We start from the raw sequence: 57671 nt of genomic DNA, 5'->3' as shown, positions 1-57671 counted from the left end.
ATCCATACCCTTTGCCATCATTTTTTTGGCAATTTCCAGACTTTTATGATGGCTACCCCTTGCTTCACCTTTGGCAACACCTTCATCAATACCATTCATGTAATAACTCATCAGGACGCCGTAGTAATCATCGGCAGCCTTTAAGCTCTCATCATATTTTTCTTGCTCTTCCTGACTCAGGCAGCGGGAATCTGCCAGTTCAGCAAGGCGCTTGAAAATCTTTTTCTGTGCCGTAAAAGGCATTCTCTCTAATGCTTCCATATGTTTTAATACATAAATCCATTTGTCAAAATCACTATCACATTCTTCTGCTTTTTTATCCGAAGAGGCGTTTGAAGCCCCAATCGGTAAAGGGGTTAATATATTTACCCATGGCCAAATATTGAGATAATTAATATCTGTTGGCAAATATACGATTTTTCTCTGAAAATACCAAGGAAAAACTGTTTTTTTTGCAGAAACGCTAGTATATAGTTTAAATTCTCCATCTGTCAGGAGAGTCTGACAATACTATATTTGCAGAACTTTCGCATGTGGTTCAAGCACGGGCTAAAGGGGCAAACCTTGCGAAAGATTTGGAAGTTACAAATATTCAGCGTATCTTTGCAGAAGATTGTGCGGCGCTCGGCAATCAGAAAGCAAGCTTTCATTGCGCTCGCTGGCATAATCTTTGCATAACAAATAAAAACATAAAGCGTATGAAGCAGGTAGAAGAAAGATACATCAGCTTGCTGACCGACTTCGGCTTCGACCGCCTCTTCGAGGAAGCCGAGATAGCCAAGTTTACTCCGCAGGAAATGAGGGAGTACGAGACCAGCAAGATGGCATATCGCGACATCAAGAATTCCGTAGACACTGCCAAGCGTGAAGGTATAGAAATAGGCATGGAAAAGGGAATGAAGCAAGGTAGAGAAGAAGGCAGAGCTGAAGGCATGAACCTGCGAAGCCTTGAGATTGCCAGGAAGATGCTGGCAAAGGGTATGGATGAAGCGTCTATCATGGATATGACGGGGCTGACGGCAGAGGAGATAAAGCTGCTGAAAGCGGAGATGTAGATTACGAATATCTCCATATAATCAAGGGTCTATACGCCTCCTGTTCATCGTGGCATATAGACCCTTGTCGTTTCCCGTGAAGTGCTGTAAAAAAACACTGTATTAAGGACTTATACAATATTCTTTTCTTGTTCAGCAGCAAACACCAGCATATAACTTATCTATTGGAAATATCAAATCCCAATTCTTTCCCCAAACGATATTACCAAACTCTATCTTGAACTTTTTGAATTTGCTTTCATTCAAGTAAGAGTTATATTGCGGATGTGGGTGATTTCTGATAAAAGCACCTACATCTATCGTCTTAATGGTGTCATCATTAAAGTGTAATTCAACTTTTAATGGCGCCACATATTTTGCAGAAACGATACTTAAGTTCATAATTTCTTCGTTATTTTAGTTGAACGTATTCTTTTCTTATAAATAAAGAAGTTTACCCATTTATCAACTATATTCTTATAGTACTTCTTCACAAAGGCTTCTGCTGTAGCAGCATCCTTCTCACTTAAAGGTGGTATCTTGCTAGAAGTTCTTCTATGAATTTCAACAAGTTCACCATTTTCTAATATTATCTCGAAAATAGCTTCATGTCCATCCTTCATTACATGAACGTGTATTGGTTCATGCTCATTTGAATAGAACAGAAAGATAAATCCGAAGTATTCAAATATCTTTGGCATCGCAACCTCCTTTTTTAATCTATCTTGATTGCAAAGTTACGACTTTATTTTGAAAACGCAAAGAAAACGGGAGAAAAGTTTCGGGAAAAGTTTGGATTCCCGTATTTTATAAGATAAAGGATAGCCATCCCATACCGCAACTAATCAAGAATACATCGGTAGGGTACAAACACTCGTTTGATGCTTTCATTTCTGTTCTCATAATATAATTTTGTTTGAGCACCTCACGATTAACGCAAAGGTACTTCAAACCATGAAAACAGGTAGCACGAAACCACCATACAGCCATATTATCCACCAAACAGACATCAGGGTACGATGAAGGGTCTATACGCCACTTGTCATCGTGGCATATAGACCCTTGTCGTTTCCCGTGAGGTGCGGGTAAATATAATTGCTGAGCACCTAATACTCCTGCCCAGCTTAGGAGTTTATCTAATGTTATTAATTTCTAAATTGTTATTGAGGATATGTTTTACGTCCACATTTTATGGAGTGGAATATTTTTCCAAGAAATTGTCGTCGTTTATGATCCGGAGAATCTGCATACTTCTCAGATTCATCAGATTGCCACGCATCAATATCTTTTTTTGTCATAACCTTTTGATCTTTTGACAAAGTTAAATCTACACTTTCAGTAAATACATTATCAAAGATACTGAAACCTGCAGCGGAAATATTACCTAATGTCACCGAATTTAGTTTTGGACAATCGGCAAAGGCAAGGTCATTTATAAATGAAACTCTCGGAGCATAGATTGTTTTAAGACCAATACAATCCTGAAAAGCCACCGACTCTATACTCTTTACATCTGGTAAGTTAATAACTTTCAGCGGTTTACAATTCAAAAATGCACTATACGGCAAAGCCTCAACTCCGTAAACAGTTAAATCTATACTGCCTTCACTTGCACTGCTTAGAGCTTCTCTTATAGCATTAAACACACTATTATCTGCATTTGCAGGCAAATTTCTGATTTCAATGTTCGTATTTCCCGCAGCCAAAGCATTTTTTATAATTAGTACGGCATTTTCTGTAGTTGTTACTGCATCGCCACCAGTAATGTCATCGCCAGGACCCCAATCCGTAACACTTACACTTCCTATTGTAGCTTTGTCCTTACCTATTTTTACATCATAGGTATAGCTCATAGCTTTGTCAAGAGCAGGAATTCCAGTTACATCCAGAACTTTAGTCTGAGTAGGTTTGCCATCACCATCATTGTATGTCACAGTGAGTTTGAGGAATTTCTCTGCATCATTGCCTGTTCCTGGAGATACCAAAGCATAGAATACATTGCTGCCATTTTCTTCTTTTTTACAAGCTTTGATAGCTTCGTAGCTGTCACCTTCTCCTGCTGGAACTTTCAGTTTAGAATAAACTTCTACGACAGAAAGTGTAGGGTTCAGTCCTTCGAACTCATTTCCAAAAGCACTTACTTTGACTATGACGCGAGCCGTCTGGCGTTCCAAGTTCAATGTCAACTGTCTGTCGGTAGGAATATCTTTCTTTTCTATCTCTTTTCTGCATGTCATATAATCAGACAGAGCAATTTTCTCAATTGTAGATTGGTCTGCTGCGACATAACCTGTAGAGATTGAATTGGTGGAATTCCCTGGATAACAAGCCTCGAAAGTCTGGGCATTACCCGTCCAGACCAGATAGTCATTCGCATTCGCCCATTGCCCGTCCTTATTTTTGGTATAAACCACGGTTTTACCCTCAGTCGTTACGCTGATGGCATCGTTCTCATTAAAGCTTTCTTGTTCCGCTTTTGTACCCAATGGATTGCTACGGGTAAAAATGCTGTTTCCACCAACGGTGGCAGCAATCTTCACCTCATTAGCGGCAGTGTTAGCGCTCTGCTCGTCATCAGTAGAGCAAGCGGCAAGCATTGCTATAACTGCAAATGCTCCCATATATTTTGTAATCTTCATATCTTGTCTATTTTAAATGTCAAACAAATCTTTAATCAGTCTCTCCTTGGGTAATGTTTTCTTTTCCCCAAGGCGTTGCAGTTATACCTTTTACCTGCACTACATCCTTACCAACCAGCAGACTCAACTGATGTTTGTTACCAGATACAAAATTCACATCGCTGGTGGATGTCCAGATGTAATCAGTGCCATCCACTTTGAACGAAATACTGAAATTACCAGCAGTAACGGTCTGCGGAATCACAATGGCAGAATAGTTGAAGGCAGCATGGTCGGTTGTTTTACCAGCCGCCTTGAATTCTGTAGTTTCTGGAGTAATGGCGGTTGCTTCCTGGGTATCGTCAACTTGAACACTTATAGGACTTGCTGAGAAATCCACTTTGCTGCTGATAATGGTGCCATTCACCTTGACATCAGTTACGGTTGCTTCCGTAACAGGTTTTTTTTCATCCTGATTAAACTGGTCTCTTAACTCGATAGTGAGATTCAGCTGACTGAGAAGATGGGTGAATGCGACATCAACCGCTTTGCTGGTATTCAATTCCGAACCAGGCGTGAATCCCGTTTGCTTATATACAATAAGGTCGGATGAATAGTCTTCAGCATCGCTTTGATCCGCTTGTACAGAAAAGGCATAATCTGACTTTCCGAAGACTTTAACTTTGCCATTTGCATCTTCGGTAGTCTCCTGATATGGCGCATAAGCCAGAATGTCAACAGCGGTAGTTGAATTCTGCCACAACATTTGGGTAGCAGGATTCCAATTGTTGCCTTCCTTTGTTACCTTGATATTATCATAGGTATATTTTTCGCTATTAGCATTTTTGATGCAGAAGCCAAACGATTTAAGCTTGTCCGTACTGTTTCCGTAAGAAGCACGGGTATTCATGCCATCTACACTAGTCGTGATTCTAACCACATTATCCATTGGATAATTGCTCTGTGCCAAATCCTCATCGTTGGAGCAGCTGGCAAAAACTGCCGTTGCCAAAGCTGCCATTGTTAATATTTTAATTGCTTTCATATTGTCGAATTTTATGTTTTAATTTTAAGAAAGTTAATCGTAGGCCTCACCCTTGATAGGTTCGCCTGTAGAACCCCAGTCGGAGATGTTTACATCGCCAAGTTTTATGATATCACGTCCTACCTCCAGGTTGATGGTAGTAATCTTGCCACTCTCAAACTTGAAAGGAGTACCGTTGTCGTAGATGAAGTCCTTTCCGCCAATGGTGATGGTAATCTTCTGAACACCATCCTGCGGGATGATGATGGAAGTATATTGCTTGTTGGCAGTTAAAGCTGGCATGTCGAAGTCGGCTTTATCTTCTGCTACAGTAGATGGGGTGACAACCTTGGTCAGATAATTGACGGTTGCTTTTTTTGCGGCATTGCCTACAGCTACCTTATCTACGGTAGGTCCCTCTGTTCCCCATTGATTCTTATAGGTAAGGTTCACCACAAGTTTTGCCATTACATGGGTAAAGGTAAGAGGAACTGTTTGCGGTTCATCGACATTATAGGATAAGCCATCTTTGTTGACTGCCACCAAGAGGTCGCTTTCCACTTGCTTTGTCTCATCGAATGTATATTCTCCGGCAGAAAGGTCGGATATTGCTGCAGTTGGATAGACACCGATGAAATAATGCTTGTCACGGTTGTTCTTCCAAAGCATCTGTGGAGTGGATACCCATGAACCGTTAGTCAACTTGTTGATGGCGTTATTCACCACACGCTCGCTTGTCTCTGGAGCAACAGTTGCATCGCCAGTCCAGGCATACACACTGATTTCATCACCCTCTTCAAAGGTTTGTCCACCCTTCTCATCTGTGGCAACACGTGTCATATTGCCGATACTGGTAGAAACGGTGATGTACTGGGAGGTCTCGCCTCCGATACCATTCTCGTTGTCAGAACAACTGCCCAATGTCAAAACCATTGCCATCAGGGCAAAGAGATAAGTTTTCTTTTTCATTGTCTTTTACTATTTTATGTTTATATTCTTGTTTTGATTCTTGCAAAATGAGAGGGTCGCTTAATCTTCAGGATTCAGGATTTCACCACGGTATATCCATTCCTCAGTCCAATCATCTATCTTCGTGCTCGTAAGATACATGTAAGGTTTCATCTCCTCAAATTCCAAGTTTATCTTGTACTTGCCGCCAGACTTCATGACAGGAGCTTCGATGTCGTAGTTGCTAACTACTCCCCCAGGAGAAATCAGTTGGATAAACAACTTGGTGGTATGTAAACCATTGGCTGTCGGCATCAAGCGTAATGTTTCCGTTTTTAAAGTTTCGCCAGGCACTGCAATTCTCAAAGGTATATCACACTCTTCCTTGGTATAGCTTGCCGTCCCGAATGTTCCATCCTCATTCTTTTGCAGGGGCAGGAGCCCGGTTGCCACATTCAGAACCTTGCCTATCATTGCAAAATTGTCAGGAACTCCTTCAATGAAGATGGTCAATTCTGCAAGTATATGTCGCATTTCATTTTTTGTTATGTAGTTGACATTTAATTTGTCTATACCGATGTCCGTGACACCATAATAGGCATGGTCGGGAGAGGCACTTGGATTGGACAATCCAAACATGAGCTGTTTCATATTGAGGGGTGCCCTTGTAGCCTCACCGATAAAAAACGGTTCAATAAGGTTGGTGGCAGCCAGAATCTGATAATGTCCTACAGGAAGAGCAAAGCGTTGGCTTGCCACCTCCTGCGCACTGCCATCATGTTTTTCCTCTACAAGCGAACCGTCATCGGCATTGAATATCCAGAGTTTCACGTCCTTCACTTCCGTACCTTGGTCGGCTTCATCTGCCCAGGTGAGCGATACAGACAAGCCACCCTCATCCTCACCATCATGAACATCATGGTCGCAACTTGCCAACAGGCATGGGACGCATAGCAGCACCCATAACCAAATATTAAATATTCTTTTTGCTTTCATTATCTATCTTGTTTTATGGGTTACTGATGTCGTGTCCGAAACTCGAGAAGGTAGAGAAGCCGAAAGGCATTCCTGCCTCTACACCGGCATACCAGCCTTGCGAACCAGTCATTCCATCTTCTTTTTCTTCTGCTTGCGCAACCGAAAAAGGAAGGATGATTGCAAGTATCGCTATCAATAGCTTAATCTTTGTTGTCAAATAATTCACCATATTTATTTCTTTAGTTTATATTGTAAAGGTAAGAAACGTTGTTCTAACTTTCATGTTGCAAATATACAAAAAAAAATCAAAAGTGGCGTCAACAAAATATACTTAGGTGTCTCTTTGCCTAGGAAAGCGACAGCAATTTAAACAGAATTTACCTCCCCCAGCCCGTCCGAGAACGGCCGTTTTGGGGTGTATCATAGAGGGCAGAACCGCTATCACGACTCCACCTAAGCCCCTCTAAGGGCATATCTTTTTTCATCTTAAAATTTTAGTTTATGTTAAACAATTCGTCATAAGGGCTTAAAATGGCCGATATGAACACTAATAGAGCGTGTTTTTCGATGGTATTGATCCCTACAGGTCATTATCCAAGAGAAGCAATCAAAGCAGGTACACCTTTGAGAGATATGGCACGACGAAGGTTATAAGATAGGCAAAAGAGACCCATCTCAGCAGTTACTTTCAGTTTGCCTTTCAGTAAAAAGTAGTATTGCCCAAGTGCTCGCTTCATGGTTCCAAAAGGATGCTCGGAGAGGCATTTGCGATTGTCCATCTTGTTCTGATCTAGATGTAAAACGTAACGGACACCCTTCTTCACGATCTTCATTCTTGGAGGTTTTGGCTTGTCCTTATTCTCTTCTTTGAGTTGCTTGCGTTTTGCTTCGGTTGCCTTTATCAAGGTGTCTTTGTTGAAGTCTGCCTCCTTGAACTTCTGGATGGTACACTTGCACTTGCATTTTTTACATGCAAGCTTGTTGCAGTAGCGGATCATACCGTTTCTTTTGATAGACTTTTGCCTCAGGATTTCTCCTTGGGGACAATAGACAAGATTGCGTTCGGCATCCCTCACGAAGTATCCTTCAAGAGCCTTGGCACGCATCTGCCCGGGAGTCATCTTCAGTACAGCAGACTCTGCTACATCAGAAGTGTACTCCTTGACCTCTACAATCTGTGCATCGGTTAAAAAATCCTTGTAGGCTTCCGGTATGACTGCAGCTTCAAGACATGCCTTCAAATCTTCTGGATTAGTACTTGACTTTTGTTCGTCAGTTATGGTAGCTTCGTTATAGTCAAACTGAACCTGCTCCGTGCAGCTGCCATCACGTTGGATGACATTTGGTACGATACCATTAGCCAATGCATCTGCATGAACCTCGGGACACTCGTACCCCTTGTCTGCAGTTGATTCAAGAACGTCAACACCATAATCGGCTTTCACCTCAGATGCTACGCTTGTAAGCTGACCATGGTCTGTTGGACTGTTGGTTACCAGGAAGCCTGCTATCATATGGCTCTCCGCATCAACTGCAGTTTGCACATTATAACCGACACAAAAGCCTTCGTTGGCTTTCATTAGTCGGGAATCAGGATCGGTTAAGGAAATCTGGCTTTCACCACTTTTCTCAAGTGTATCACGGTATCCCTCATAGCGTTCCTTGCGCTCCTTGCAAACATCAAGCTTACGTTGCAACTCATCTTTAGAGAGCCTGCGTCCTTCCTCATGATCGTATGCTTCAAGTTCTTCCATATAGATAGAAATATGTTCATCAAGACGCTTGATTCGGTCATCGAGTTTGCTTAGAGTAAGGTTGTTGTCTTTAGCATTTACAGCCTTAAACTTGCTTCCATCAATAGAGATGTATGACTTGGAAAAGAGCTTCAGTCCCATACAAAACTTGTTGAACTCTTTAAAAACTTTAGTAATAGCCTTCTTGTTGTCCTTGCGGAAATCGGAGATTGTACGAAAGTCAGGAGTCAGCTTGTTGAGCAGCCACATTACCTCTACGTTACACTTGCACTCACGAGCAAGTTTGCGAGAGGAACGTACCTGATAGAAGTAACCATAAATATAGAGTTTGAGGAGATCGCGAGGATCATATCCAGGAGTACCTGTCTCTGCAGGAGTACTGCGGACGAATCCCAGTTCATCCATTTTGAGATTATCGACAAAAGCATCAAACAAGCGAACAGGGGCGTCAGCCTCTACATACTCGTCAATGCAATCAGGGAAAAGAACCCTCTGTCGTCTATCTTGTCCTTTTTTATATGCCATATCTTTCTTGTTTTTTACTACAAAAATACATAAAATAATTGAGAATCAAGAAGATACGAGGTTAATTAACTATAAAGAGCAAAAGAAAAATGCCCAATTCAGTTGTTTGCTTCCCTAATTAAGTTTTCGGACGGCCTCCCCCACAAACAAAATTTCCCCCTCTTTTTCTGCGTTTTTCAAATTAAACAAAGGGGCTATACACCACCATTTTGTGGCATATAACCCCTTATCAAAACAAAAAAGATGACCTGGCAAAATGCGAGATCATCATTTTTGTTATATAATAATCCTATTTCTCAGGAATAATCTCGAAGATTTCGGCAGAACCATCCAGCTGAATCTTCGCTGCCTTCTTCACCAATTCTATCTTGCAGAACGACTGGTCGATGAGGGTTGTTGCCAAAACCTTGCCCTTGGCATTCAGCTGGCGACATACCAATGATTTACCTGGAGCCAACTTCAAGAGCAGGGTGTAACCCTTTACATCCTTCTCGACACCAAACGAAAGTACACCATCGTTGGTGAAAGAAGTGCATGGATTCTCATCAAAACCATACATCGCTGCCTGCAGATTGCCAGCCTCAACAGGGAAGTTCAGACGCTCCGGGGTGGTTGGGTTCACCTCGAAGGTACGGACAGCAGCCCAGTTGCGCTTGTCTGACTTCAACTTCTTGATGCGGATATAGCGAGCCTCAACAGGGGTGTCGGTCTTCCAGTTGATGATATACTGTTTTTTCAACTCGCCTGTGAGCGCCTTCCATTCCTTTCTGTCAAGAGAATACTCCAATACGGTGTTGTCGAAGTAATCCACATCATCCACAGAGTTGCGGCCCTGGAGGATTCTTACCTCAGATACCTGACGCACGCAGCCTAGGTCGGCACCAATCCAGTCGCCAGTGTTCTGACCGTTGCCCGATGTATAATAGGTAGTAGAATCGTTGTCGAACATCGCCTTGCTCTGGGTGGTTCTCAAAGTGGCATAAGTACCAATGCCCTTATAGAAAGCAGGAACCTTGCCGGTCAACTTCTTGAAGAAGCCAGATGCCATGTCGTCCATCGACTGCTCGTAGAATGGCTGCAATACCATGGTACCAGACTTGTGCTTCTCGTAGGCAGCCACATCTTCCTTGCTCATGCGGTTGTTGACATAGCCATCCCAGAATGCCTGGTCGTTGCCAGCCTTGTATTCCTTGATGAGAGTCATGGTCTTCAAGCCACGGTCGCCCAACTTGCCAAACTCTGTGAGCCATGGGCGGAGTTCCTTCATCAGCAGGGCATTCTTGCAGTTTGCCTCCATTTGGGCAGGCGCATTCTTCACTCTTACAAACTCACTCTGCAAGGCATTGAACTCTGCATCTGTGAAGTTATCGATGCGGAAACTCTTGGTCTCCCATGATTCGATGCGGCGATAACCGGTCTCGGTATCGCAAGAGTGCATGGCGAAGGTGCGATATGCCTCGTGTGCTTCTGGAGTAAGATCTACCAAGCCACGCTCCCAGTTGTCGAGCGGATTATAGTTGGCGATGTTCCAGGTATAGTCGGCTACACCATAGAGCGCCAGCTTGGATGCCTCTCCGTGCTCCATCGGGTTGCTGACAAATCCGCAGAGATCCTTGTTGGTCAGGTCGGTCTGCAAACCGTAGGTAGGACCCTGCATGATGATATGGCGGGCATAATCGGTTACAGGGAAGTTCCACCAGTAGTAAGCCGGGCGCTTGATGCGGGAATTCACCCAGTCGAGAGTCTCGCGGGTCAAGTCACTGCAAACCACATCACCCGTCCAGAATACATTGATGGATGGGTCGAGGGTATTGCCGAAGATGGCGAGAGAACCGGTTGGCTTTGGATTCGCCCAGAGACGGGTGTAATCGGTAGGACACATCACGAGCGGAGCAACATCGCCCTTAGCCTTCACAAATTCCTTTTCGAGGCGGTTGAGAAGTTCCGACTGCTTTACCGGGTTGGCACCCTCGCCGGAAATATCATCGAAAAAGATGGCGAAAGATCGCACACCGAGGTCGTACATCAAATCGAGCTTGTGAACCAGATTCTGATAGTCTTCCTCGTTCCACTTGATGTCCTGTCCCGGATGGATAGCCCACACGAAGTCTACTCGGTTGCGGCGACAAGCCTGAACGAGTTCGCTGATGTTCTTAGCCTCTTTCTCCGGATAAGGCAAGCGCCAGTTAGGACAACTGTGATATGGGTCATCCTTCGGACCATAGAGATAGGTGTTCATCTTGTTCTTTCCGTAATAGTCGATGAGGGAAAGACGCACCTGATGAGACCAAGGTTCGCCATAGAAACCTTCTACCACACCACGGTTTGGAAGATCAGGGTAGTCATTACAGGTGGTGTAAGGCATCTGGCCCTTCGCCATCTCGCTGCTTACAATCTGGCGCAGAGTCTGCAGACCATAGAAGGCACCACGCTCATCGTAGCCCACAATCTGGATTCCCTTGGCATCAGCCTTCAGGCTGTAGGCTCCCGAAACAGGTTTAACGCCAGCCTTGGCTGCCAGTTTTCCACCGAAATCGATGGTCAGGCGAACGCCCTTGGTGTTGGCGGTAAGGAACTTCACGTCGTCGGCAAACTTGCCTTTCTTGTCGATTACCTTGACTCCATTCTGCAGGTCGAGTCGGTTAGCAGCATCCACATTCAGGAGATGTGGTGTAGGACTCACGATGAGTCCGTGATGATTCAGTTTCTTGCCCGGAATCATGTTCACGTCCTGCTTTTCAGAACGCTGGCCGCTCAGATCTTGTGCCTGAGTGCCCTGTGAAAATGCAGCCATCAGGAGGGCTGCCATCAACATTTTTCTAGTCATAATGAATAGTTTGGTTAAGGATTTATATTTTAAAAGTTTATATTTATTCTATATGGAATACTCTTTCTACGGTTTCATTGGTTTGCTTGGCAAATTCTTCTTCACTTACGCCATAGGCTTTCGCCAAGGTTTTAAGTACTTCTAGCACAAAGGCGCTCTCGTTACGCTTGCCTCGGAATGGGACGGGAGCCATGTAAGGGCTGTCGGTTTCCAGCACGATGCGGTTCATCGGTACCACGGCAGGGAGATCTTCTCTCAGATGACTGCTCTTGAAGGTGGATACACCGCCGATGCCCAGCACGAAGTTATCGAACGAGAGGAGTTCTTCTGCCTCCTTCTGATTGCCTGTGAAGCAGTGGAACACGCCGCCAGGCAGGTCTTTCTGATACTGGCGAAGCAAGTGCACCATCTCGTTCTGTGCCTTGCGGCAATGAATCATCAGGGGCAGACGGGTTTCTATCGCCCACTTCACCTGTTCTTCGAATGCCTCCAGCTGCTCGTGCTCGAACTCACGACTCCAGTAATAATCCAGTCCGATTTCGCCGATGGCGATAAAATCGGAAATCTGCATCTTCCTGAGTTCAGCCAGCTGCTCCTTCCAATCAGCCTTCACCTCTTCGGGATGCAGACCAATCATAGGATAGGCGTAGCCCGGATATTCCCGGCTCAGGGCGAGCACGGCGTGCGTAGTTTTCACGTCGATGGCAGGCAAGAACACCTTGCCTACCCCCGCTTCTCTGGCACGAGCGAAAGCTTCCGCTCTATCCTCATCAAATTCCTCCGCATCAAAATGAGTATGCGTATCTATTACTTTGAACATTGAACTGTCAACTATTAACTATCAACTTTAAACTATTAACTAGTACTGGCGCTTCATCATTTTCTGTGCATACTTCGCCAACTCCTCCTTGCGCTCGGCAGGCACATTTACGGCATCCAGATACTTCTTACTCTGCTCGAAGTAGTAGGCTATCTTATCCTGCGCCAACTTGTCTATGCCAATCTCGTTATAGAGACGGGTTACGGCTGCCACCTTCTCCTCGCGGTCGAACTCCTGGGCATCCACCCATTTCTGCAGTTCCGCACGCTGGGCATCGTTGGCATGATTGAAGGCGTTAATGAGCATGAAGGTCTTCTTGTTCGATGTGATGTCGCCACCAATCGCCTTGCCGAACACCTTGGTATCGCCATAGACATCCAGGTAATCATCCTGCAACTGGAAAGCCAGACCAATCTGCTCGCCAAACTTATAGAGATTATCAGCATCCTCCTCAGAAGCATCAGCCAGGATGGCTCCAATCTTCAGGGCACAAGCCAGGAGTACGCTGGTCTTGAGGCGGATCATCTCGATATACTCCTCTTCCTTCACGTCGTTGCGGGTTTCAAACTCCATGTCATACTGCTGTCCCTCTCCTATTTCCAGGGCTGTGGTGGTGAAGAGCTTCATCACCTTGGCAAGATGCTTGTCATCACACTGCGCCATGCGGTCGTAGGCGAGCACCAGCATACTGTCGCCCGAAAGAATGGCGGTATTGGCGTCCCACTTCTTGTGAACGGTTTCATGACCACGGCGAAGATCGGCATTGTCCATCAGGTCGTCGTGGAGCAAGGTATAGTTGTGATAAGTCTCCAAAGCGATGGCGTTCATGAGGATTTTCTCCGGGTCTTCCTTGAAGATGTTGTAGCCCAGGAGCATCAGAACCGGACGAATACGCTTGCCTCCCAGAGAGAGAACATACTTCACTGGCTCATATAGAGAATATGGTTTGCGGTCGTATGGCAAGTTAGCCAGGAACTCATTCACCATGCTTAAGAATTCATCAGATGTCTTCATAATCAAATATAATTTAGAATATATAATTTATAATATATAAAATGTACAATTTATAGTTTGAATACCACTGGGACGGCAATCATCGTGCGGCACACCTTGTTGCGGTCCATGCCCGGCTTCCACTTCGGCATCATCTTCATCACCCTCAGCGCCTCGGCGTCGAGCACGGGGTCAGCCGATGTGCTTACCTTGGTGCTGGCGATGCTGCCATCCTTGTTCACGATGAAGGAAACCACCACGGTGCCCTGAATCTTGTTCTTCCGTGCCGACTCAGGATATTTCAGGTTCTTGGTAAGCCACTGCATGAAAGCCGACCAGCCACCAGGGAACTCCGGGATTTTCTGCACCACGGTAAACTTGATGGGCTGTTCCTGTCCGGCGGCGTTGTCTACTGCCGTTTCAGGAGCCGCCTCCTTTACATCGGCACCTTCCACCACTCCAGAACCGTCGCCAATCACCAGTTCGCTGGTGGTGGTACTTATCTTCTCGGGAGCCTTCTGCACCTGCTGCTGTTCGGTGGGCTTCACTTCCTGCGTGATAGCCTCCGAGGCAGGAGTCTTCGACATAGCCTCAGCACTCACCATATCCTTCTGGTCGGGTGGCGTCTGCATATCCAGGTCCTGTGCCAAGTCCTCAAAGTCCTCGGTCAGGTCTTCCTCTCCCTGCGGTTCTCTCTGATACTGGAGTCCCACGAAGAGGAGTGTGAATGCGATGAGCAATCCGATGAGGAAGAAGGTAAGCCTCTTGTCCTCCAACTGTGCACTATTTGATTTTTTTATTTCCACTTTTCAATCGTCATTAACTTAACCTAATTGCATGTCCGCAGCTGCTTTTTCAGCCGGAATCTGCAATATTTATCGTTTCATTTCGTTATTTTCTACGAAAACAATGCAAATTTACGTCTTATTTCTCAAAAAAGCAGTATCTTTGCCAAAGAATTAAAGTATTTAAATGAAAAAAATCGTTTTTTCCATTATATTGACGCTTTTTGCGACAAAAATGGGTGCTCAAGAGAGCCAAACTGGATATAACTTCCTCCGACTGCCTGTAAGTGCTCATGCCGCAGCCTTGGGAGGCGACAACATCACCTTGATAGAAGATGATGAGGCCCTCGTTTTCCATAATCCGGCACTGTTGGCTTCGGTAAGCGACAAGACCATCAACCTCAACTACATGAACTACATGTCGGGGGTGAACGTGGCATCGGCTTCCTTCAACCGCATCGTGAAGGAGAAGGCGTCGTGGGCGGTTTCGGCAAACTATGTGGATTACGGAAAGATGAAGCAGACTGATGAGAACAACATCCAGATGGGTGAATTCTCGGCGAAGGATATTGCCCTGGCAGGACATTTCTCCTACATGCTGGGCAAGAACTTCGTGGGTGGTATCACGGCAAAGTTCATCACATCATACATCGGCGACTACAATTCCATCGCTGTGGGCTTCGACCTGGGTCTGAACTATTACGATCCCGACCAGGAGCTGTCGCTTTCTGCCGTGGCAAAGAACCTGGGTGGACAGCTGAAGGCTTACAACGAGGATTACGAAAAGATGCCGATAGACCTGCAGGTGGGTGTGACCAAGGGATTCGAAAACATGCCGTTCAGAGTATCGGGCACACTGGTGAACCTGAACCACTGGGACAAGGGATTGAAGAACCATCTTGTGGTAGGTGCCGAACTGCTGCTGGGCGACAACCTCTGGCTGGGCGGCGGCTACAATGCCCGCAGAGCCGACGAGATGCAGATTTCTAACGGCACCGAAGGCGAGGAAAGCAGTCATGGAGCCGGCTTCTCGTTTGGTGGCGGTATCAACCTGGAGCGCTTCCACATCAACGTGGCTTACGGAAAATATCATGTAAGTAGCAGCAGTCTGCTGATAAACGTAAGCTATAAACTATAAACTGTAAATTATAAACTATAAATAATAATGAAGAAGATTACAATCGCAATAGACGGTTACTCTTCCTGCGGAAAGAGTACCATGGCAAAGGATCTTGCCAAGGAGATAGGTTATGTGTATGTGGATACAGGTGCCATGTATCGTTCGGTAACCCTCTACGCCCTGCGCCACAACCTCTTTGAGGAGGATGGCAAGGTGAAGGTGGAGGAACTGGAAGCCGAGATGCCGAACATCCAGATTTCGTTCAAGTTTAACGCTACTACCGGTCGCCCAGACTGCTATCTCAACGGCGAACTGGTGGAGAAGGAAATCCGTTCGTTGGAGGTTTCCAACCACGTAAGTCCTGTGGCAGCCGTTCCTTTCGTAAGAGAGGCGCTGGTGGCTCAGCAACAGAAGATGGGCGAAGACAAGGGCATCGTGATGGATGGTCGTGACATCGGCACCACCGTATTCCCTAACGCCGAACTGAAGATTTTCGTTACGGCAAGTTCGCAGGTGAGAGCACAGCGCCGCTTCGACGAACTGAAGGAGAAGGGCATGCCAGCCGACTTCGCCGCCATTCTGAAGAATGTGGAGGAAAGAGACTACATCGATACCCATCGTGAAACCTCCCCACTCCGCAAGGCAGATGATGCCATCACGCTGGACAATAGCGAGATGACGATTCCAGAGCAGAAGGCATGGCTCATGGAGCAATATCAGAAAGCTATCGCAGAATAAAAGATTGAGAATTCAATCGCTATCGCAGAACAATCACTTTCTGCGTTATATTTTTGCAAAAATATCTTAAAATAAAATATTTGTGCTTTAAAAATGCCATTTCAAAGAATGAGTGTTGTGGATACCCAAATTATTTTTTATTTTTGCAAACACAATGACAAGGTAGTAATGATATAGATTATAAATTTTGAGTTAATTACTGTTTTTTAAAGGTGATAAGTCCTCGGGAGAAGATTTATCACCTATTTTTTATTTTATACTTTTTCTGTCTATATCTTATTATTCAAGTTTCGCAAGTTTAGGAGTTAAAGAAGTTAAAGGAGTTATCGCTCCCTACGGTCGCTGAGGAGTTAAGACAATAGTCTTTTTGGCATAGTTTTTAAGTTGAAAGACATACGTCTTAACTCCTTAACTTCCTTAACTCCTTTAACTTCCTGATATGCGAAAGTTCAGTTATTATAATTATAATGTTTCGTTGATGATTTTCTCCTTGCATTCTTCCATCAACCATTTTGGCGTACTGGTAGCACCACAGATGCCCACGGTGTTCACACCCTTGAACCAATCCATGTTGATTTCATCAGCACTCTCTATCTGATAGCTGTTGGCATTCACGCTCTTGCATTCCTTGAAGAGCACCTTACCATTCGAACTCTTCCTGCCGCTGACAAAGAGGATGACATCATGCTTGCTGGCAAAGTTGGCGATATTCGGCATGCGGTTGGCCACCTGTCGGCAGATGGTGTCGAAGCTCTTGAAGCTGGCACCCTCCACAATATGTTCCTGGCAATATTCGATGATGCGATGGAACTCGTCGAGACTCTTGGTGGTCTGGGAATAGAGGGCGATGTCGCGACTGAAATCCAGCTTGCCTATCTCCCCTAGATGCTCCACATCCTCCAACTTCTCTACCACGATGGCATGTCCCTCGGTCTGACCCACCAAGCCCAGCACCTCGGCATGTCCCTTCTTGCCGAAGATGATGATCTGCGCCTCGGGATTGTTGACATACTGCTTCTTGATGCGACGCTGAAGCTGGAGCACCACAGGGCAGGTGGCATCGATAATCTCGATGTTGTTGCGTTCGGCAAGGGCATAGGTTTCGGGTGGCTCTCCGTGGGCACGAAGCAAAACCTTCACCCCGTGGAGTTCCTTCATCTCATCATGGTCGATGGTGGTAAGACCAGCCTCATGCAGGCGCTCCACCTCCATACCATTGTGCACGATGTCACCCAGACAGTAAAGCTTACTGCCCTTCTCCAACTCTTCCTCAGCTTTCTTGATGGCAGTGGTCACGCCAAAGCAAAAACCACTGCCGTTATCTATTTCTATCTGCACGGCTTTTTAAAGTTTAATGTACATGAATCTTTACTACAATCTTGGCATTGTCCGGATCATTCGTAATCATCAGGATACGTGGATTCTTCTTGGCACGCGACTTCTTCAAGTCTGCCTTCACCACGGTCACCTTCATCTTCACGGATTCTCCCGGTTCAATCTTGCTCTTCTTCAAATTCACCTGCAAGCCCATGGTAAACATCTGCATGCTTCTGATTTCGAGCGTCGACTTACCGTTGTTGGTAATCAGCACCTCGCCCTTCAGTTTCTTCTTGCTGCCGAAGCTGCCCAGGTCGAGGTCGGTGGTTGAAAGTTCAGCCTTTGGAGCCATCTCCTTCTTCTCTGCCGTCATGTTTTCGAAAGCAGGCAGGAGAACGGAAGAAACCACGATTTCCTTCTCTGGGGCAATCTTGTCGCCAGGGCGCTCACCCAGATAGATGGAAGTCTGGTTCAAACCGAAGTCACGCAGTTTTTTGGAATCCAGCATCAGGATGACCTCGGCAGCACGATGCGGTGCCACCTTGGATGGAGAAACCTGTGCCTGCAGGTAGCTAGGCAGATGCATTACCACCGGCTCCATCATCTGCTCGGTAGGGTTGAAGATATGGATGCGCTGAACAGGGCGGTCGCCACGGTTCACGTCATCAAACTCCACCTCCTGGGCATCCGACTTGATTTCGCCCAGCATCTCGTCATACGGGCCAGCGAAATCCACCACATTGCTCACCACTTTGCCTCGCATCGTAAGGATGAAAGGTTCGTCGGCGGCATTGGTGTAGAGGCATACCTGCTTGTTGAAGGTACCCATCTGCTTGGCATCATACACCGCCTTTACCACGAAGCTCTCGCCTGCGGCAATGCTCTTCTTAGGGTATTGCACCTCGGTGCAGCCACAACTTTTCAGCATGTTGTGGATAACCAGAGGTCTGTTGCCCTCGTTCTTCATCATGAACTCAGCCGTTACGGGATGGCGAAAAACCACCTGTCCGCAGTCTACCACCTCGTGCTGGGTTGCTATCTTCTGTGCCGATGCCGGCAGCGCCAACAGCGCTGAGAACATCAATATATTCATCCGTTTCATACTATTCTATTCTTAATTATCAATCTAATAACTATTAACTTTTAATTGTTAACTTTCAACTCATAACCCTCCGTGCGACCGCCGAATTCCGGACTGTAGGCACACCTTGCGGTGCAAGTTCCGCCCTGATAGTCGCCCTTTCTATCCACGTAGTATTCCATTTCTACGATGTGCTTACCTTTAGATAAACGATCGAAATAGAAATTTGTTGTGTTGTCTCTTGGAGAAACATAGCATCCCAAATTCCACTGATATCCGCTCAGCTGGTTGACTGGTTCCAGGCAGGCGGCACGCTTATCCATGATTTGTACGAAGTCGTAGTCACGGTCGGCGGTGATGATGAGTGTTACCTTCACCTTCTCTCCCACCTTCGCCTGTGCCGTGCCCCTGCCCTGCGATTCAGCAGGAACGATGACACGGCGCACCTTGATGCCCGATTCGGCAGAGGCTATTTCGCTAAGCGGCTGCTTAAACTCCGCATACACGGCACCCCAACTGGTATAATCGCTCTTCTTCCGGATGCTCAGCATAGATGCCTTTCCCGCCTTCTCGGTCTTGACATACCCCAACGTAGTGGAATCCTGCGGCATCGGAAGCAGCTTGCCATCCAGTTTCAGCACGGCATTCTCAGCCTTCTTGTCCCAGTTGCTTTCATTGCCCTTCATAAAGGCATAGACGGCATCCACGGTGTTCACCGGCGTATCCCAAACCTGAGTGCGCTTCGACATCAGGAGCCAGCGCTGCAGTTCCTCAATGGTCTGCTTGTCGTTTGGCTTCAGCATCTGCATCGCTTCTATCACGGATACCTGGGTAGGAATCTTATAGTTTCTCCAGCTGTAGAGTGCCTTGCGGGTATCGTAGTAGCGGCCCATCTCCTCCCGGTAAACGGCATATTCGTTCACGCTCTGCAGATATTCGCCTGCCTTTTCGCGATAGGCAGCATTCTGCTGGCTGTTTCTGGCTAGCACCACAGCAGCACGAGCCTTGCCATAGATGGTGAAATCACCGGTCATCTTCGACATCTTTTCCAGCAGATAAGCCTTGTCAGCTTCCAGATTCTGCTTCATCTTTCTGCCATCCATCGAGAGGATGTAGAGATAATGCAGCGCCTGCTCGCTAGGACTCACCTTGTGCTTTTTCTCCTCCTGCTTCTTCATTTCTCTTACTTCCTGTGCTGTCTGCCAGGAGAGATAATCAATGGCGGAAGTCAGCATCTTGGCGGTGGATTTCTGAACACCGGCAACGGCATTCAGACGAACCATCATTTCGGCTACCGACGTTGTCATATATCTGCTGCCCTTCATCCCATTCCACCAGGAGAAGGAACCGTTAGGGTTCTGCAACTTCTTCAGCTTCTCCACCTGATTCTGCAATCGGATAGTCTCCTGAGAGAGATTCTTCTCTGACTGATTTTCCAGCGAGAGATACTTCTGGATATGGGTGGTGATGGTATTGGCGTAGATGGCAGACATCAGCGAGATGGCATCCTCCTCATCCGGATTGCTGATGGCAGGCAGCGCCTTGATCATCAGCCAACTCGGGTTGTTGGTATATTCGATGGTTACCTTGGCATCATCTGCATTCTTTGCCTTTTTGCCATCCTTTCCTGCAAAGAGCTTGCTCAGGTCGAAGCTCTGCTCGCCCTTCTGATGCAGGGTGATAGGCAGGGTATTCACAACGAGTTCCCGGTTGCTCAACACAGGCAGGTAATGCTGTTCGCCATCGCTGTAGCCATTGCCGGCAGCCACCACCTTATTTATATATACACCTTCTTCCAATCCCGATACATCAAAGGAGACAATGGCTGAACCCTCGGCATCAATGTGATAGCCCTGCGTCTTCTGCCAAACCACCTTGTTGGTCTCCGGATCGAGAATCTGCATGCGGGCGTTTCCGCTCACCTTCTTGCCAGAAGTATTGGAGAGCTTAGCCACGATGGTAGCCTTGTCGCCCTCACGCAGGAAGCGAGGCATGTTAGGCTGCACCATCACGGTTTTCTGAGCCACAGCCTCATCCACCAGCAAACCGTTGCGCATCTCCTTGTCATGAGCCAAGCCCATGAACTTCCAGGTAGTTACGCTCTCTGGCAGGGTAAATCTGATGGCTACGTTGCCATTGTTGTCGCTCTCCAAGGCAGGATAGAAGAAGGCGGTCTCGTTCATATTCTCACGCACCTGTACCTTGTCGAGGAATTGTCCTGCATCTGAACCTGAACCGCCGGCAAACTGCGGCATCTCCTCTACTACATCAAAAACCTTGTTGGCAGATGGAGCAGCCGCTGCAACACGAACCATCTTAGAACCGCGAATCCTCATGACTTTCGCTTCTTCTCGAACCAGATCGTGTTTCCCTATACGAACAGACTCAACGGTTCCACCAGAAGAACGTTCCAACTTGCTTAGCTCCACCGCTTGCATATAAGCATAATAACTAAAGTATTTGCCATCAAACTTATCCACATCCAATTGCTTCTCATCATAATACTTGGTAGGATAAACGCCATTCAAGTAAAATGAACGGAAAGTGAGGTTGTGCTTCCAGTAGCAGTTTGGCAAACTCTGATAGAAGCCCAGGGAGAAATTCCAGGAATGCGGAGCTATCTGGTCGAGCGACTTGTCATAGAGTACGCTCATCAGCTGCGCCTTGGCTGGCTTGCCGTCAGGGGTGGTAATCTTCAGCGTCCACACCTCCTTCTGTCCAGGGGTCAGACGGTTGCGGAAGGTCTTCCAGGCGATATTCAGTTTCTTCTCAGGCAAAGGACGGGCGATGCTCATCATCCGGGTATAGCACTTGCCTTGCTTCACGAAACTATAGTTCAGTACAATGCCCGACGCATATTCCTCCTTGTAGGTGAAAGGCAGGGTCACGATACTGTCGCCCAACTCCCAGGCACCTTTCTCCAGCAGTTTGTTGCCGGCGATGATGGAATATACGATGTGCGCTCCGTTCTCCGAAGAACCCACCTGGATATAGACCGGCTTGCCATCACGAGGGAAGGTCTTCGCCGTCTGATAATACCATTCGGTAGTTGGCTCCACCGGATGGGTATCCTTCATGCTGAAAAGGGTGAACTTCTGCTGCAGGGTATCCTGTCCGCAGATTGCCTCCAACTGATGAACGCCAGATTTCCAAACGAGGGAAGAAGAGGCAGATGATGCAGAAGAAGCATATTCCTTGATAGAAACCGGGATATTCGCCTCGGCGTCCTTCCATTCGCCTTCATCAATGCGATATTTCAACCTGCTCGAAATCGGCATTCCACTGGCATTGCGGTAAGCGAAGGTCACCATCTTCAGACTGTCGGCCTCGATACGCTTAGGAAGATCCACTGTGAGGATGGTTGGCTTGGTGCCCAGAGGCAGACTCATCACACCCTCGTGGCTTTCGCCGCTGATGTCGGTGACAATGGCTGAGACCTCGAAGTTGAAGAAACGGGCTTGGCGCATGAAGTCGCTCATATCAGCCTCGTTCTTTCCTGGCAAGGAAGCCTCCAGCGGAATCTCCACATCAAAGGTTCCGTCCTCACGAGTCACGCAACTGTCTGTCTTCACCAACTGTCCGGCAGAGCCTGCGCCCCACCACCAGAGCTGATTTCTGCGGGTCACCTGATACTCCACCTTGGCACCCTGCACAGGCACACCAGCATAGGTCTTTGCTGAAGCTTTCACCACCACGGTGTCGCCCCAGTTATATTTCTCATTCACCTTCGGGAAGGTAATCTCGAAGGTTGGACGCTTGTATTCCTCAACTCTGAAATATTCGCTTGCTGTACCATTCACGGAGATGGAATACTGTCCTGCCTTTCCCTCCTTCGGGAGTTCGAAATCTACCGAAGCCGTACCATATTCATCGGTCGTAACCTTCTGTTCTGCCACCTGCTTCCAGTTGGCATCACTCAGGACAAACTTCAGTTCCATACTCTTTCCTGGCACGCTGGCATCCAACCCCTTCTTGACAGTATAGGAAATGGCTGAGGCATGTACCTTCTGCCCCGGGCGATAGATGGCACGATCGGTATAAACCTGATATTTAGTCTCATTATCCTTCTTCTCATAATAGCGGGTACGGCTGAGATAGATGTATCTGGCAGGCGTAAACTTGTCATTGCTGGTGGAAATCAAGACGTTTCCATCCACATTCTTGAAGTAAGCCTCGCCGTTCTCATCGGTAGTCAAGCGGGCATGAACCAGTCTCTTCCACTTGCCCGTCTTCACATCATAATCCCTGTCATAGAGCATGATCTTCGCCCCGGCGATAGGCTGGCCATCGGTAGCATTCACCACTACATAGCGATGCTTATCATCCGGCAACTGCTGGATCATCACCGCCAGATTGCTCACATAGAAGAGCTGTCGCTGCGGAGCGATGCCGGTATTATCCGAAGTTACCTCCATCAGATAGGCACCCAGCGGCAGATTGCCACCGATTTCGATGGAATCCTTCACCTCTTCGTAATCCGGACGACCATAGTAGTTGCGGCTGAAATCCTTCTGATGCAGCTTCGTAGTCTTCTTCAGGAGCATCTTATAGATAGCCTCATCCTGCGCATTATAATCGTTATCTGCCGTAATATTGAGGCGGGAGATACTGATTTTCAGGTTCTGGAGATTGCGCACGTTCAGATGCACCCACGCCTTCTCTCCAGGTCGCAATACCTGCGGCATATCCTTCACCCGGAACATCGGTTCAGTGAGTCGCTTCTGTGCATTTCTCAGCACATTCATTCTCGACCATCCACCCCAGTGGCTCAAAGCATAGTTGATATAGTTGAGCTTATCCTGCGGTTTGGCATCGGTAGCACCTTCCATGAAGCGGAAATGCTCCACGGCAAGTTCGCCTGCCTCCGGAATATCCTGATATACGTGGATGAGCGAGTCGATGGTATTCAGATACTTCGACTTCTTCACCTCTCTCACGTCGTCCTGGCGGTATTTCTCGATGAGCTTGTAGGCACAGAGACAAGCCGCACCCCTATTTCCCACCTTATTATAATAGGTGTACAGCTGCAGATACGCCTCCTTGCTGTCTGCCTCGAAACCGATGAGATGCAGCAGATCATTCTTGAAGGAACTTCCGTCCACCCCTTTTAGAGTCAGCGGCACATACTCAGAAGAAGCATGCTTGGCAAGAAGCTCTGGGTGCGCCATCGCTTTCTTGAAGAACTCCCGGCTCTTCTTCAGGTTTACCTTTCGCTGAGTTTGATAATAAGAAGCATCCTCCCTTTGTTCCAAAGAAGCCTCATCCACTTCTATTCCATACGGATTATCATGATATACCTTGCCGAGCACAGCATATCTCACCGCTTTCAGCATCGGGTCATTTGTCTTCAAAGCTTCAGCCTCCATCCGCTTCACATTCGGCGTCAGTGAGTCTGCAGAAATCTCTTTCCAGAGCGTCATCTGCCTCATCTCAGCAGCCAGCAGCTGGCCGTAGTCTTTAGCCGCAGAAGCCTTGGAGATGATTTTCTTCATCACCCCAATCTCGCTCCTAGGCTTATCCTTCCGAGCGATGATGTCAGCTTGCTTCCACAAGTTGTCGTATGTCTGTGCCGCTGCTTGCATCAAGGCAAAAACGGCAATGATGAGTGTTAGAATGTATCTTTTCATAAGCCAACTGTATATTATGTTAATTATAACCTGTTAAACATCAAACTTTCTAGTGCAAAAATACAAAAAAATATCTGTTTTCTAACCTTTAAGCTGAAACTTTTTGCTATCTTTGCACCAAAATAATATAAATTACCTAAAAATAAACATTAAAAAAACAATGGTAGAGAAAAAGTACGGTCATTTTGATGACGCCAATCGCGAGTACGTGATTACAGATCCAAAGACTCCATGGCCTTGGATCAACTATTTGGGTAACGAGGATTTCTTCTCGCTCATCTCAAACACAGCAGGTGGTTATTCCTTCTACAAGGATGCCAAGTTCCGTCGCATCACCCGTTACCGCTACAACGGTGTGCCGATGGATAACGGCGGTCGCTATTTCTACATCAAGGATGGCGATACCGTATGGAACCCAGGGTGGAAACCTTGCAAGACACCGCTCGACAGCTACGAGTGCCGCCACGGCATGAACTATACCCGCATCACGGGCAGCAAGAACGGCGTGGAGGCAAGTGTGCTCTTCTTCGTGCCACTGCACACCTGGGCAGAGGTGCAGAAGATGACGCTGAAGAACCAGTCGCAGGAGGTGAAGACCCTCAAGGTATTCTCCTTTGCCGAATGGTGCCTCTGGAATGCAGCCACCGATATGGAGAACTTCCAGCGCAACTTCTCAACGGGCGAAGTAGAGATAGAGGGTTCTACCATCTATCACAAGACCGAATATCGTGAGCGCCGCAACCACTATGCTTTCTACACAGTGAATACCGAGATTCAGGGCTACGATACCGACCGCGAGAGCTTCATCGGACTCTACAACGAGTTTGCTGAGCCGGAAGCCGTGATGGAAGGCAAGCCACGCAACAGTTTTGCCCACGGATGGAGCCCTATCGCATCTCATTATATCGAGGTTACCCTGCAGCCAGGCGAGAGCCGCGACCTCATCTTCCTGCTGGGCTATGTGGAGAACGAGCAGGACAAGAAGTTTAGCGCCAAGAAGGTAATCAACAAGGAGAAGGCTCATCAGCTTATCGCCAAGCTTGATACCACCGAAAAGGTGGATGCAGCCTTTGCTGAACTCAACCAGTACTGGGATAACCTGCTGAACATCTTCACCGTGAAGAGCGGCAACGACAAGTTAGACCGCATGGTGAACATCTGGAACCAGTATCAGTGCATGATTACCTTCTGCATGTCGCGTTCGGCAAGTTTCTTCGAGAGCGGCATCGGCAGAGGCATGGGCTTCCGCGATTCCAACCAGGACCTCGTAGGCTTCGTGCATCAGATTCCTACCCGTGCCCGCCAGCGCATCATCGACATCGCCAGCACCCAGTTCCCAGACGGTGGTTGCTATCACCAGTATCAGCCACTCACCAAGCGTGGCAACAACGACATAGGTGGCGGTTTCAACGACGACCCATGCTGGCTCATTTTCGGCACCGTGGCCTATATCAAGGAAACGGGCGACTTCTCCATCCTCTCAGAGCAGGTGCCTTTCGACAACCAGCCAGGCAGCGAGGTGAGTCTCTTTGAACATCTGAAGATTTCGATGAACCATGTTATCAACAACCTGGGTCCGCATAAGCTTCCACTCATCGGCAGAGCCGACTGGAACGACTGTCTGAACCTGAACTGCTTCTCCTGGGATCCTAACGAGAGTTTCCAGACCACCGAGAACAAGGGCGAAGGCAGCAAGGCAGAGAGCCTGATGATAGCCGGTCTGTTCGTTGTTACCGGAAAGGACTACGTGGCTCTGTGCAAGCAGCTTGCCAAGGAAGCCGCGAACAGCCATGAAGGCACTATCGCCGGACTTGCCGAGGAAGATTATCTCGTAGAAGCCGAGCGCATGCAGCAGGCTGTAGATGAGATGAACGAGGCTGTGAAGCAGCATGGATGGGACGGTGAATGGTTCCTCCGCGCTTACGATTTCTTCGGCAACAAGATTGGTAGTGATGAGAACGAGGAAGGCAAGATCTTCATCGAGAGTCAGGGCTGGTGTACCATGGCTGGCATCGGACTGGAAGAAGGTCTCTGCGCCAAGGCATTGGACAGTGCCAAGGAGCGCCTGGAATGCGAACACGGAATGGTGCTGAACAACCCAGCCTACACCACCTATCATGTAGAGATGGGCGAGATTTCATCCTATCCGGAAGGTTACAAGGAGAATGCCGGCATCTTCTGCCACAACAATCCTTGGGTCATCATCGGCGAAACCGTTGCCGGACGTGGCAATGATGCCTGGAATCATTATACCAAGATTCTGCCAAGCTATGTAGAGGAGAAGTATCAGACCCTGCACAAGGTGGAGCCATACGTAAACTGCCAGATGGTAGCCGGCAAGGATGCTGCCAAGCCAGGCGAAGGCAAGAACTCATGGTTAACAGGCACTGCCGCCTGGATGTGGTACACCGTGTCGGAGTTCATCCTCGGCATCAAACCAGATTACGAGGGATTGAACATCGACCCATGTCTGCCAAGCACCGCCCATGAGTACGAGGTAACCCGCAAGTTCCGTGGTGGCGAATACCACATCGTGGTAAAGAACCCAGAAGGAAGGGAGAAAGGCGTGAAGCAGATTACAGTGGATGGCAAAGCCATCGCAGGCACCATCGTTCCTTGCCTGGAAGGCAAGCACGAAGTGGTGGTTGAAATGTAAGAAAAAAGAACTCCCATGACAAGCTTCAGCAGCGAGCCATGGGAGTTTTTTTGTATTTATAACCTAAAATCTAACCTAATTTCAATACAGATATACTTGGTCTAAGACCATACCATCATCCAGAGCCTTGATGCTGAGGAGATGTTTCTTCCGCTTGGTGATGGGCAGCTGGATGCACACACGAGCCTGGCATTGCAGGGTGTTCACCTTCCACAGCTCGCTTCTTCCCTTAGTCTGATACTCCTTGACGACAGGATTTCCACCATCCAGCGAGAGAGCGAACCGTAACTTGTTATCCACAGGATGAGTCGGAACCCAACGAACTTCGATGGTAACCGAATCACCCTTCACCTTCCTACCTTCGAAAGCAAAACCTATTTCCTGATTTCTGACTATGCCAGCCGCCTTGCCTTCGTAGCCCAATCCATACCATGCGGCAGGATTGCCCACGGTGGCATCTGTGGCGTTCCATTTCGCAATATATTCAGGCATTTTCACCATCGGCTGGGTAGCCTCCGTATGCGGCACGCGGCGGAACACCGGCTGCTTGCGAGGCTCAAAATCCATGATTCCGTTCCACTTGCCGTGGTTGTAATACCCCTGGTTGTAAATCTTGGTCAGGCTCACGATGCTGTCGTATGCCGCATCGCTCTTGGCCCAATATCCTGCGCCCCAGTCCTTGGATGTTTCCTTTCCGTGGCGGGCCAGCTGCCCATAGAGCAACTTATTGTTCATCTGGGCAGCTGCCTGCACGGGATATTTGAATAGTTGATAGAACTCATCCTTTCGCTCCTTAGGCAGATTGCCTTTGGCTATCGCCTTGTTGAGCATCTTTTCAATTCTCTCAGATTCATCTGCCAGCTCCTTGTAATCTGCCAGGCGGGCGTTGATATACTGCTCGCTCCAAGGTAGGTCGCTGATAATGCTGTATTTCTTGTCTCTTTCCTCACATCTCGTGTTGCCCAGGAACTCCGGCTTGCGGATGTATGCCAGACGATAGCTCTCCTGCATCACAGGCAGCATCTTCTCTGCCAACTGCTTGCCGAACTCGCGGGTCCAGAAGTTCATCTCGTGCTGAGCCAGCCAATCATTATTAGGCAGCAGATCCTTGTCGGCACTGTCGCCCGGATAGATGCTGTTCATGTTCCACGCCATATCCAGGAAGAGTTCTATCTGATACTCGGCAGGCTTGATGTCGCCCACGTTCAGAATCCAAAACTTCTGGATGCCCTTGTGCCAAGCCATCGACATCTGCTGATACATCACCGATGGCGAGAAGGTGCCGAGCCAGAGGTAATCGTGCGGACGGCCCCAGTAACTCACGTGGTAGTAGATGCCGTTGCCACCCTTGCGGGCACCCTCTGCGGCTGTAGGAAAGTGGCGCACCATTCCGTAATTGTCGTCACACCATACCAGGCACACGTCCTCCGGCACCTGCAAGCCTGCATGATACACGTCGAGCACCTCCTTGTAAGGCACGAACAGCTGAGGCACCTGCGTCACATCCTTCTCCACATATTTTCCCAATAACCCTCTCTGCGCCTTCAAGACGCTATCTAATACTGTTTTTTGCTCCTTCACGGTCTTGGCTCCCTGCATCGCTCCGTCGTGTACGCCTCGCATACCTATGGTGTAGAGGATAGGCTGACCAGCCACCTCCTTCACTCTGTCTTCCCAGAACTGGAGCACGTTTCCCCTGTTATGCACAAAGTCATACTGTCCCTTGCCTCTTGCCGGCCATTCGCCAGCCGTGCTCGAAGCCATCGGCTCGCAATGGGAACCGCCTATGTAGATGCCATACTGCTGAGCCACCTCTCTGTTGCCCTGAGTCAGGAAGAAAGGCTTGGTGCATTCGTGCATCGCTGGCCAATAGGTGTTGGCACGAAGACGGAGCAGCAGCTCGAAGATGCGGGCATTGGTCTTCGGGCCGATATGCCCCTTGATATCCGATGGCTCGTAGGTCTTGCCCGACCATGGCATCAAGCCCCAATCCTCATCGTTGATGAAGATGCCGCGGAACTCCACCGATGGCGCCTGCTCGTTGCGATAGCCATCCTTCAGATTGAAACCGTCGAGATGCTTCGGCTTGGCATCCGCCCACCATTCCCAAGGCGATACGCCCAGCAATCTGGAAACTTCCAGGATGCCGTAGGCGAGTCCGTGGTCGTCGCTACCTTTTATATATAGGTTGCCATTCTCTGCTTTTATCTGAAACGCCTCCTTCTTGTAAGCGAAGGCTGCAGCATCCTTAGAAAGAATGATGATGTTCTTATCAGAACTTCCCTCAGAAGATTCATTCTTATCAGAAGTCTTGCCGAGAGAAGCCATCTGCAGTTTCATCTCACTTCCCAGCACCTTCTTGATGTCGCCCTGCAACATTTTCAGTGCAGTCTTAGCCACAGGTGCCATCTGCATGGTATCTCCTTTTATAACCACCTGGCTTTCAGTCTTGAGGTCGAAGGCAAATGATGATAGGCTCATCCATGCAGCCAGACCTGCGAATAATATCTTTTTATATCTCATTTATATCCATCATTTAAAGGTTATTTGCATTTTCTTCTGCAAAGGTAATACTAATCAATAAATTGGAATGCGTAAAATTCATCAAAAAGCAGTAAAATTCATCAATCATTGCATTTAAAGGTATGGCTTTTCGAGTTATTTTTTGTACTTTTGCAGCCGATAACGCATCTGGCGAATAAAGACAGAAGCAAAAACGGTTTTTAAAAAGAAAGATAAGAAATAACAAAGAAAAGAGATAAAATGAAGAAGATATTATACTTTGTGGCAGCCTTGGCTGCAACTTCCTTTATCACGACGATGGGCACAAGCTGCAAGTTTGCACCCGATCAGCACGACGGCGACACGGTAGCTGCCAGCGAGTTCTATCCGGAAGATACCGCTGCCATCCATGCCAAGAAGACGGCGAAGATGGCTGCAATGAAAGCCATCAAGGATAGCGTGGGCATCTACTACATAGGAAGCGGTTCTACCAAGGACATCATCCAGCTGATCTCCTACCCTTCCCGTCGCGACACAATGATATTCGGCAAGACCCGCCACGTGAAGGTGAAGGGTAATGCCGATATCAACCACGTGGTTAGAGTGGATTACTACCTGCTCAACGGCAAGGATTCATTAGTGAAATATGTGGAGGAAGTGGAGCTCAAAACAAAGGAATAAAGCAATGATTAGGGCTCAGGGGAGATTGTTTATCCACGGACAATCTCCCCTGAGCCTTCTTTATTGGCTAAATCTTATATAACTTTTAGCCAATAATACATATTTTTAAGCATTATTGGCAAAAATAAGTGGTACATTTAGCCAATAACCATAAAATCAGCATAAAAAAAAGAGGGTGTGTCAAAAGTCCAAGACACACCCTCTATTTTGTTTCTTCATCGTTTTTCTTCATCGGATTACGCACGGAATTTAAACGGATTTGGCCTTACGGCCATTGGGCTAGCGCATTCGCATTCCTGCTTTAGGGGGTATCGCCACGACCGCCAGGTCGAGTTTCCGTTTAAAATCCGTGAGTAATCCGAGGAAGGCGGTTAAGGTTCCGTTTATTCCGCGTAATCCGATGAATAATGACACACCCTCCTTTTTCGTATTTTATCTAACCTGAATTTCAAATCACTTAATAGCCTATAAACTAAGCCTATAAACTACAAACTATAAACTATCAACTAATCATAGAATCCCGGCTGCTTGTACTCTATGCCCAGCTCATCATCCACGGTAGCAATCACGCCCTGAATCTGACCCATGGCAAACATGCGGCCCAGGAGGGTGTAACCGGCATTGTGGCCGTGGTTGCTCTCATCAAATACGCCGCCTGGCTCATCGGTGAAGGTCATACCGTGATCTACTCGCATAGGCAGTCTGCGACCCGAATTGCACTTGCCTTCCTGCTCTGCCTTCTCGAAGATGCGGCAAAGATCTATCAGGTGGCCACGACCACCCAGGTGAGAAGCCTCCGTGAAGTTGCCGTTAGGGAAGATGTAGCAGGAACGAAGGTGAACGAAGTGGGTGCGGTCGGCAAACTGCTTCGCCATAGCCACACAGTCGTTGTGCTCGCCGGCAGAGAATGAACCTGCACAGAAAGTCAAACCGTTGTGCTTGTTTGGCACAGCATCCAACATCCACTGGATATCCTCGGCACGACCGATGATTCTTGGCAAGCCGAATACTGGATAAGGAGGATCATCCGGGTGAACACACATGTTGATATCGTATTCATCGCAGATAGGCATGATGGCCTCCAGCCAATACTTCATGTTCTCCTGCAACTTCTTCTTGTCGATGCCATCATAAAGTTTCAACAGGTCGCGGAACTTCTGTACAGGAGCCGAGTCGCCCTCGCTGAAGTTACCCGATACGAAACCCTGGGTCTTGATGATGATATTCTCTACCAAGGCATGATCCTGCTCTGGTGTAGAAGTCTTCTTGATTTCATCAGCCTCAGCCACCAGGTCTCTGCCCCACTTGTGCTCCTTAGAGAACTCAGCCCAATCCTCACGGGCACCTTCACGCTGGAGGATGTAGATATCGAAGTAGGCAAACTCGCCCCAGTTCATATAGAGGTTGTTGGCTCCGTTAGGATTCTCGTGTGCCAAATCGGTACGAGCCCAGTCCAAAACCGGCATGAAGTTGTAACAGATGCACTTGATGCCTTCCTCGCCCAGGTTGCGGAGACTCTGCTTATAGACCTCAATCTGATGGTCACGGTCGGGGCCGCCATACTTCAAGGTTTCAACCACTGGCAAAGACTCAACCACGCTCCATTTCATACCGTAAGACTCGATGTACTCCTTGAGCTCATGAATCTTCTCGCGTGTCCAAACCTCGCCCAGAGGAACATCGTGCAATGCGGTAACGATGCCCTCTACACCAATCTGCTTCAACTGTGCAAGTGTAATCTTATCCTTCTTGCCAAACCAGCGCCATGTTCTTTCCATATATATTATATAATGTATAAGTTTAAAAATGAATTATCTTGCTGCAACATATTTATGCAATGTCTGTCTTACGGCACCCTTGCCGGCGAAGAGTTCCTTTACCATGCCCTCAATCTGCTCGCCGAAGCCAGCCTCATAGAGATCGAGTCCGAATACATCCTTGCGGGAATAGAGATTCTTCAGGCAAGAATAGTCCTGATCTGCCTTGCCTACCTCCAGAGGAGCCACGATGGCCTGGAGTTCTGCCAACAATGGGTCGGAAGATGGCTCGAATGGCTTTAGGTTATCATCCAATGCCTTGAGATAACGGGCGTAACCTGCCAATACCAATGGAATCAGCACAAGGTTGCTCTTGTCGAGACCACGGTCGATATACTTCTTGATGGTCTCACCGAAACGGATAGAGAGCTTCTGGCTGGTATCGGTAGCGATGCGCTGAGGAGCATCTGGCATGAATGGGTTAGGCAGACGCTTGTTGATAACGGTGCCGATAAACTCGTATGGATTCAATACGCCTGGGTCTGTAACCACTGGCATCGCCTCGATGTAACCAATCTTCTGGATGAAGGCACGAAGGTCTTCATCAGCCATCTCGGCAGAAATCAGAGTATAGTCGAGCATGCAGCCATAGATAGACATCGCTGTATGCAATGGGTTCAGACAGGTGGTTACCTTCATGGTCTCCACCTCATCCACAGTCTTGCGGGTGGTATAGAGCGCACCGCCCAGCTCCAATGGTGGGCGACCGTTGGTATAGGTATCCTCGCAAACGAGATACTGCACTTCCTCTGCATTCACGAAAGGAGCGGTGAAGGTATGCTTTTCGGTGATGATGGTATCGTTGTCCTCGAAACCATCCTCGGCAAGCATCGCCTGTACCTTCTCGTGAGGACGAGGGGTAATCTTATCAATCATAGACCAAGGATAGGTTACCTTGCTGCTGTCGTTGATGTAATCCAGGAATCCAGCCTCAACGATGCCATCCTTTACCCAGCGCTCGGCGTAAGCCTTGACGCCAGCCTTTACATGGTCGCCATTGTGAGAACAGTTGTCTGTTGACTGAAGGGTTACAGGCAACTTGCCAGCCTTATAACGCTCATAGAGAAGAGCCGTGAGCTTACCCATGGCGAAGACTGCATCGAGACCACGAGCCAAATCGGCATCATTGAAAGAATATCCCTTCTCTGTGATGGTGAAAGTTACCATCTGCAGACTTGGTGCCTGGAAGATCTGAACCAATCGGGCCCAATCCTCCCCAAACTGCTTATCCGCCTTGAGGCTTTCTGTGATAGAAGCGATGACCTTCTTCTCGATGGTTCCGTTGCTCTGGAGGCTGACGAGAAGCGAGAGGTTATGATAAGGGCGATAAGCCTTGTCGATGATTTCGTAGTCGAAGCTTTCGGCCACGATTACGCCACGATCGTACTTGCCCGTGTTGAGCGCATCGTTGAGGATGGCTGCCGGGAAAGCACGGAAGATGTTACCTGCGCCGAAGTGAACCCAAGTAGGCTCGTCGTGAGTCTTCTTAGCTACGGCTGCGATGTCATACTGAGGAAGCTGATAACCTTTAGCTTCCCATTCTGCAGCATTAAAGCTGTCTGAAAGAATTTCGTTCAGTTTCATGATTATACGGTATTTTTTGATTGTTCCATGTATGCGCCTATCTTTCCGAATAGGCGTGGCAAAAGTACAAAGAAAAATCGAAAACCGCTCATTTTTAGAGAACTAATTTCAAAAAATGAACGATTAACAAATACTTTTGAACAATATGGTAAAACCAGGAAAAGAAAATGTTACAATTCCTCCAGCGATTTGATCTGCTTCTTCGGCGTAACGCCCAGCCCTTTCAGGCTTTCCACCCTGCGCATCACGTTGCCGCTTCCATCGTAAAGCTGCTTTCTTGCCTTGTCGAAGGTGCCGGAAAGGCGGGTTATCAGATCGCCGATGCCCAGGAAAGTATCTTCGAAAGTCGCTACCTTATCATATAGGTCGGCTGCCGTCTTCACGATTTTCTCCACATTCTTGTTCTGTCGGTCGTACTGCCAAAGATTATACGCCAGCTGCAGCGCCATAAGCAGATTGCTTGGCGAGATGATAATAATCTTCTTCTGGTAAGCATAGCGGCTGAGGTCGGGCTGCTGCTTCATGGCAGCGATATAGCTGGTTTCGTTAGGGATGAACATCAGGACAAAACCGATGGCATCATCCACCAGTTTGGAGTAATCCTTTTCGGCAAGTTCGTCGATATGCTTACGGACACTGAGGGCATGCGCCTTCATCAACCGCTCGCGTTCCTCATCGTTACCGGCAGCCAAGGCATCGGTATAGGCGGTGAGCGAAACCTTGGAATCTATCACCACGCTTCTGCCCTCCGGGAAGCGGACGATGACATCGGGGCGGAAGTTCTTGCCGTTCTCGTCCTTGGTGTTCTCCTGAATAAAGAACTCTTCGTCTTTGCGCAGACCGCTATTCTCAAGGATGGTTTCCAGCACCATCTCGCCCCAGTCGCCCTGCATCTTGCTGTCGCCCTTCAATGCCTTGGTGAGGTTGGCGGCATCGGATCCTATCTTTGATGTCTGCTCTTTCAGACTCGATACAGCCTGCTGCTGCTCCTGCTGGAAGAGTTTCATCGTAGCCTCGAAGGTATTCTGCAGTTCTTTCTTGTTCACTTCGTTCTGGGTCTTGCTCTCTTCTACCGATTTCTTGAAATCGGCGAATTGCTCCTTGATTGGTTTCAGAAGCTCGTCCATCTGAAGTCGGTTGTTTTCCTGCAAGGCAGATTGCTTGGCTGCGAGCTGTTCTGCCACCACCCGCTGCTGCTCGATGGTCATGCGATTCATTTCCTGCTTCAGGTTTTCGAGTTTCTGTGCCCACTGCTGGTCGCTTTCCGCCCTGAGTTTGGCGGCATACTGCCGCTCGTTCTCCATCTGAGCTTTTAAGGATTGAACTTCTGAAGCATGAGAATCCTTCAGACCTTGAACCTCTACAGCATGAGATTGCTTCAGGGATTGAACCTCAGAAGCATGATGCAGATTGCTCTGTTCAATGTTAGCCTGCAGCACCTGCGCCTTCGCAACAAGCTGCGTTTTCTCCTCTCCCGCCTTCTTGGCTTCCAGCAGTTTGCCCACGAAGAAGCCGATGGCAAGACCAATGACTATTCCTATTATTTCCATTATCTTTGTTTTAAATGATTCTGTAAATCTGCAAAAAATTGTTTTGCAAAATTAATGTTTTCAAAACATAAAACCAAACATCATGGGGGATTCTTGTAGATATTTAACTCTTCTGCATTTAACTATGCAAACAAAAAGAGCGCACCGCTATTGGCACGCTCTTTTCTTTAACTCATCATCTTTTAAATATACATTACTGAAGTTTCGCAAGTAGCATTCTACCGTCCCCGAAGGGGGCGAATGTGAATAACCGCGGGTGGAATGCCCGAAGGGAATGGAACCTGCGGATAGTTACAGATACTCTCTTATCGTCCCCGAAGGGGGCGAACAGGAGCAAGACTGGATGTGGTTCGCCCCCTTTGGGGACGCTTTCTCCCTACTATTGGTTGTCCGCAGGTTCCATGACCTTTGGTCATTCCACCAGCGGTTATTGAAAGTTGGCCCCCTTCGGGGACCGGAGGTTACTTGCGAAACTTGAATACATTATCGATTGGCAGTAGGCCACTGATAAGTATCAGTGCAATGGATATCAGCACTCTGGTCGGCAATCATCAACTTGAAGTCGCCTTCCTCCAATCTCCATTTGCCATTCCAACCAACGAAGGCCAAATCGTCTGCCTTTAATTCAAATGTCATGGTCTTGGTCTCACCAGGCTGAAGTTCCACCTTGTCGAAGGCACGGAGACGACGGCCATCAGGCACCATACTGGCGATGAGATCGCTGCTAAACAGGAGGACACTCTCCTTGCCTGCCACCTTTCCCGTATTCTTCACATCCACGCTCACCTTGATGATGTCGCCGTGGCGGAAATCAGACTGAGAAACCTTCAGGTTGCTATATTTGTAAGAGGTGTAGCTCAAACCATATCCGAAGCCCCACTGCTGAGTAATCTTCGCATTGTAGTCGTAAGCACCTTCCATCGTACCCACCTCCTCACTCTTCTTGAAGTCATAGTTGGCGAGCGAATTGATTTCCTTTGGATAAGTGTAAGGCATCTTGCCACTGAAATTTGACTTGCCCGATACCAGGTTTGCCAAGGCATCGCCGCCCATGTTGCCAGGGATAAGGATGTCGATGATGCCCTGTGCCAATGGTTCGATGTCAGCGATGAGACGAGGACGACCTTCATTCAATACCAGAACGACAGGCTTACCGGTCTTGGCGAGTTCCTTCACGAGATTACGCTGGTTCTCTGAAAGCCAAAGGTCGGACAGATTGCCCGGAGTCTCTGTGTAAGAGTTCTCACCGATGCAGGCAACGATGATGTCAGCATCCTTTGCTGCATCAACTGCGCCCTGAATCTGAGGTTCGTTCTCCTCCCAGTATTTTCCCTTCTCATTATAGGTAACACCCTGGTTCAAGATGACATTCTCCTTGCCATACTCATTACAAAATGCCTCATAGATGGTATTGTACTTGCCGGCAAACTCATCAGCACGATGACCCTGCCAGGTATAGCTCCATCCACCGTCCAGGCAGCGCATCTGATTGGCATTAGGACCCGTGAGGAGAATCTTCTTGCCATGCTGCAAAGGAAGGATATTACCCTCGTTCTTCAGGAGCACCATACTCTCGGTAGCTCCCTCCAAGGCGATCTTGGCAAACTCCTTGCCACCAAACTTAGGATAATTCTTCAGTTTCTGGGTTGGGTTTTTGAAGAGGTCGAGACGGTACTTCATGCGAAGCACACGGCGGCAGGCATCATCGATACGACTCATTGGAATCTTACCTTCCTTCACCAGTTCTACAAGATAGCCACAAGCATCGCAAGAATAAGGTTCCATAATCATATCGATACCAGCATTGATGGCAATGCGGAGCGCATCCTTCTTGTCCTTTGCCACCATCTCACGAGTATAGAGATTGTTGATGTCTGCCCAGTCGGTGATAAGCACACCATCCCATCCTGTCTCTTCCTTCAGCCATCCTGTCAGGATGTCCTTGTTGGCATGCATCGGCATACCATTGACGGAAGCGGAATTCACCATCACGGTCAAGGCTCCAGCCTGCAGACCCGCCAGGAAAGGAGCGAAGTGCTTCTCTCGCAAGTCGGCAGGAGAGATATAGGCTGGCGTACGGTCTTTACCGGTCCAAGGCACACCATAGCCCATGAAGTGCTTCATGGAAGTGGCAATGTGATACTGGTCGATGTTGTTTGGGTCCTCGCCCTGGAAACCATAGACCATCGCCTTGCCCATCTCTGAACTGAGGTAGCAATCCTCGCCAAAGTTCTCCCAGATGCGAGGCCAACGGGCATCACGACCGAGGTCAACGGTAGGACTGTAAGTCCAAGGCACGCTCACCGCACGAGTCTCATAAGCGGTAGCCTCAGCCGAACGGCGAGCTATCTCACGATTGAAGGAGGCAGCCACATTGATGTTCTGCGGAAAGAGGGTTCCGCCCTGTGTATAAGTAGAACCATGGTTCTGGTCGAGACCGAAGACACAAGGAATGCCGATGCGCTTCATCGAGATCTTCTGGATTTGCGCGATGTACTTCTCCCACTGCTTGGCGGTAGGTGCACAGGTATTTGGAGCGTTGAGGATAGAGCCAATCTTATAGCGGGAAAGGATAGAATCGGTCTTGTGTTCGTCGATATAGAACACACCGTTCTTGTCGTTGGCACCAAAAAGGTCAGTCACCAATTCCATCATCTGACCTATCTTTTCCTCCAAGGTGAGTTTCTTCAGGGTTTGTTCTACCTGAGCCTCTATCTTAGGGTCGCTCTTGATAACCGGAACATTGGCACTGGCTGTATAAGCCAATGCCAACATTGAAATAGATAATAATATTTTCTTCATAAGTCGTAAAGGTTTGACGTTTTATGATATAAACGGAAATCTTTCTAATATATTATTCAATAGTTACTTTCTTTACGGTATAACCATCACCCACGATGAATAGACCATTCTGCTCAGTCAAGAGTTGGATAGAGAGGTCGGTCAGTTCAAACTTCCATGTAGCAGGTCCATCCACTATGATGTCGCCACGCTCTGGGTCGCCCTTGCCAGTAAGGATGTTATTCCACCAAGAGGTAGCAGCAGTACCCTGACCATTTCCATCTACATAGACACGGAGGATGGTGCCAGCCTTCACCTTTGAGAGGAAGGTATCCTTCAAGGCATCGAATGGTGTACCCCATGTCACGGCAAACTCACCTTCCCAGATGGTGTTCTCCATAGATGGGCGAGCCTCGGTGGTTACCTTGATGGTACCGCCAGAGAACTGGTTGCCCTCACCATCTACCAAAGTGATATCATAGTCACCATTCTCCAAACCTGTAGGAGCTGTGAGCTTCAAGGCAGTGCCCTCTTCGAGAACCTCGAAGGCTACTTCCTTGCCACCTACCATTACTTTAGTAACTGTACCGAGATTCTTGCACTTATGGATAGTGGTCTCAGCAGCTGGAGCTACCCAAAGCTCGACGGCATTGGTACCCAAGGCTGGGTCATCGGCAGCAGGAGTTACGGTAACTTTCAAGGTGCGGGATGTGCTCTTACCCTTGGTGGTGGTTGCCACAATCTTCAGTTCATGATTACCTACAGGCAAAGTTTGGTCGATAGTATTACCTTCGGCAATCTGAGTGCCATCGAGCAACCATGTCACAGTGGTGTAGTGAACAGGAGTCACCTTGATTTCCAACTTATAATTAGTCTTGCGGTCTATCTTGGAATCAGCCAAGTCGGTGTTCAAGATACGTGGATTGTCATCTTCGCTGACGGTGAAATATGGATCATCGTCAGAAGAGCAAGAAGACAAGGTAGATGTACCAGCCAGTGCGAAACCCACGGCTAAGAGCATCATCATAGCCTTCAAGACTTTTCCCTTATATTGTTTCATTGTCTTATTCATAATTATTTATTCTATTCTATTGTCCTATAAGACTTAACATTTAACACTTAACATTAAACACTACTTGCTATAGCCCTTTCCGAATGGAGGATTGAAGTCTGGCTGAAGGTTTACATCAGCCTTGTCCCACCAGAGGCGCTTGTGCCAGTTGTCGGTGCCACCCATGCGGTCGATGGCAGCCTTGTAGTTGGCATTGTTGTACTGAGCTTCCAACTCAGGATACTGCAAGCGGACAGGCATAGACCAATCAGAATCCGTATAAGTGAAACCATTCTTGGTCAAGAGATCACGATTCAAGATGGCAGGATAGTCAGAGCGGCGCATGTTAGCCCAACCCTCCGAAGGGTTCATCATGTGGAGAATCCAAGCCTGGGTGTTGATGGTCTCCTTAGGATTGTCACCCAACTTGTTGTTGGCAATGAACTCATTGATCTCATCCTCAGAAATCTTGTTGGACGTGAGATAGTAGTTGTTGAGCAACTCCATGCTGGCACGAACACCAGCCTCGTAGTGACTTTCAGCATCACCACCACCTACATTCCAACCCTTGGTTGCAGCCTCAGCCTTGAGGAACTCTACCTCAGCATAGCTCATCAAGTCGCCAGGGCAAGAAGGCATCTCGAAGTCGATGTTCAGGCAAGGACGACTAGCTCGGGCTATATAATCAGAGTTAGCATAAGTGTTCTCGTCAATCTCTGCATACTTCTTCAAAGGAGGAAGGTCATCCAACGTAGCTGGATTCATCCAGTCTGTGTACCAGGCTGCACCAGGGTTGCAAGGCTCCTCACCGAGGTTCTTGCTCTGGAAGTAAGCCAGGAAATCATCGGTCAAGTCGATGTTCTGCTCCTTATCTGGCTTCACCTGACTACGCTTGATATTGTAGTAGTGGCGACAGATGCGATAGAGACGAGGGTCGTTGGTATTCTGCAACTGATAGAACAAGGTAGAGCATACCATGGTAGGCGATGTGGCATCCTGACCATAGAGAATCTCTCCCAAGGCATTGGTACGGAAATCATAATCATTGGCTCCATCATAATAGGTAAATGGAGCATCAGCATACTTGATATAAGCATCATCTGCTGCACTGGCGATAGCACCGGCAGCCACAGCCTTCTCAAACTCCTCCTTTGCCTTCTGTGGATTAACATCGGAAATGCGCATGGCATAGCGCATACGGAGTGCATTGGCATACTTCTTCCACTGAGCTACATCACCACCCATGCTGGTGACATCACCAGAAATGTGGTCGGTACCTGTGCCAAGCTGCTTCTCGCAAGCGTCAAGTTCATCGAAGAACCAGCTGTAGAGTTCCTCTACGGTATCATACTTAGGGGTGGAGATACCTGAGATATAACCCAGACCTGCCTCCGAACAAGGCACGTCACCGTAGGTATCTGCCAAAACTGCCGTGAGATAGACACGGTGGATACGAAGTGCCGCATTCAAGTTTGCCTTGTCAGCAGAATTGTGGATGGCATCCACAAGGTTCTTGATACTGATTTCATAATAGCGGTCCCAAACTCGACGGGACATATCATCTTCTCTGAAATTAGAACCAGCGTAATTGGTTACATTCCAACCACCAGCGAAATACTGTGGAAAACCAGATATATAGTTACGGTAGGTATCCATCAGACTGAAGTCACCGTAAGTCTGCAACAAAGCTGTTGTCAACTGTGCGTTAGGGTCGAGCTCGTTCACCTTGGTCTTGTCGGTATTGATGTTGCTCAAGGTATCATCAGAGCAAGAAGTCATCGCAGTGCCGGTTGCCATCAGGGCGAAAGCCATCATCAGGCTGCTCTTACCTATATATTTCTTGATTATATTGTTCATTTTCTTACCTTATTATATATTAGAACTCTTCTAAAGAAATTGATTCATTTTTTCGAGACTAGAACTTCACGTTCACGTTCAAACCATAACTCTTGCGAGATGGCAGGGAACCATATTCCAGACCGAGACCTGAGGTGTTGTAGCTGGAGTCTGGGTCGATGTTAGGAATGTTCTTCCAAACAATGAATGGGTTACGAGCCACGAAGGATACGGTCAAGCCTTTGACATACTTGCCCAGGATGCTCTCTGGGAAGGTATAGCCGAAAGTAATCTCACGACACTTCACGTAAGAATTGTCGTAAACGAAGGCACTCTGCACGCCATTTGCCACATGCTTCCAGTAATCTTCAGGGTTCACGGCGATGTCGTTCTTGCGATAAGTACCGTCGCCATTGTCGATAACACCCTCTACGACAAATCCCTTGCAGTTACCTGCTTCACGCCATGCGGCAAGGTCCATACCCGAAGCCTTGCGAGCCTCCTCGGAAGTGTACCACTCCTCACGGCCTGCCAATGTTCCCTTTGCCTTACCTGTCTGGTATGCAGAACGCATGGACATAGAGTAGATGTCGGCACCTACCTTCACGTCGAAGGATGCAGAGAGGCGGAAGTTCTTGTAGCTGAAGGTTGAGTAGAAACCACCTGTCCAGTCCCAAGTAGAGTTGCCGATGGTCTTGACCTTCTGGTCAATCTTTGGAAGACCAGTAGCTGCATCGACAACCACCTGTCCCTTGTCGTTGTAGAGGAAGTCGTGTCCACGGATAGCTCCATAGTTCTCGCCAACCTGAGCACCTACTGATACACCACACCATGTGGCCTTGGCAAGCTCAAAATAGTCCATGCCATCTACGAGCGACTTCACCTTGTTGGTATTCTTCGAGAAGTTGACACCCAAGTCCCAAGCGAAGTCCTTGATCTGCAAGGCACGGGCATTGAGGGCAATCTCGACACCCTGGTTCTGAATCTCACCGGCATTGATGAGGCGGTAAGCATAGCCAGAGGTGGTGGTTGAAGCCAAACTCAAAATCTGGTTCTTGGAGTTCTGGTTGTAATAGGTGGCATCCAAGCCCAAGCGTCCGTTAAGGAACTTCATCTCCAAACCTACCTCGTAAGAACCTGTCATTGTAGGCTTCAAATCCTTGTTTGGCTGTGTTGAGTTGGCTATCATACCGATGGTATAACCCGAGTAGCTGTACTTGCCCGTGGTATAGTTGAGTGCCAACAGGTATGGATCGGTATCGCTACCTACCTTTGCCCAAGATGCGCGAATCTTACCATAATTGATGAACTTCTTGTTCTTAATAAACTCAGAGAAAACCAAACTACCCGATACAGATGGATATACGTATGTATTATTATTTGTAGGGAGCGTAGACGACTTATCGCCACGGAGGGTTCCCTCCAAATAGTAAGTATGCTTGTAGCCAAGGCTTGCGCTGGCATAGAGAGAACTGATCTGCTTCTTATACATGCTCTCGCGAGTATTCTGCTCCTGATAGTTCATGATGTTCTTGATGCCATTCATCTGCTGGTTGAGACCGACGTTGGTAGTGGTCTTGTTGTTCACCTTGAAGATGTTACCACCAGCGGTAGCGTTGACATCGAAGTCGCCCCATGAGTTGTTGTAGAGGGCGAGTATCTCGGCGTTGAATGTGCGGTTGTTGAAGATTTGGTCGGTAAGCTTTCCGGCAGGAGTTCCTGGAGTTGTCTTGGCGATGAAGTCCTCGAAGTTCATGCTGTTGATATCGGTACCGATGGTACCCTGCAACTTGAGGTGCTTGTTGATGTTCCAGATTGCCTTACCCGTAAAACGGAACACGTCCTTGTCGGATGTATTGCTGTTCTTATAGAGATCCCAGTATGGGTTCTTGTTATACTGATCGTTACCATTCCAGTTGGAGTAGTTGCCGTCGGCATCCTCATAGTGCTTCAACCAAGCCTGGTCGTAGGTACCAGCCAGGGTCATGAGGTTCTTACCCACGTTGCTCTGAGAGTCACCAAGGGCAGGACGGTTCTTTACCTTCTCACGAGTATAGTTGGCAGTGAAGTCGAAGTCAACAGGACCTGCAGAGGTATTCACACGGAGGTTGAAGTTGTCACGACTCATGTTGGTATTTGGCAAGATATCCTTGTTGCGCATATCCGTAACAGAGAAACGCATACCCGTCTTACCGGAATTCACTGAGAGGATGGCAGAGTTCTGGGTAGTGAAACCTGTGCGGAAGAAATCGGAGGCATTGTTAGGATGCATCATGAATGGACGCTCCTCGCCATCGAAATACTTGAACATGAAGTCATCGGCCTTAGGTCCCCAACTGGCATTGGTACCAGAAGTGCTCGAATTAGGAAGCTCACCATTGTAGCCAGCACCATATATCTCCTGGATGTCGTCCCATTTAGCCAACTGTGTATCGACAGTGTAAGAACCATTGTACTCCACGGAAATCTTATCCTTCTCCGCCTTCTTGGTTGTAATCAAGATAACACCATGGGAAGCACGGCTACCATAGAGGGCAGAGGCTGCAGGACCTTTCAATACGGTCATCGTCTCGATGTCGTCAGGGTTGATGGCAGAGATACCATCACCGAGGTCATAACCACCAGCTTCACCAGCACTGCCAAAGTTGGTATTATCCAAAGGCACACCATCCACCACGTAAAGAGGCTGGTTATTGCCTGCCATTTCTGTATTACCACGAAGAAGCACGCGGGTAGAACCAGAAGCACCGCCAGCGGTGTTCTGCACAACGAGACCAGCCACCTTACCTGAAAGAGAGTTGATAACGTTGGTTTCCTTCGCCTTGGTAAGTTCCTCACCTTTAACCTCCTCCAAGCCATAGCCCAAAGCCTTGCGGTCTCGTTTGATACCGAGGGCGGTGACAACTACCTCATTCAAGGCCTTACCATCCTCTTGCATCGTGATTTTCATGCCATTAGCAGCTTTCACGGTCATCGTCTTGTAACCGATGTAGCTCACTTCAAGCGTTGCTCCAGGCTTGCAGTTCAACGTAAAGTTACCATCTATATCGGTAACGGCACCGTTGGTTGTACCAGCCACCTTCACGCTAGCGCCAATCAAGGTTTCGCCAGTGGCATCCACCACTGTACCCTTGATGCCCTGGTTCTGCTGAACGCTCATCGCAGCATTGTTCATCTGGGCAGCGAGAATGGCAGAAGCAGGCATCCACATCAAACCTGCACCGAGCAGGCCGAGAAACATAGTTTTCTTTCTCATAATTGATATTTTGTTTTTATTTTTAGTTTAACATTATTCTTTCCCAAAGATTCCTTCGAGAATCCAAGGAGCATTCACCTTCATACTCTTGAAACGGTCGAAGATGCCATACTTCTCAGAGCCGTTGCCGAAGTGGTTGTTGTCCCAAACGAAAGTAGAGAAGCCTCGTTTGCGAGCCTCCGTAGTCAAGAACTTACAGTAGTAGGTCATGTTTTCATGCACTTTCTCTGAGTTTGACTTATAGTGATCGGTTACTCCCCACTCTCCTATTACGATACCCAGTCCTTTGTTGCTCCAGGTATTCACCGCCTTGTCGAAGAAATCCGTCATCGTCTTCTCGTTTTCAGCAGGTATCTTGCCAGCATCCTTGTAAGCATCACCCCAGTAATCGTAGGTGCAATCGCCGGCGTAGCTCCATGGCTGATAGTAGTGGAATTCCACACTCATATAGTTATTGCCATTGCCTTCGGTATCCTTTGGAATGATGAAATCTCCATTCTCGATGCCAAACCAAGGGTTACAAACGTAAGTCTGTAAGATGAGGTGGCGCTTGGCATTGTTGCCGCCTGTGGCACGAACCACATCCACGAATATCTGATTGTAAGCATTCTGCACTTCGAGGTTCTCGGCAGTAGGCTTGCCCCAGTTGTCCCTGATGTGAACCTCATTGGTACCGGCGAAAGCCAAGCGACTGTCATAATTGGCAAACTCAGAGGCGATATTCATCCAGAGGAGCGCAAGCTTCTGGCAGTTTTCTTCCTTATATTGATAGGTAGGACGACCTTCGAGCCATTTTTCATGATGCACATTGATGATAACCTTCAAACCGTTGTCAAGACACCAGCCCACTACCTCCTTGATGCGAGCAATCCAAGCCTTGTCGATGCTCATTGCCTGAGCGTTGGTAATGTGGCACTGCCAACGGATTGGAATACGGATGGCATTGAAACCTGCCTTCTTCACGGCTTGTATCATCTTCTTGGTAACAACGGGATTGCCCCAGGCTGTCTCTGCATGGATGGAACCATCAGGGTTGCCAATCTGCATCGACTCACCATCCTGCCCAGGAGCTGAGCACTCGAATTCATTACCGAGATTCCAACCTACTACATCCTTGTTCCATTGCTGGGCGGTAGGAATCGATTCGCTTGCATCAGATGTATCCACCGAAGGACTAGCACTGCAATAAAATGCAGTAAACATACTTGCAAATAGCAAGCAGATTTTCAAAAAGTTCCTTTTCATTATTAAATTTTTAAACCTAGTGTATAGTTGCTGTTTAGCATAATTGTTATTCATTGCGAGTTACTATAAGAACTCGACTGCAAAAGTACAGAAAAGGGAGAAAAGCCAGGTTAGAATGCAAACAAAAAAGGTTTCAAATCTGACTTATCGCCAGGTCTGAAACCTTACATTTACATATAACCAGCTGAATATCAGAAGGTAGTAATTTTACTTTCTTTACCAGCAATTTACATGGCTCATTTTATTCATACTTACTCGGTGACACCCCAAAATGCTTCTTGAAGACTGTACTGAAGTACTTTACGTTTACAAATCCAGTCTTCACGGAGACATCCAAGACGCTATCGCCTTGCTTCAGATACTGGGCAGCCTGCTCCAAACGGATGAGTCGCATGAAGTCTTGCGGTCCTTGCCCTGTCAGAGTCTTCAACTTGCCATAAAAGAGCGTACGGCTCATCGCCATCTCCCGGCAAAGGCGGTCGATGGTGAAGCCGGTATCGCTCAGGTTATCGAGAACGAGACGGGTTGCTTTCTCAACGAAGGCCTGGTCCATCGGATCCAAATCCGGTTCTTTTTCATCAGATGATTTATTCGTTTCATCGGAAGATTTATTTGCTTCATCAGATGATTTATTCGTTTCATCGGAAGCCACGGATGGCAGAGAAGGTTCGCTTGGCAACAGGCACTTTGAAGACGATAGCCCAGAGTCCTTTCCTCTTACGATGGCGATACTTTGCTCCATATAGTATTGACTCAGACGGCGACGGTTCTTCAACATGCCCGCAATCTTGCTGGCAAGGATGGCTGAGTCGAACGGCTTGGCAATGTAATCGTCTGCTCCAAGGTCTAGACCTTCTATCATGAAATCACGACCAGCCTTCGCCGTCAGGAGGATGACAGGCAGCCAACTGGTCTCCTTGTTTTCCTTGATGCGACGGCAGAGTTCGTCGCCCTGCATACCCGGCATCATCACATCGGATACCACGATGTCACACTCACCATTCTCAGACAGATACTTCAAGGCAGCCTCGCCACTCTCCACATCCACTACATGATATTGGTCGGCGAAAGCCATACGGATGTATTGACGGAGGTCTTCGTTGTCATCTACAAAAAGGAGCGTGTCCTTAAGGGGTTCCTCTGATATTATTCTTTCATCGGCAGACACGGAGGTATCTGAAGTTTCCGGCAGACTTGCTGGCTTGGAAGAAACGGAAACATCAACATTTCCGTTATCAGGCAATACAACCAAGAAAGCAGTTCCCTTACCTTCTTCGCTCTCGAATGTTAACTTTCCTCCCAGTTTCTGCACAAGCTGGCGAGTGAGCATCAAGCCCAAGCCACTGCCCATCTCCTGAGAATTGACCGCATTGGAGGCACGGAAGAAACTCTGGAAGATATGCTTGGCCTCGGTTTTCGGGATACCGATGCCGGTATCGCTTACCTGGATGCAGACTTGCTTGGCAACCTCATCGAGCGAAGCAGAGACGGTGATGGTTCCACCCACCTGCGTATATTTTACGGCATTGGAGAGCAGATTCTCGAATATCAAATCCATCATAGAAAGATCGGTAGAGAAGATATGCTGTCCACAGGTTGCCAACCGAAGACTGATACGTTTCTCCTGGGCTGACATCTGGAACTTATCCACCTGCTGACGCAAGAGGACAGACAGTTCCACTTTCTGCAAGCGAACTTGTGTCTTCGCTACGGCAATTTTCTGGAAATCAAGCAACTCGGTCACCATCTTCAGAAGCTTATCGCCATTACGCTGTGCCATCTCCAAGAACTTTCGGCTCTTATCGCCCAGTGTAGCATCCTTCGCCAAGTCGGCAAGAGGAGCCAGCACAAGACTCAAAGGGGTACGGATGTTATGGGCGGTATTCACAAAGAAGTTGATCTTTTCATCGTAGTACTTGCGATGCAAACGCTCCCTGTAGTAATCCCAGCCGAAATAGACTATAGCACCAAAGATGCAGAGATAGAGAATCCATGCCCACCAAGAGTTCCACCATGGTTGGGCGATATGAATGCGCAAGGTGGATTCTCCCAATATGCGTCCGTTACTCCTACCCATTGCCTTGACATGCAGGGTGTAACTGCCAGGAGGCAAGTTGGCAAAACGAGCCTGCTGGTAGGCAGAAGGCACACTCCACTGATGGTCGTACCCCTCCAGATAATACTGATACTGGATGTCGTGCTGATACGGATAGTTGATGCTCTCGAAATGCACGATGAGGGTTTTCTCATCATGAGAGAAATTCATCTTGCCTTCCTGCAACATCCCGAAGAGTTCTGCATGCCAATCTTCCAGTTGGTCAGCCTCATCGAAAGTCTTTCCTTCCACCTCAACACCCGTGATATGAAGAGGAGCCTTGTAGTTCAATCCCCTGGCAAACTTGGATGTCAAGACCACAGCACCATCATTGCTTCCGAAAATCATTCGCCCGTCTTGGGTTCGGACCACAGCCATACGCTTGTACTCCCGCTCCAATCCCTTGAAGAAGTTGAGATTGGTCACCTTTCCATGATCGATGAAAGCCAGGCCTTTGTCGGTACTCATCCACACCTTGCCAATTGGAGTCTTGACCAAGGCATAGACGGTGTTGGAAGGCAAAGACTGCGAGATAGTATAGTTCTTGACCTGATGCTTCTGCCAATCGTAGAGGTACAAGCCTCCTCCATCGGTGGCTATCCAGATATGCCGTGCATCCTGAAAAGCCATCGCATTGACAAAGAAATTATAATCGAAAACTGGAAATTCAGACGGATAGAAGAATCGACTGACACGAAGGCTTCGCTTGTCGATACGATAACATCCATGAGACGTTCCCACTGCAATACTCTTCTTGTCTGGAGACTCCACGATACTCTGAACTTCATTGATTGGCAAGTAGTTAACAGAGTTATCCACATTTCCATTCTTTTCTAATGATGATGGGATATGTACCAAGTCTCCATCCAAACAACCTATCCACAAGCCTCCTTCGCTATCCTTGAATATGCTATATACATAGTCGGTCTTTAACTTGCCATTCGACACAGAGTAAGCCCGACTACTGCTTCCATCGGCATGAACCTGAAAGATGCCATCACCATAGGTTCCCGCCAAGACCTTGCCGTCGGCAGTCTGACAAAGGGTAAGCACCACCTTATTATATAGGGCATGATGCCACTGTTGGGTTTGCTCGTCATAGATGCTCACCCCCTTGTCGGTAGCATACCATATCTTGCTATTGCGGCCCAGTGCATCCACGCTCTGCATGACGTCGTTCACACCATTATTGATAAGCGACTGGCTGTTGAGATACTCATGGCGCACAAACTCCAAGGTATGCTCCATCGGAATAGCCATATCCACACCTCCCGAATAGGAGCCAATCCAAAGGTCGCCAAGATGATCCTTGCAAAGGGCATAGACGCCATTGCCATGCAATACATTCTCCGGTCTGCCATCCGTATTCAAAAGTAGATTCGTCTTACAGGTCTTCTTGTCGTAGGCATAGACACCTGCTCCATCCACCGCCATCAAGATGGTGGCTGCGTCGTAGGGGATAATGGAACGAACAGGGATGAGCGGAACATCTGCTAAGGATGAGAATTGCGCAAGAGAAGACAATGGCTTCCAGGTTCTGTCATCGAGCAAGACAATGCCACGATGGAAAGTTCCCAACCATATCTGATGAGCCTTCACGTCGTGATAAGACGAAAGAACGGAATACCCTCGCAAGAGCAATCGAGGCTGGGCTGCATTCGGTGAATAGGCGAAGACTCCCGAAGGAGAACCTATCAATAACTGTTTACCAATGAATCGGATATGATTGACATACGTGTTCTTCAGAATGTATTTTCCTTTGTTTGGCGAACTGGGGGTTGTTTTGTCTTTGCTACCAGCAATAGATTGAGGAGCTATCCTATACACGCCCCTATCCAATGCCATCCAAAAGCATCCCTTGTCATCGACCAACAAGTCATTGAGCATCACACTTCCTCCAAGCACATTCAGCAGATTGACCTGGAGTTGGAATGTGTCTTTCACCTTATTATATATATAGATCTTTCCTTTATTATCATAGGCATAGATATGCTGTTGGCTATCCTTAGTCAACTTGATGTTTCTGCCACTGGCATCACTAAACTGCATATCCGTAGCCAAGGTATAGTTACGTACCTGTTGACCATTGTATCTGTCAACGCCTCGCTTGGTACTGATCCACATAGCACCATCCTCAGCCTCAACTATCGAATACACACGGGCACTTGAAAGCCCATAGTCCGTATTGAGATTCGACAACATCAGCATATTGCGGGTCAAATGTTCCTGTGCATGGAGCTGGGAACACAACACCATGCACAAGAGCCACAGGAAAGCAACCTGCAATCTGAGGAAATACGATAAGCCTTTATTTTTCATTTTGATAAGGATTCCAATTGCTATTTCAATTATTTCTTATATTCTTTATTCTTTGCAAAAATAATGTTTTTAAAAGACAATTCGGCAGAAAAGACGAAATCTTGTGCTTATTTAACTATTTCGCCAAATGGCTTTACTGAGCCTCGTGTATTTAAAGACTTTCCCCAGCGTGAGTATAAAGTCGCTTTGCATGTCGGCCGTAGAAGATGAATAGTTCTCATACCTAAAGATAAAAGTATGCATCTCTAGATAAAAGTTTCGTTCAACGACGTTGAACCGACATTCAGCGACGTTGAACGCACATTCAGCGTCGTTGAACGCACATTCAACGTCGCTGGACGAAACTTTCTATTAGGCAAAAGCACCTTTTTCCCTAATAGCAACGAAGACTTTTCCTAAGATTAACACAAAAATAATACTGGAAGGAGTGAGTCCAGCATCAGTACATTTTGCTTTCTTACCCTAAAATAACTAAAAAATAAGGAGATGCAAGCCGTATTCCGAAAAAAAGTATTATTTTTGCAAAAAAGAAACGAATAAAAGTGCAAGACACTTACATGGAATAAAAATTAAAAAGATATGATTAAAAGACTATTATCCTTTCTTGACGCTTCGCCAGTGAATTTCCTGGCTGTCAAGAACATGGCGGATGAACTGGAGAAGAATGGTTTCCGCCGCATCAATCCGCAGGAGCCATTGGGCAAGGTTGAGGCTGGTGACAAGTTCTTTGTCACCAAGAACGACTCTTCTATCTATGCCTTCCAAATCGGAAAGAAGACGCTTGCCGATGCAGGCTTCCACATGATCTGTGCTCACTGCGATTCCCCTACCTTCCGCATCAAGCCAAATGCCGAGATGCTCTGCGAGGGCGGTATCGTAAAACTGAATACCGAAGTTTATGGTGGTCCTATCATGTCCACCTGGTTCGACCGTCCGCTGACCCTGGCGGGTAGAGTCATCGTGAAGGGCGAGGATGCGATGAATCCCCAGACACTTCTTCTTCATGTAAAGCGCCCATTGTTGCAGATCAGCAATCTTGCTATCCACTTCAACCGTCAGGTGAACGATGGCGTGAAGTTGAGCAAGCAGAAGGATGTGCTCCCTATCCTCGGCATCATCAACGATGAACTGGAAAAGGGTAATCTGCTGATGAACGTGATTACCAGCGAACTGAATATCCAGAAAGAAGATATCCTCGACTTCGATCTCTATCTGGCTGATGCCACTCCAGCCTGCACCTTCGGTGTACACGATGAGTTTATCTCTTCAGGAAGACTCGACGATTTATCGATGTGCTGGGCTGGCATAGAGGCAATGATTGCATCAGATGCCAATGATACCACCCAGGTTCTCGCCATCTTCGATAATGAAGAGACGGGCTCTCAGACCAAGCAGGGAGCCGGAAGTCCATTCCTTTCATATATGCTCCAGCGCATCGCCCTGGCACAGAGCCATACAGAAGAGGCTTATTATCAGGCTGTGGAACGTGCCTTCATGATTTCAGCCGATAATGCGCATGCCTGGCATCCTAACTATAGCGAAAAATTCGACCCTACGAATCATCCTAAGTTGGGCGGTGGTCCGGTCATCAAGTTCAATGCAGCCCAGAAGTATGCGAGCGATGCTGTATCAGCAGCCATCTTCGCCAACATCTGCGATGCAGCCGGTGTTCCTTGCCAGCGCTTCGTGAACCATAGCGATGTGGCAGGCGGAAGCACATTGGGCAATATCCTCGCCTCTTCCATCCCATTGAAGGGTGTGGATATGGGCAATGCCATCCTCGCTATGCACAGTTGCCGCGAAACAGGCAGCGTCATCGACCACGAATACTGCGTGAAGGCTTTCACCAATTTCTATCAGTTGTAATCCCGATTTATCTCTTCACCTTCTCGCCCCGTATCCCCCCTGTTTATCGGGGTTTCGGGAGGTGAAGAGTTTTTGGCTATCTGCCTACTCATATCCTTTGTTCTGAACCAACTTGCCATTGAAGGCAAGGCTCCGCTGAGGTATCGGGAAGACGATGGAAGAGGACGTAAGAGCGGACTGAACAGAACGGCGAAGATACGAGGACTTGAGGAACTTGCCGAAACGGATAAGATCCTGACGATGACAGTTTTCGCCCGCCAGCACAACCTGACGGTCTTCCAGAATATTGGCAAGCGAGGACTTGCGCGCAGGCAAACCGGCATGCGCACGAACCATATTATACTCTGCCCTGCCATCCCCATCGTTGCGCTCCATCGCCTCAGCCTTCATCAGCAAAACATCAGTATAGCGGAAACGGAACAGAGGTTTGGCTGGTCGGGAATGCAGAACAGAATCAGCCTCATCCATCACCAGCGCATCCTTCGGCATCTGATAATGCACAGAACTGTTGAAGATTTCATCCTCCTCTAAACTGTAGCCTTCATCAGCCAGTCTGTTGCAATAGAAGATACAGGTTTCCCAAGCATTCAATATCCTGCTGCGGTTCTCACTCGCCTTGCCGCCCGTAATGAGCGAGGCGCCATCGGCAGTACGCACCATAAATTCCAGGTCCCTACCCTTCGGACGCTTCCTGTAACCCTGCGCCCAATCGTTGTACATATAGATTTCAGCATTCAGCGCCAGTTTAGCCAGCAGGAAGTTGACCACAGGCTGCGTGATGCGCCCATAATGAGAGCCTTCCTCCAAACTTGACGTCTGAGGAAGATAAGGCAACACCTGCTGCAATTCGCTGAAGATGAAATGGAAGATTTCGCTCCGTTCGCTCTGAGGCGACAGCTTTTCATCGGTAACCGAAGAGCCCGATGCCGGTTCATAGATGAGTGATTCTGCCGCAGACAGGAGTACCGGAATCCTGCCATACAAATCCATCGCCTCATAATACATCATGGCTCTGATGGCACGCACCTCAGCCTTGAACTGCGCCTTCTGGTTATCGGTAAGCCGTACTGACTGTAAATCAATCATATCCAGCGACTTGTTGCACATGCCGATAGCCCGATAAAGATATTGCCAGGAAGAATAAAGCTGTTCATCATCAGGAGAAAGAGAAAGCAGACTGTCCAGACGCTGAATATCGCAGATGCCTTCCCCATCTATCGTTCCACCCATAAAATCATATAAAGGAGCTATGGTCGTATCGAATATTTCAGACGCAGAACCATTGCTGCCACCCCCATCGAGCTGATCCTTAGGATGCTCATTAAAGCACGATGAGAATGCCAACAGGGTCAGGAAAGAGATGACCCAAGTGAACAAATGTGAAATATATCGTCTCATAACCATATCACATGAAGTTTAGGTTTCAAACTGTAAGGACTGCGAATAACAGCAATCCGACTGCAAATATAAGAAAAAAGAATGATAAAAGGACACAAATATAGTAAAAATCTACGTAAATTTTGCGGGATTAAAATTTATTTGTAACTTTGCACCCGGTTAGCAGAGAGCTAACTAAGGGGTGCTACCGCCGGAAAAGAGAAAAAAGCGGATGCTGAGAATATACCCATCGACCTGAACCAGGTAATGCTGGCGTAGGAAAATAAGGCAAATTCCCCCTTATATGATGTTTTTAATTTAAATAAATGAAAAGATTCAACGGGATCGCACTCAGTGTAGCGTTTTGCTCTTTGGCAAGCCAGGCTGCACTGGCACAGACAAAAATCGACACCTTGAAGGTGCAGAATTTGAATGAAGTGATTGTAAAAGGCGTACGTGCCACAAAGGAAGCTCCATACGCCGTGGCTAACATCAGGAAATCAGAACTCAAACAATTCTCTTGCTCAGGTCAGGAATTGCCATTTCTCCTTTCTCGTACACCGGGCATACTCGCCTGGAGTGAGAACGGTATCGGCACCGGTACTACCTATATGCGCATCCGTGGCGCTGCCGGAAGCCGCATCAATGTAACACTCGACGGAGTGGCTCTCAACTCACCGGAAGACCAGACCGTTTTCTGGGCTAACATGAACAGTTATTCTTCGCTCCTGGGCAGCATCCAGGTACAGCGCGGCGTAGGCTCTTCTACCAATGGCGACGGTGCCTTCGGTGGAAGCATCTCTATGGCTACAGCTGCTCCTTCGCTCACCCCTACTGCAGAAGTTACCGGTTCTTTCGGTTCTTACAATACCTATCATACAGGCGCCAGCTTCTCTACAGGTCTGCTCGGCAAGCATCTGATTTTTGACGGTGCTTATCACGAGACAGCTACCGACGGTTATATAGACGGCACAGCAGGCCGCTCAGGGTCTTACTATGGCGGACTGACCTGGCTGGGCGATAACTTCAAGATAAGCTACAAGAACATCGGCAACTTCGAGAAGACCGGTCAGGCTTGGAACGGTGTGCTGGGCGGAGATTACAACTCTAACTTCACCCTCCTTCAGGATGGCATCCGCACTTATAAAGATATGTATAAGGCAGGTCTGGATAAGTTTAACGTGCTGACAGGCGATATGGTTCGCAACGACAAGGGCGATTATACCATCACTCCTTATACCCTGCGCGACGGAAGCAAATGGGACAAGACTACTGATAACTTCTATCAGAACCACAACATCCTTTCGGCTACCTGGACACCTGGCAGCCACTGGAGCCACAGCCTCTCACTGCATTACACCTATGGCTACGGCTACTACAAGGAGTTTAAGAACAACGCAAAGTTTGCCAAGTTCGGACTCGTTTACAAGGATGCAGAGGGCAACAAGGTCAAGAAGTCTGACTTCATCCGCAAGAAGGGACTCACCCAGCATACCTACGGCATGGTATACAATACCAACTACAAGGATGAGCACTGGGATGTTATCGGCGGATTGAACCTGCAGCAGTTCCGCGGCAACCACTGGGGATACCTTACTTATATCGCCAACCAGGATGCCGAGAAGAAGTTCTTAGGCAGCAACGGAAAGTATAAGTACTATGATTCTGATGCCCACAAGTATGACTACAGCGCCTTCGTCAAGGCAAGCTATCGCTTTGCAGACTACTGGAATGCCTTCGCTGACCTGCAGTATCGCCGTGTAGAATACAAGACCGACGGTATCAACGATAAATTTATCGCCCAGGCAGATGGCAGCTACAAGAACCAGGAGCTGAACATCAACGAGAAGTACAACTTCTTTAACCCTAAGGCAGGTATCAGCTTCAATAAGGATGGCCACAAGGCATACGCATCTGTAGCCTACAGCAACCGCGAGCCAGAGCGCAACAACTTTACCGACAACTTCAACTATCCATTCCCTAAAGAGGAGAAGCTGCTCGATGTAGAGTTCGGCTATCAGTATCAGGGCGACAACTGGCATGCAGGCGCCAACTTCTACTATATGGATTATGACAACCAGCTGGCTCAGACCGGACAGTTGAGTGACATCGGCGAGGCGCTGACCACCAACATCAAGGATTCTTACCGTATGGGCGTAGAGCTGACAGCCGGCTGGGCACCATTGTCATGGTTGTCTGTAGAAGGAAATGCCGCTTTGAGCAAGAACAAGATTAAGGACTTTGATGAGTATGTAAGCAACTGGGAAGACGATACGAAGCCAGGCGTAGTACATTACGACAACTCAACCCTGTCTTATTCTCCATCAGCTATCCTGAACGGATTCATCGATATCCACTATGCCGGTTTCTCTGCTACCTGGCACACCAACTTTGTAAGTCGCCAGTATATTACCAACACAGAAGACCGCGACTTCTCGCTGCCATGCTATTCACAGAGCGACCTGAGCCTGAACTACAGTGCTAAGGTAACCAAGGCACTCGGCATCAAGGAGGTAAGCTTCGGTGTAGACATCAACAATATCTTCAACCGCCACTATGCAGCCAGCGCATTCACCTGGGGCAATGCTACCGGTTACGGATATACATTGGACAAACGATTCAAGCAGATAGCCTACATCCCGATGGCAGATACCACCTGGATGACGCATCTTACATTGAAGTTCTAATCAGAAATCATCATGATGGATTATATTGCATCACATGGTTTAGACATCTTTACCACGGTACTCGGACTGGTTTATATCCTGTTGGAGTACCGTGCCAGTATCTGGCTCTGGCTGGTAGGCATCATCATGCCCGCCCTGGACGTATGGCTCTATTGGAGTCATGGTCTTTACGGCGATGCGGGTATGGCGGTCTACTATACGATAGCCGGTATATATGGTTATGCCGTATGGAAATATGGCAAGAAGCACAACCAGAAGGAGAAAGAAGAACTTCCGATTACCTATATGAAGAAGTCGCTCTATCTCCCTACTCTTCTGTTCTTCCTGGCAGCCTGGGGCATCACCTATTATATACTGATAACTTTCACCAACTCTACGGTTCCCCTGCAAGACAGTTTCACCAATGCCCTGAGCTTTGTGGGTCTCTGGGCGCTGGCACGCAAATATATCGAGCAGTGGTTTTTCTGGATTATCGTAGATGCCGTTTGCTTCTATCTCTATATCGTCAAAGGCATCCCTTTCAAGGCTGGACTTTACGGTCTCTACGTCATCATCGCCGTAGCCGGATACTTTAAATGGAAGAAGATGATGAAAAAGAGTTGATAGTTTATAGTTATTAGTTTATAGACGGAAAAAGGAAGCCAAGGCAAATACAAACTTGCCAGACTTCCTTTTATTTCATTTATATAAACGAGAACCACTATACCAAGGTTCCGTGCTTATCTATGTGATCAGGGCTTCTTTAGAAAAAAACGCCCTAGAATTACTTCTTTACTTTCAAGCCGCTCTCGATGCTTGCCAGTTCATCGCTGAACTCAGCGTCCACCTTCAAGCGTTCCTCCACCTTTGTAGTACTGTGGATAACGGTGCTATGATCACGATTACCAATCAATTTGCCCACTCTCGAAGCCGGCATCTTGATAAGTTTCTGTGCCAGATACATCGCCACCTGACGCGCCTCCACATACTCACGCTTGCGGCTCTTGCTGTTCACGGCAGCCACCGTCACCTTATAATGAGAGCATACAGCCTCTACCACTTCATCAAGGGTGAGAGTCTTGGTACTCTCCTCTACCTTCACGGCACGCTTTACCACACGTTCTGCCAACTTGATATCGATGCTGCTGTTGTAAACGATGCTATAAGCCAACAGGCCATTAATGGCACCCTGCAAGTCACGAACACTGCCGTTACAGGTCTGGGCGATGTAAGAAACCACATCCTTAGGAATCTTCAAGCCGTCTTTGCGAACCTGACTGCTCACAATATCGACACAAAGTTCCACATTTGGCTTCTCCAACTCAGCAACCAATCCACAAGAGAAACGGGTAATCAGACGGTCTGGCATGTCCTTCAACTCCACAGGAGGTCGGTCGCTTGCCAGAATGATTCGCTTACCATTGCGGAAGAGGTGGTTGAAAATATGGAAGAAGGTGTTCAAGGTTTTAGCCTTTCCTGCCCAATCCTGCACATCATCCACAATCAGAATATCGATAGACTGATAGAAGTTGATGAAATCGTTGCTTGCATTATGCAGCACAGCATCCGTATATTGCGTCTGGAAGAGACGGGCACTTACGTAAAGCACTCGTTTCTGAGGATACAACTGCTTGGCTCTCAATCCGATGGCATTCACCAAATGAGTCTTTCCGCTACCAGAAGGACCATAGACGAACATCGGGTTAAACTGCGTAGTGTTCGGATGCTCAGCAATAGACAATCCCACCGAACGAGGCAGCTTGTTGCTGTCTCCTTCTACGTATGTATTAAAGGTGAGCTTTGGGTCAAGCTGGGTATCAATGTCTTCCTGCTGCTGAACATCGGCTGGCATTCCTACCTGCTGATTCATCGCATTTCGCGAGGCATCAACACCGTCGCTCACCTCGGCATCTACTCCCTGCGCCACAGGCTGCTGTTTATCAGCAGCTACCACGCGATATGTGAGACGGATTCCATCGCCAAAATTTCGATGAAGCACCTTACTTAACAAGCCAACATAATTCTGTTCCAAGTACTCGTATACAAACGGACTTGGAACTTGAACCAATAAAGTCTTAGTCGAAGGTTTATACGACTCGAAGACTATTGGTCTAAACCATGTATTATATTGCTGCTCCGAAACATTATCCTTTATGAACAAAAGACTATTGTCCCAAAGCGCCTTTGGACTTGCTAACAT

Annotated in this window: 35 protein-coding genes, 1 pseudogene and 1 riboswitch (1 of these 37 running past the window's edge); of the genes and pseudogenes, 8 read left to right on the top strand and 28 right to left on the bottom strand. The window is 47.8% G+C overall.

The genetic code is table 11. The features are described 5' to 3' along the window. A pseudogene (locus tag KUA49_RS00180) lies at positions 1–321 on the bottom strand (PD-(D/E)XK nuclease family transposase); its annotated part reaches 63 nt to the left of the window's first position; the annotation flags it as partial. Between the two features lie 377 nt (positions 322–698). Here KUA49_RS00180 and KUA49_RS00175 point away from each other — a divergent pair. After that, positions 699–1055 carry a hypothetical protein gene (locus KUA49_RS00175; RefSeq protein WP_256624876.1) on the top strand — a complete coding sequence of 119 codons (357 nt, stop codon included), beginning with the start codon at positions 699–701 and terminating at the stop codon, positions 1053–1055. Between the two features lie 132 nt (positions 1056–1187). Here the strand turns inward: KUA49_RS00175 and KUA49_RS00170 are convergent, their stop codons facing one another. The 12 genes from KUA49_RS00170 to KUA49_RS00115 all read right to left on the bottom strand — a co-directional run bounded on the left by KUA49_RS00170 (position 1188) and on the right by KUA49_RS00115 (position 14327). Beyond that, positions 1188–1436 carry a DUF2442 domain-containing protein gene (locus tag KUA49_RS00170; protein WP_218413089.1) on the bottom strand — a complete coding sequence of 83 codons (249 nt, stop codon included), beginning with the start codon at positions 1434–1436 and terminating at the stop codon, positions 1188–1190. Then, entirely contained in the window at positions 1433–1735 is a 303-nt protein-coding gene (locus KUA49_RS00165) for a DUF4160 domain-containing protein (protein WP_119238464.1), read from the bottom strand. The genes KUA49_RS00170 and KUA49_RS00165 overlap by 4 nt, the downstream gene beginning before the upstream one ends. Positions 1736–2194: 459 nt before the next feature. Beyond that, a complete protein-coding gene (locus KUA49_RS00160) occupies positions 2195–3673 on the bottom strand; it encodes a fimbrillin family protein (protein WP_218413088.1) in 1479 nt (492 codons plus the stop codon). A 31-nt stretch (positions 3674–3704) separates the two neighbouring features. After that, positions 3705–4697 carry a fimbrillin family protein gene (locus KUA49_RS00155; RefSeq protein WP_218413087.1) on the bottom strand — a complete coding sequence of 331 codons (993 nt, stop codon included), beginning with the start codon at positions 4695–4697 and terminating at the stop codon, positions 3705–3707. A gap of 33 nt (positions 4698–4730) precedes the next feature. Beyond that, complete coding sequence (locus KUA49_RS00150; protein WP_218413086.1) at positions 4731–5645, bottom strand: fimbrillin family protein; 915 nt, start codon at positions 5643–5645, stop codon at positions 4731–4733. A gap of 60 nt (positions 5646–5705) precedes the next feature. Beyond that, the gene (locus KUA49_RS00145; RefSeq protein ID WP_218413085.1) at positions 5706–6620 is read right to left on the bottom strand and encodes a FimB/Mfa2 family fimbrial subunit; all 915 of its coding nucleotides are present in this window, start codon (positions 6618–6620) and stop codon (positions 5706–5708) included. A 13-nt stretch (positions 6621–6633) separates the two neighbouring features. Continuing rightward, entirely contained in the window at positions 6634–6831 is a 198-nt protein-coding gene (locus KUA49_RS00140; protein ID WP_218413084.1) for a hypothetical protein, read from the bottom strand. Between the two features lie 361 nt (positions 6832–7192). Further along, entirely contained in the window at positions 7193–8881 is a 1689-nt protein-coding gene (locus KUA49_RS00135) for an IS1182 family transposase (RefSeq protein ID WP_318331612.1), read from the bottom strand. 289 nt (positions 8882–9170) lie between these two features. Beyond that, positions 9171–11708, bottom strand: coding sequence for a beta-N-acetylglucosaminidase domain-containing protein (locus KUA49_RS00130; protein ID WP_218411737.1), 2538 nt, complete (start codon positions 11706–11708; stop codon positions 9171–9173). 43 nt (positions 11709–11751) lie between these two features. Next, positions 11752–12528 carry a TatD family hydrolase gene (locus tag KUA49_RS00125; protein ID WP_218411736.1) on the bottom strand — a complete coding sequence of 259 codons (777 nt, stop codon included), beginning with the start codon at positions 12526–12528 and terminating at the stop codon, positions 11752–11754. 39 nt (positions 12529–12567) lie between these two features. Then, on the bottom strand, positions 12568–13542 hold the full coding sequence (locus KUA49_RS00120) for a polyprenyl synthetase family protein (protein ID WP_218411735.1): 975 nt from the start codon (positions 13540–13542) through the stop codon (positions 12568–12570). A 50-nt stretch (positions 13543–13592) separates the two neighbouring features. Then, on the bottom strand, positions 13593–14327 hold the full coding sequence (locus tag KUA49_RS00115; RefSeq protein WP_218411734.1) for an energy transducer TonB: 735 nt from the start codon (positions 14325–14327) through the stop codon (positions 13593–13595). A 166-nt stretch (positions 14328–14493) separates the two neighbouring features. On the opposite strand from KUA49_RS00115, the gene porQ reads away from it, so the two are divergent. Beyond that, positions 14494–15444: a type IX secretion system protein PorQ gene (gene porQ / locus KUA49_RS00110; RefSeq protein ID WP_218411733.1), complete on the top strand. Its 951-nt coding sequence runs from the start codon at positions 14494–14496 to the stop codon at positions 15442–15444. 27 nt (positions 15445–15471) lie between these two features. Then, positions 15472–16164, top strand: coding sequence for a (d)CMP kinase (gene cmk / locus KUA49_RS00105; RefSeq protein WP_218411732.1), 693 nt, complete (start codon positions 15472–15474; stop codon positions 16162–16164). A gap of 462 nt (positions 16165–16626) precedes the next feature. Here the strand turns inward: cmk and KUA49_RS00100 are convergent, their stop codons facing one another. Genes KUA49_RS00100 through KUA49_RS00090 form a run of 3 tightly spaced genes read right to left on the bottom strand, consistent with a single transcriptional unit; the run spans position 16627 to position 24189 of the window. Further along, positions 16627–17502, bottom strand: coding sequence for a 4-hydroxy-3-methylbut-2-enyl diphosphate reductase (locus KUA49_RS00100; RefSeq protein WP_203051061.1), 876 nt, complete (start codon positions 17500–17502; stop codon positions 16627–16629). Between the two features lie 13 nt (positions 17503–17515). Continuing rightward, on the bottom strand, positions 17516–18583 hold the full coding sequence (locus KUA49_RS00095; RefSeq protein ID WP_218411731.1) for a DUF1573 domain-containing protein: 1068 nt from the start codon (positions 18581–18583) through the stop codon (positions 17516–17518). Positions 18584–18624: 41 nt separating this feature from the next. After that, positions 18625–24189 (bottom strand): alpha-2-macroglobulin family protein, encoded by a 5565-nt coding sequence (locus KUA49_RS00090; RefSeq protein WP_218411730.1) that lies wholly within the window; start codon positions 24187–24189, stop codon positions 18625–18627. 160 nt (positions 24190–24349) lie between these two features. On the opposite strand from KUA49_RS00090, the gene KUA49_RS00085 reads away from it, so the two are divergent. Next, positions 24350–26845, top strand: a complete 2496-nt coding sequence (locus KUA49_RS00085; RefSeq protein WP_218411729.1) for a GH36-type glycosyl hydrolase domain-containing protein — start codon at positions 24350–24352, stop codon at positions 26843–26845. Between the two features lie 81 nt (positions 26846–26926). Here KUA49_RS00085 and KUA49_RS00080 read toward each other — a convergent pair whose 3' ends face one another. After that, the gene (locus tag KUA49_RS00080; RefSeq protein ID WP_218411728.1) at positions 26927–29368 is read right to left on the bottom strand and encodes a glycosyl hydrolase 115 family protein; all 2442 of its coding nucleotides are present in this window, start codon (positions 29366–29368) and stop codon (positions 26927–26929) included. A 240-nt stretch (positions 29369–29608) separates the two neighbouring features. Between KUA49_RS00080 and KUA49_RS00075 the strand changes: the two genes are divergently transcribed. Next, positions 29609–30028, top strand: a complete 420-nt coding sequence (locus KUA49_RS00075) for a hypothetical protein (RefSeq protein WP_203041632.1) — start codon at positions 29609–29611, stop codon at positions 30026–30028. A gap of 506 nt (positions 30029–30534) precedes the next feature. Here KUA49_RS00075 and uxuA read toward each other — a convergent pair. The 9 genes from uxuA to KUA49_RS00030 form a co-directional block, all read right to left on the bottom strand. Continuing rightward, complete coding sequence (gene uxuA, locus KUA49_RS00070; RefSeq protein ID WP_203041634.1) at positions 30535–31806, bottom strand: mannonate dehydratase; 1272 nt, start codon at positions 31804–31806, stop codon at positions 30535–30537. A 33-nt stretch (positions 31807–31839) separates the two neighbouring features. Beyond that, on the bottom strand, positions 31840–33429 hold the full coding sequence (locus KUA49_RS00065; protein ID WP_218411727.1) for a mannitol dehydrogenase family protein: 1590 nt from the start codon (positions 33427–33429) through the stop codon (positions 31840–31842). A 170-nt stretch (positions 33430–33599) separates the two neighbouring features. Next, a complete protein-coding gene (gene rmuC / locus KUA49_RS00060; protein WP_218411726.1) occupies positions 33600–34979 on the bottom strand; it encodes a DNA recombination protein RmuC in 1380 nt (459 codons plus the stop codon). A 483-nt stretch (positions 34980–35462) separates the two neighbouring features. Beyond that, positions 35463–37781: a glycoside hydrolase family 3 N-terminal domain-containing protein gene (locus KUA49_RS00055; RefSeq protein ID WP_218411725.1), complete on the bottom strand. Its 2319-nt coding sequence runs from the start codon at positions 37779–37781 to the stop codon at positions 35463–35465. Between the two features lie 52 nt (positions 37782–37833). After that, entirely contained in the window at positions 37834–38820 is a 987-nt protein-coding gene (locus KUA49_RS00050) for a hypothetical protein (protein WP_256624751.1), read from the bottom strand. Positions 38821–38892: 72 nt separating this feature from the next. Next, positions 38893–40668, bottom strand: a complete 1776-nt coding sequence (locus tag KUA49_RS00045) for a SusD/RagB family nutrient-binding outer membrane lipoprotein (RefSeq protein ID WP_218411723.1) — start codon at positions 40666–40668, stop codon at positions 38893–38895. 58 nt (positions 40669–40726) lie between these two features. Continuing rightward, positions 40727–43903 carry a SusC/RagA family TonB-linked outer membrane protein gene (locus KUA49_RS00040; protein ID WP_218411722.1) on the bottom strand — a complete coding sequence of 1059 codons (3177 nt, stop codon included), beginning with the start codon at positions 43901–43903 and terminating at the stop codon, positions 40727–40729. Between the two features lie 33 nt (positions 43904–43936). Beyond that, on the bottom strand, positions 43937–45148 hold the full coding sequence (locus KUA49_RS00035) for a glycoside hydrolase family 5 protein (protein WP_218411721.1): 1212 nt from the start codon (positions 45146–45148) through the stop codon (positions 43937–43939). 241 nt (positions 45149–45389) lie between these two features. Further along, positions 45390–49451, bottom strand: coding sequence for an ATP-binding protein (locus KUA49_RS00030; protein WP_218411739.1), 4062 nt, complete (start codon positions 49449–49451; stop codon positions 45390–45392). A 690-nt stretch (positions 49452–50141) separates the two neighbouring features. On the opposite strand from KUA49_RS00030, the gene KUA49_RS00025 reads away from it, so the two are divergent. Continuing rightward, positions 50142–51428: a M18 family aminopeptidase gene (locus KUA49_RS00025; RefSeq protein ID WP_218411720.1), complete on the top strand. Its 1287-nt coding sequence runs from the start codon at positions 50142–50144 to the stop codon at positions 51426–51428. Positions 51429–51512: 84 nt separating this feature from the next. On the opposite strand, the gene KUA49_RS00020 is transcribed toward KUA49_RS00025, so the two are convergent. Further along, positions 51513–52826 (bottom strand): RagB/SusD family nutrient uptake outer membrane protein, encoded by a 1314-nt coding sequence (locus KUA49_RS00020; protein WP_218411719.1) that lies wholly within the window; start codon positions 52824–52826, stop codon positions 51513–51515. Positions 52827–52994: 168 nt separating this feature from the next. Beyond that, positions 52995–53106, top strand: a riboswitch (TPP riboswitch). Between the two features lie 25 nt (positions 53107–53131). Here KUA49_RS00020 and KUA49_RS00015 point away from each other — a divergent pair. Continuing rightward, a complete protein-coding gene (locus KUA49_RS00015; protein WP_218411718.1) occupies positions 53132–55492 on the top strand; it encodes a TonB-dependent receptor in 2361 nt (786 codons plus the stop codon). Between the two features lie 12 nt (positions 55493–55504). After that, complete coding sequence (pnuC, locus tag KUA49_RS00010) at positions 55505–56095, top strand: nicotinamide riboside transporter PnuC (RefSeq protein WP_006847825.1); 591 nt, start codon at positions 55505–55507, stop codon at positions 56093–56095. Positions 56096–56255: 160 nt separating this feature from the next. Here pnuC and dnaA read toward each other — a convergent pair whose 3' ends face one another. Then, positions 56256–57671 carry a chromosomal replication initiator protein DnaA gene (gene dnaA / locus KUA49_RS00005; protein WP_218411717.1) on the bottom strand — a complete coding sequence of 472 codons (1416 nt, stop codon included), beginning with the start codon at positions 57669–57671 and terminating at the stop codon, positions 56256–56258.

The sequence above is a fragment of the Segatella copri genome, assembly GCF_019249655.2.
Lineage (GTDB): Bacteria > Bacteroidota > Bacteroidia > Bacteroidales > Bacteroidaceae > Prevotella.
This window is presented reverse-complemented; position numbering and strand designations above follow the sequence as displayed.

What these genes read in the sequence shown, in the direction of transcription:
- KUA49_RS00175 (WP_256624876.1), top strand. Translation starts at nt 699, where the DNA reads ATGAAGCAGGTAGAAGAAAGATACATCAGCTTGCTGACCGACTTCGGC.
- KUA49_RS00170 (WP_218413089.1), bottom strand. Translation starts at nt 1,436, where the DNA reads ATGAACTTAAGTATCGTTTCTGCAAAATATGTGGCGCCATTAAAAGTT.
- KUA49_RS00165 (WP_119238464.1), bottom strand. Translation starts at nt 1,735, where the DNA reads ATGCCAAAGATATTTGAATACTTCGGATTTATCTTTCTGTTCTATTCA.
- KUA49_RS00160 (WP_218413088.1), bottom strand. Translation starts at nt 3,673, where the DNA reads ATGAAGATTACAAAATATATGGGAGCATTTGCAGTTATAGCAATGCTT.
- KUA49_RS00155 (WP_218413087.1), bottom strand. Translation starts at nt 4,697, where the DNA reads ATGAAAGCAATTAAAATATTAACAATGGCAGCTTTGGCAACGGCAGTT.
- KUA49_RS00150 (WP_218413086.1), bottom strand. Translation starts at nt 5,645, where the DNA reads ATGAAAAAGAAAACTTATCTCTTTGCCCTGATGGCAATGGTTTTGACA.
- KUA49_RS00145 (WP_218413085.1), bottom strand. Translation starts at nt 6,620, where the DNA reads ATGAAAGCAAAAAGAATATTTAATATTTGGTTATGGGTGCTGCTATGC.
- KUA49_RS00140 (WP_218413084.1), bottom strand. Translation starts at nt 6,831, where the DNA reads ATGGTGAATTATTTGACAACAAAGATTAAGCTATTGATAGCGATACTT.
- KUA49_RS00135 (WP_318331612.1), bottom strand. Translation starts at nt 8,881, where the DNA reads ATGGCATATAAAAAAGGACAAGATAGACGACAGAGGGTTCTTTTCCCT.
- KUA49_RS00130 (WP_218411737.1), bottom strand. Translation starts at nt 11,708, where the DNA reads ATGACTAGAAAAATGTTGATGGCAGCCCTCCTGATGGCTGCATTTTCA.
- KUA49_RS00125 (WP_218411736.1), bottom strand. Translation starts at nt 12,528, where the DNA reads ATGTTCAAAGTAATAGATACGCATACTCATTTTGATGCGGAGGAATTT.
- KUA49_RS00120 (WP_218411735.1), bottom strand. Translation starts at nt 13,542, where the DNA reads ATGAAGACATCTGATGAATTCTTAAGCATGGTGAATGAGTTCCTGGCT.
- porQ (WP_218411733.1), top strand. Translation starts at nt 14,494, where the DNA reads ATGAAAAAAATCGTTTTTTCCATTATATTGACGCTTTTTGCGACAAAA.
- cmk (WP_218411732.1), top strand. Translation starts at nt 15,472, where the DNA reads ATGAAGAAGATTACAATCGCAATAGACGGTTACTCTTCCTGCGGAAAG.
- KUA49_RS00095 (WP_218411731.1), bottom strand. Translation starts at nt 18,583, where the DNA reads ATGAAACGGATGAATATATTGATGTTCTCAGCGCTGTTGGCGCTGCCG.
- KUA49_RS00090 (WP_218411730.1), bottom strand. Translation starts at nt 24,189, where the DNA reads ATGAAAAGATACATTCTAACACTCATCATTGCCGTTTTTGCCTTGATG.
- KUA49_RS00085 (WP_218411729.1), top strand. Translation starts at nt 24,350, where the DNA reads ATGGTAGAGAAAAAGTACGGTCATTTTGATGACGCCAATCGCGAGTAC.
- KUA49_RS00080 (WP_218411728.1), bottom strand. Translation starts at nt 29,368, where the DNA reads ATGAGATATAAAAAGATATTATTCGCAGGTCTGGCTGCATGGATGAGC.
- KUA49_RS00075 (WP_203041632.1), top strand. Translation starts at nt 29,609, where the DNA reads ATGAAGAAGATATTATACTTTGTGGCAGCCTTGGCTGCAACTTCCTTT.
- uxuA (WP_203041634.1), bottom strand. Translation starts at nt 31,806, where the DNA reads ATGGAAAGAACATGGCGCTGGTTTGGCAAGAAGGATAAGATTACACTT.
- KUA49_RS00065 (WP_218411727.1), bottom strand. Translation starts at nt 33,429, where the DNA reads ATGAAACTGAACGAAATTCTTTCAGACAGCTTTAATGCTGCAGAATGG.
- rmuC (WP_218411726.1), bottom strand. Translation starts at nt 34,979, where the DNA reads ATGGAAATAATAGGAATAGTCATTGGTCTTGCCATCGGCTTCTTCGTG.
- KUA49_RS00055 (WP_218411725.1), bottom strand. Translation starts at nt 37,781, where the DNA reads ATGAAGAAAATATTATTATCTATTTCAATGTTGGCATTGGCTTATACA.
- KUA49_RS00050 (WP_256624751.1), bottom strand. Translation starts at nt 38,820, where the DNA reads ATGAAACAATATAAGGGAAAAGTCTTGAAGGCTATGATGATGCTCTTA.
- KUA49_RS00045 (WP_218411723.1), bottom strand. Translation starts at nt 40,668, where the DNA reads ATGAACAATATAATCAAGAAATATATAGGTAAGAGCAGCCTGATGATG.
- KUA49_RS00040 (WP_218411722.1), bottom strand. Translation starts at nt 43,903, where the DNA reads ATGAGAAAGAAAACTATGTTTCTCGGCCTGCTCGGTGCAGGTTTGATG.
- KUA49_RS00035 (WP_218411721.1), bottom strand. Translation starts at nt 45,148, where the DNA reads ATGAAAAGGAACTTTTTGAAAATCTGCTTGCTATTTGCAAGTATGTTT.
- KUA49_RS00030 (WP_218411739.1), bottom strand. Translation starts at nt 49,451, where the DNA reads ATGCTGATGTTGTCGAATCTCAATACGGACTATGGGCTTTCAAGTGCC.
- KUA49_RS00025 (WP_218411720.1), top strand. Translation starts at nt 50,142, where the DNA reads ATGATTAAAAGACTATTATCCTTTCTTGACGCTTCGCCAGTGAATTTC.
- KUA49_RS00020 (WP_218411719.1), bottom strand. Translation starts at nt 52,826, where the DNA reads ATGAGACGATATATTTCACATTTGTTCACTTGGGTCATCTCTTTCCTG.
- KUA49_RS00015 (WP_218411718.1), top strand. Translation starts at nt 53,132, where the DNA reads ATGAAAAGATTCAACGGGATCGCACTCAGTGTAGCGTTTTGCTCTTTG.
- pnuC (WP_006847825.1), top strand. Translation starts at nt 55,505, where the DNA reads ATGATGGATTATATTGCATCACATGGTTTAGACATCTTTACCACGGTA.
- dnaA (WP_218411717.1), bottom strand. Translation starts at nt 57,671, where the DNA reads ATGTTAGCAAGTCCAAAGGCGCTTTGGGACAATAGTCTTTTGTTCATA.